Origin of the sequence: Terrimonas sp. (genome assembly GCF_003075435.1) — a bacterium.
GTDB lineage: Bacteria > Bacteroidota > Bacteroidia > Chitinophagales > Chitinophagaceae > Agriterribacter.
On sequence record NZ_QCZJ01000002.1, the window covers coordinates 57,672 to 115,342 of the forward strand.

Annotated in this window: 46 protein-coding genes and 1 tRNA gene (1 of these 47 only partly in view); 24 read left to right on the forward strand and 23 right to left on the reverse strand. The window is 38.9% G+C overall.

Annotated features, from left to right (window positions below; all coding sequences use genetic code 11):
• The 10 genes from DC498_RS02915 to DC498_RS02955 form a co-directional block, all read left to right on the forward strand.
• Nucleotides 1-40 (forward strand) — tRNA-Cys (locus tag DC498_RS02915); it begins 31 nt to the left of the window's first position.
• Nucleotides 41-412: 372 nt separating this feature from the next.
• Complete coding sequence (locus DC498_RS02920) at nucleotides 413-3,391, forward strand: zinc-dependent metalloprotease (protein WP_165813731.1); 2,979 nt, start codon at nucleotides 413-415, stop codon at nucleotides 3,389-3,391.
• A 110-nt stretch (nucleotides 3,392-3,501) separates the two neighbouring features.
• Entirely contained in the window at nucleotides 3,502-5,988 is a 2,487-nt protein-coding gene (locus DC498_RS02925; RefSeq protein WP_206197514.1) for a DUF1549 domain-containing protein, read from the forward strand.
• A 115-nt stretch (nucleotides 5,989-6,103) separates the two neighbouring features.
• Nucleotides 6,104-7,543 (forward strand): DUF1501 domain-containing protein, encoded by a 1,440-nt coding sequence (locus tag DC498_RS02930; protein WP_116872639.1) that lies wholly within the window; start codon nucleotides 6,104-6,106, stop codon nucleotides 7,541-7,543.
• Between the two features lie 380 nt (nucleotides 7,544-7,923).
• The gene (locus tag DC498_RS26070) at nucleotides 7,924-8,085 is read left to right on the forward strand and encodes a hypothetical protein (protein ID WP_165813732.1); all 162 of its coding nucleotides are present in this window, start codon (nucleotides 7,924-7,926) and stop codon (nucleotides 8,083-8,085) included.
• A 202-nt stretch (nucleotides 8,086-8,287) separates the two neighbouring features.
• Nucleotides 8,288-9,583 carry an MFS transporter gene (locus DC498_RS02935; RefSeq protein ID WP_116872640.1) on the forward strand — a complete coding sequence of 432 codons (1,296 nt, stop codon included), beginning with the start codon at nucleotides 8,288-8,290 and terminating at the stop codon, nucleotides 9,581-9,583.
• A 26-nt stretch (nucleotides 9,584-9,609) separates the two neighbouring features.
• Nucleotides 9,610-10,740: a WG repeat-containing protein gene (locus DC498_RS02940; protein ID WP_116872641.1), complete on the forward strand. Its 1,131-nt coding sequence runs from the start codon at nucleotides 9,610-9,612 to the stop codon at nucleotides 10,738-10,740.
• Nucleotides 10,741-10,857: 117 nt separating this feature from the next.
• Nucleotides 10,858-14,337, forward strand: coding sequence for a hypothetical protein (locus DC498_RS02945; protein ID WP_240627834.1), 3,480 nt, complete (start codon nucleotides 10,858-10,860; stop codon nucleotides 14,335-14,337).
• Between the two features lie 106 nt (nucleotides 14,338-14,443).
• Entirely contained in the window at nucleotides 14,444-15,403 is a 960-nt protein-coding gene (locus DC498_RS02950; protein WP_240627836.1) for a class I SAM-dependent methyltransferase, read from the forward strand.
• 12 nt (nucleotides 15,404-15,415) lie between these two features.
• Complete coding sequence (locus DC498_RS02955; protein WP_116872643.1) at nucleotides 15,416-17,368, forward strand: acetoacetate--CoA ligase; 1,953 nt, start codon at nucleotides 15,416-15,418, stop codon at nucleotides 17,366-17,368.
• A 4-nt stretch (nucleotides 17,369-17,372) separates the two neighbouring features.
• Here DC498_RS02955 and DC498_RS02960 read toward each other — a convergent pair whose 3' ends face one another.
• Together DC498_RS02960 and DC498_RS02965 are read right to left on the reverse strand one after the other, a co-directional pair.
• Nucleotides 17,373-18,512: an AI-2E family transporter gene (locus DC498_RS02960; RefSeq protein ID WP_116872644.1), complete on the reverse strand. Its 1,140-nt coding sequence runs from the start codon at nucleotides 18,510-18,512 to the stop codon at nucleotides 17,373-17,375.
• A gap of 86 nt (nucleotides 18,513-18,598) precedes the next feature.
• Nucleotides 18,599-19,081 carry a GAF domain-containing protein gene (locus DC498_RS02965; RefSeq protein ID WP_116872645.1) on the reverse strand — a complete coding sequence of 161 codons (483 nt, stop codon included), beginning with the start codon at nucleotides 19,079-19,081 and terminating at the stop codon, nucleotides 18,599-18,601.
• Between the two features lie 215 nt (nucleotides 19,082-19,296).
• Between DC498_RS02965 and DC498_RS02970 the strand changes: the two genes are divergently transcribed.
• Entirely contained in the window at nucleotides 19,297-20,370 is a 1,074-nt protein-coding gene (locus DC498_RS02970) for a ferredoxin--NADP reductase (protein WP_116872646.1), read from the forward strand.
• Here the strand turns inward: DC498_RS02970 and DC498_RS02975 are convergent.
• The 4 genes from DC498_RS02975 to DC498_RS02990 form a co-directional block, all read right to left on the reverse strand.
• Nucleotides 20,356-20,850: a cytidine deaminase gene (locus DC498_RS02975; RefSeq protein WP_116872647.1), complete on the reverse strand. Its 495-nt coding sequence runs from the start codon at nucleotides 20,848-20,850 to the stop codon at nucleotides 20,356-20,358. The genes DC498_RS02970 and DC498_RS02975 overlap by 15 nt on opposite strands.
• Nucleotides 20,851-20,871: 21 nt before the next feature.
• Entirely contained in the window at nucleotides 20,872-22,389 is a 1,518-nt protein-coding gene (locus DC498_RS02980) for a S26 family signal peptidase (RefSeq protein WP_116872648.1), read from the reverse strand.
• A 144-nt stretch (nucleotides 22,390-22,533) separates the two neighbouring features.
• Nucleotides 22,534-23,196, reverse strand: a complete 663-nt coding sequence (locus tag DC498_RS02985) for an alpha/beta fold hydrolase (protein ID WP_116872649.1) — start codon at nucleotides 23,194-23,196, stop codon at nucleotides 22,534-22,536.
• Nucleotides 23,197-23,202: 6 nt separating this feature from the next.
• Entirely contained in the window at nucleotides 23,203-24,366 is a 1,164-nt protein-coding gene (locus DC498_RS02990) for a sigma-54-dependent transcriptional regulator (RefSeq protein ID WP_116872650.1), read from the reverse strand.
• A gap of 107 nt (nucleotides 24,367-24,473) precedes the next feature.
• On the opposite strand from DC498_RS02990, the gene DC498_RS02995 reads away from it, so the two are divergent.
• The 5 genes from DC498_RS02995 to DC498_RS03015 all read left to right on the forward strand — a co-directional run bounded on the left by DC498_RS02995 (nucleotide 24,474) and on the right by DC498_RS03015 (nucleotide 31,110).
• A complete protein-coding gene (locus DC498_RS02995; protein WP_116872651.1) occupies nucleotides 24,474-25,205 on the forward strand; it encodes a DUF4846 domain-containing protein in 732 nt (243 codons plus the stop codon).
• A gap of 59 nt (nucleotides 25,206-25,264) precedes the next feature.
• Nucleotides 25,265-26,020, forward strand: a complete 756-nt coding sequence (locus DC498_RS03000; protein WP_116872652.1) for an SDR family NAD(P)-dependent oxidoreductase — start codon at nucleotides 25,265-25,267, stop codon at nucleotides 26,018-26,020.
• A gap of 112 nt (nucleotides 26,021-26,132) precedes the next feature.
• A complete protein-coding gene (locus DC498_RS03005; RefSeq protein WP_116872653.1) occupies nucleotides 26,133-26,639 on the forward strand; it encodes a hypothetical protein in 507 nt (168 codons plus the stop codon).
• Between the two features lie 304 nt (nucleotides 26,640-26,943).
• A complete protein-coding gene (locus DC498_RS03010) occupies nucleotides 26,944-28,845 on the forward strand; it encodes a transglutaminase-like domain-containing protein (RefSeq protein ID WP_116872654.1) in 1,902 nt (633 codons plus the stop codon).
• 27 nt (nucleotides 28,846-28,872) lie between these two features.
• Nucleotides 28,873-31,110, forward strand: coding sequence for a DUF3857 domain-containing protein (locus DC498_RS03015; protein ID WP_116872655.1), 2,238 nt, complete (start codon nucleotides 28,873-28,875; stop codon nucleotides 31,108-31,110).
• Nucleotides 31,111-31,255: 145 nt separating this feature from the next.
• Here DC498_RS03015 and DC498_RS03020 read toward each other — a convergent pair whose 3' ends face one another.
• The 6 genes from DC498_RS03020 to amaB all read right to left on the reverse strand — a co-directional run bounded on the left by DC498_RS03020 (nucleotide 31,256) and on the right by amaB (nucleotide 39,292).
• The gene (locus DC498_RS03020; RefSeq protein ID WP_116872656.1) at nucleotides 31,256-31,633 is read right to left on the reverse strand and encodes a hypothetical protein; all 378 of its coding nucleotides are present in this window, start codon (nucleotides 31,631-31,633) and stop codon (nucleotides 31,256-31,258) included.
• Between the two features lie 302 nt (nucleotides 31,634-31,935).
• On the reverse strand, nucleotides 31,936-33,630 hold the full coding sequence (locus DC498_RS03025) for a S8 family peptidase (protein ID WP_116872953.1): 1,695 nt from the start codon (nucleotides 33,628-33,630) through the stop codon (nucleotides 31,936-31,938).
• Between the two features lie 140 nt (nucleotides 33,631-33,770).
• A complete protein-coding gene (locus tag DC498_RS03030) occupies nucleotides 33,771-34,799 on the reverse strand; it encodes a hypothetical protein (protein WP_116872657.1) in 1,029 nt (342 codons plus the stop codon).
• 460 nt (nucleotides 34,800-35,259) lie between these two features.
• On the reverse strand, nucleotides 35,260-36,777 hold the full coding sequence (locus DC498_RS03035; protein WP_116872658.1) for an OmpA family protein: 1,518 nt from the start codon (nucleotides 36,775-36,777) through the stop codon (nucleotides 35,260-35,262).
• Nucleotides 36,778-37,114: 337 nt separating this feature from the next.
• Entirely contained in the window at nucleotides 37,115-37,627 is a 513-nt protein-coding gene (locus tag DC498_RS03040) for a hypothetical protein (RefSeq protein ID WP_133176747.1), read from the reverse strand.
• 138 nt (nucleotides 37,628-37,765) lie between these two features.
• A complete protein-coding gene (gene amaB, locus DC498_RS03045) occupies nucleotides 37,766-39,292 on the reverse strand; it encodes an L-piperidine-6-carboxylate dehydrogenase (RefSeq protein ID WP_116872660.1) in 1,527 nt (508 codons plus the stop codon).
• 454 nt (nucleotides 39,293-39,746) lie between these two features.
• Here amaB and DC498_RS03050 point away from each other — a divergent pair, with 454 nt between their 5' ends.
• The gene (locus DC498_RS03050) at nucleotides 39,747-40,253 is read left to right on the forward strand and encodes a hypothetical protein (protein WP_133176748.1); all 507 of its coding nucleotides are present in this window, start codon (nucleotides 39,747-39,749) and stop codon (nucleotides 40,251-40,253) included.
• Between the two features lie 3 nt (nucleotides 40,254-40,256).
• Here DC498_RS03050 and panB read toward each other — a convergent pair whose 3' ends face one another.
• The 6 genes from panB to panC all read right to left on the reverse strand — a co-directional run bounded on the left by panB (nucleotide 40,257) and on the right by panC (nucleotide 46,100).
• Nucleotides 40,257-41,072: a 3-methyl-2-oxobutanoate hydroxymethyltransferase gene (gene panB, locus DC498_RS03055; protein WP_116872662.1), complete on the reverse strand. Its 816-nt coding sequence runs from the start codon at nucleotides 41,070-41,072 to the stop codon at nucleotides 40,257-40,259.
• Nucleotides 41,073-41,150: 78 nt separating this feature from the next.
• Nucleotides 41,151-43,220 carry a polyphosphate kinase 1 gene (gene ppk1 / locus DC498_RS03060; protein ID WP_116872663.1) on the reverse strand — a complete coding sequence of 690 codons (2,070 nt, stop codon included), beginning with the start codon at nucleotides 43,218-43,220 and terminating at the stop codon, nucleotides 41,151-41,153.
• Between the two features lie 166 nt (nucleotides 43,221-43,386).
• Nucleotides 43,387-43,878, reverse strand: a complete 492-nt coding sequence (rfaE2, locus tag DC498_RS03065) for a D-glycero-beta-D-manno-heptose 1-phosphate adenylyltransferase (RefSeq protein ID WP_116872664.1) — start codon at nucleotides 43,876-43,878, stop codon at nucleotides 43,387-43,389.
• The gene (locus tag DC498_RS03070; protein ID WP_116872665.1) at nucleotides 43,850-44,878 is read right to left on the reverse strand and encodes a lysylphosphatidylglycerol synthase transmembrane domain-containing protein; all 1,029 of its coding nucleotides are present in this window, start codon (nucleotides 44,876-44,878) and stop codon (nucleotides 43,850-43,852) included. Before DC498_RS03070 ends, rfaE2 begins: the two co-directional genes overlap by 29 nt.
• 18 nt (nucleotides 44,879-44,896) lie before the next feature.
• A complete protein-coding gene (panD, locus tag DC498_RS03075; RefSeq protein ID WP_116872666.1) occupies nucleotides 44,897-45,241 on the reverse strand; it encodes an aspartate 1-decarboxylase in 345 nt (114 codons plus the stop codon).
• Nucleotides 45,231-46,100, reverse strand: a complete 870-nt coding sequence (gene panC / locus DC498_RS03080; RefSeq protein ID WP_116872667.1) for a pantoate--beta-alanine ligase — start codon at nucleotides 46,098-46,100, stop codon at nucleotides 45,231-45,233. Before panC ends, panD begins: the two co-directional genes overlap by 11 nt.
• Before the next feature lie 111 nt (nucleotides 46,101-46,211).
• Here panC and DC498_RS03085 point away from each other — a divergent pair, with 111 nt between their 5' ends.
• From DC498_RS03085 to rlmB, 5 genes are all read left to right on the forward strand, one after another.
• Nucleotides 46,212-47,027, forward strand: a complete 816-nt coding sequence (locus tag DC498_RS03085) for a glycogen/starch synthase (RefSeq protein WP_116872668.1) — start codon at nucleotides 46,212-46,214, stop codon at nucleotides 47,025-47,027.
• A gap of 75 nt (nucleotides 47,028-47,102) precedes the next feature.
• Entirely contained in the window at nucleotides 47,103-48,560 is a 1,458-nt protein-coding gene (locus DC498_RS03090; protein WP_116872669.1) for a DUF4270 family protein, read from the forward strand.
• A gap of 83 nt (nucleotides 48,561-48,643) precedes the next feature.
• Nucleotides 48,644-49,897, forward strand: a complete 1,254-nt coding sequence (gene metK, locus DC498_RS03095; RefSeq protein WP_116872670.1) for a methionine adenosyltransferase — start codon at nucleotides 48,644-48,646, stop codon at nucleotides 49,895-49,897.
• 59 nt (nucleotides 49,898-49,956) lie between these two features.
• The gene (locus tag DC498_RS03100) at nucleotides 49,957-50,514 is read left to right on the forward strand and encodes an NUDIX domain-containing protein (RefSeq protein WP_116872671.1); all 558 of its coding nucleotides are present in this window, start codon (nucleotides 49,957-49,959) and stop codon (nucleotides 50,512-50,514) included.
• A gap of 3 nt (nucleotides 50,515-50,517) precedes the next feature.
• On the forward strand, nucleotides 50,518-51,258 hold the full coding sequence (rlmB, locus tag DC498_RS03105) for a 23S rRNA (guanosine(2251)-2'-O)-methyltransferase RlmB (protein WP_116872672.1): 741 nt from the start codon (nucleotides 50,518-50,520) through the stop codon (nucleotides 51,256-51,258).
• 17 nt (nucleotides 51,259-51,275) lie between these two features.
• On the opposite strand, the gene DC498_RS03110 is transcribed toward rlmB, so the two are convergent.
• The 4 genes from DC498_RS03110 to DC498_RS03125 form a co-directional block, all read right to left on the reverse strand.
• Nucleotides 51,276-52,634: a 3-keto-disaccharide hydrolase gene (locus DC498_RS03110; protein WP_116872673.1), complete on the reverse strand. Its 1,359-nt coding sequence runs from the start codon at nucleotides 52,632-52,634 to the stop codon at nucleotides 51,276-51,278.
• Between the two features lie 175 nt (nucleotides 52,635-52,809).
• Entirely contained in the window at nucleotides 52,810-54,489 is a 1,680-nt protein-coding gene (locus tag DC498_RS03115; RefSeq protein WP_116872674.1) for a hypothetical protein, read from the reverse strand.
• Between the two features lie 88 nt (nucleotides 54,490-54,577).
• Nucleotides 54,578-54,769, reverse strand: a complete 192-nt coding sequence (locus tag DC498_RS03120; RefSeq protein ID WP_116872675.1) for a CsbD family protein — start codon at nucleotides 54,767-54,769, stop codon at nucleotides 54,578-54,580.
• A 34-nt stretch (nucleotides 54,770-54,803) separates the two neighbouring features.
• Nucleotides 54,804-54,953 (reverse strand): lmo0937 family membrane protein, encoded by a 150-nt coding sequence (locus DC498_RS03125; protein ID WP_116872676.1) that lies wholly within the window; start codon nucleotides 54,951-54,953, stop codon nucleotides 54,804-54,806.
• A 475-nt stretch (nucleotides 54,954-55,428) separates the two neighbouring features.
• Here DC498_RS03125 and DC498_RS03130 point away from each other — a divergent pair, with 475 nt between their 5' ends.
• Both DC498_RS03130 and DC498_RS03135 read left to right on the forward strand, forming a co-directional pair.
• Nucleotides 55,429-56,856 carry a sigma-54-dependent transcriptional regulator gene (locus DC498_RS03130; RefSeq protein WP_116872677.1) on the forward strand — a complete coding sequence of 476 codons (1,428 nt, stop codon included), beginning with the start codon at nucleotides 55,429-55,431 and terminating at the stop codon, nucleotides 56,854-56,856.
• 33 nt (nucleotides 56,857-56,889) lie between these two features.
• The gene (locus DC498_RS03135) at nucleotides 56,890-57,234 is read left to right on the forward strand and encodes a hypothetical protein (RefSeq protein WP_116872678.1); all 345 of its coding nucleotides are present in this window, start codon (nucleotides 56,890-56,892) and stop codon (nucleotides 57,232-57,234) included.
• Here the strand turns inward: DC498_RS03135 and DC498_RS03140 are convergent.
• Complete coding sequence (locus DC498_RS03140) at nucleotides 57,231-57,671, reverse strand: type I restriction enzyme HsdR N-terminal domain-containing protein (protein WP_116872679.1); 441 nt, start codon at nucleotides 57,669-57,671, stop codon at nucleotides 57,231-57,233. The genes DC498_RS03135 and DC498_RS03140 overlap by 4 nt on opposite strands.

Consider the following 57,671-nt stretch of genomic DNA (forward strand, 5'->3'; position numbering starts at 1 on the left):
TGCAAAAGCTCCTACAGCGGTTCGAATCCGCTCGGGACCTCCCTTTTCTTTCTCAGTATTTATAGATTTGTGCAATTCCATCCCCATACCTCATATTTAAAAAAAATACAGATTTAAATCAAGAGATTATTCCTTAGCGTATCTTTGTAAAACTCAGGAAATGAAATCCTCTATCAGCTTCTAATCCACTTGTAATGTCCCAACGAAAGACTCTTGAAGTATTGATTTAAAGTTATTGGCGTATATATCAGTACGTCAATAAAAAAACGTCAGGTTTATTTCACTTTTTTGCAAGTTTATGCGAAGAATATTAATTCTGCATAGGTGGTGGGGACTATTTTTAGCCTGTTTTTTTACTTTTTCGCATGCTTATACTCAAACAACCTGTGGTTTTGACCACATAAATACTTCTTTGAAAAAGCATTTTCCCTCTGTTGCGAAATCAATTGCTGATAACGAGGCCGCGATTCAGCAAATCATCCTGCAAAAAAGAAAACAACCCGGTGCTGAAAAAAGGATTATGACAACCTATAGCATTCCTGTAGTGGTTCATATTTTGCATACCGGCGAAGATATCGGAACACAAAATAATCCCACCGATACTAAAATTATAGAAGCAATAGATTACCTGAACGAAGTTTATGGTGGTACTAACAGTATGCTTACTCCTGCGGGAGTTAACGCAGCCGGGGATATCGGAATCAGGTTTGTATTAGCTCAACGCGATCCTGATTGTAATCCAACCAATGGCATAAACAGGGTTAATATGTCAGCCAACCAGGACTATGTTGCAAATGGAGCTAATTACCAGGATGTGACTGCTGATGTTGCTATGAAAGCGTCGATCATCTGGGATAAATCAAGGTACTATAATATTTATGTGGTAAATAAAATTAATGGTCAGGATGGATTTGAAGCGCCATTTGTGGCCGGGTATGCTTATTTGCCCAACAGTAGTGCTATTGATGGAGCCGTTATGCTTGCTTCGCACATGAAAAGAGGGTCAACAACATTAGTACATGAAATAGGGCACGCATTTAATTTGTATCATCCTTTTGAAGGGTCAAATGGTAAGGGTGAATGCCCTGTTGGAGAAGGTGATATGGTTGATGACACAGAACCAATATCCCGCAATGCAGGCAGTGATGGAACGATTGATTTCACCTGCCGCACCGGTCCAAATCCCTGCAACAATAATCAACCGTATACTATAAGAACAGAAAATAATTTCATGAACTATACGGCTTGTAATACGCTCTTTACGCCGGGGCAAAAAGAGCGTATGCTGGCCAGTTTGCTGTTAGAAGACCGTAAAACGCTTATTACTTCAACTGCAATATTACCTACCCATCAAAGCCCTGTTTGTCAGCCGAAAATTAATTTTGAAAAGGAATATACTGAACTGGAAAGAACTTCATATCGTACCATTGAGTGCCGTAGTTATAAAGATTATACAATTAATCTTTCTATCAGTAACAAACCATTGAAACAGGTAACAGCACAATTATTTGTTGATACAGGTTCAACTGCCGTTGAAAATATTGATTTTAACTTCCCGGCAGGTAAGTCCATTGTTTTTCCGGCAGGACAATACAATGCACAACCTTTTAAAGTACGCGTATTCAGTGATGAGCATTATGCTCAACCACGCATATTAAAACTTGGGTTTTCAATTGATGATGGTACTGACGCATTAAAAGGTACAGCTATTACTACCATGCGTATTGTGCTGTTGCCTAAAGACGAAAAACCCTCGCCCCCAGGTGCTACAGTCAGCCGGCGGGTGGGTTTATACGACCCTGAAATTACAGGTACTAAAATTTTTAATGGAGAAGTCACATCACAAAAAAGCCAGATTTTATACCGCGCAAACGAACTACGCAGCGCAGGAATAGTAGCCGGGAATATTGCAGGCTTTAGTTTTTATCTTCAAAAACAAACTTTAAAACCATTTAAAAATATTACTGTAAAAATGGGGCACACTCAGTATAATGCCCTGGTAGACAATGGTACAATATATACTGTAAGTAATATTTCAACAGTATCCAGCCTTTCATCCTACACAACATTCCAGGGATGGAATTATTTTAAGTTCAACGTTCCGTTTGCATGGAACGGAGTGGATAATATTGTAATTGAAATCTGTATTGATAATGATAAGGATGCTGGTTTTGGATTGGATGATATGTATGCGTTTGCAGATACCGGATATGTTGATCGTGGTAATACAATATTCTCAACCAATGAAGGCTGCCAGGCAAATTTTACATCTGTATCTTATTATTCAAATGGTATACGACCAGTTATACAATTCGAGTGTATTAAACCTGCAAATGCCGTTGCAGATACTATCTCGGTTTCTGCTTCAGGATATCTTGGGCCTTATGCTGAAATTTATTTTTACGACAACTCTTCTCCACGAAAAATTCTCGGTAAAATTAAAAACCTGAGTTACTGGAACTACGGCTGTACAAATATCAGTATTGACAGGTGTGGTAATACAGTAGCGGCCTTCTTAAATAATGTAAAATCGCAATTTCTTGCACAAAAAACTTTTTTAATTACTCCTCAGCGAAATAATCCTGATGGTAAATATGAACTGACGCTTTACTATACTTCAACAGAAAAAGATGGATATGAGCAGGGAACCGGAGTACAATGGAACGATATAAAAATGATTAAAGCGCATGCTCCTGTAAGTTCAGTGTCTCCTGAAAATCCGCCGCCAGGTAATATAGAAGTGGTTCAATTATATGAGGTTAACCGTTATGGTGATGCATATGCGTTAACTGCCCGTTTCAACACCGGGTTTTCTGCATATGGCATAGGTGTGATAAGCAATGCCGCGTTACCGGTTGAGTGGCTTACATTGCAAGCCCTTGCTGTTAATGAAAATGATGTTTTGCTGCAATGGCAAACAGCTTCAGAAATTAATAACAGCTATTTTGAGGTAGAAAAAAGTGATGACGCTGTAAACTTTACAGTTGCAGGCAGGATATACAGTAAAGGGAACAGCAATACAATATCCTCCTATGAGTTTCTGCACCGTAACCCGGTTGCTTCAGGAAAAATATATTACCGGTTAAAGCAGGTGGATAATGACGGCAGATTTAATTACAGCAGCACGGTAAATGTAAATTTTGATAACAGTACAACTCCTTCCATATACCCTGTTCCGGCAGTTGGATACATCCACATTAATTTTGGCAAAACTGTATTAAATCCGGTAATTGAAATATTCAGCAACGATATGAAATTATTAGGTATATCCAGAAAAACGACCAGGACCGCTTCTGAAAAGATCAATATACAGCACCTTATTCCCGGAAATTATATTGTTCGCCTGAGCTTTGAAGGAAAAACATATGCATTGAAGTTTATTAAGCTTTAACGCATAAGCTTATTTATATATACTTGTAATAAGACTTATAGTACAGGATGGTTGTTTTCATTTATCTTTTTAAATTGTGTTCTTTGTAAATCAAGCTTGCTTTTCCACAAATGAAATCCTTGAAAGTTTTATTTACCGGTCAAATTATTTCAACCAGTTCTGCGAAGTTTTTCGTAAAAAGTTTTGCAGTGCTATTTGCAGTGTCTGTGCTTTTTGCTGTGCCGGGTATGGCAGAGCCAACTGAAGAAGTTGCTAAAGAGCCCGTTTTTTGGCTTTGGGCTTTTTTAGGACGGCTGCACCCCATGATTGTTCACTTCCCTATCAGTTTATTGTTTATTGCATTGTTCATGGAATTGTTGGGCAGAAAATCCGGCAAGTACAATGTTGCAATAAAAATGCTGGTTTACACAGGCGCAGCCTCTGCTGTTCTGTCTGTAATACTTGGATTACTATTAGCAGGCACCGAAGAATATGGAAGTGATGTATTCTCTATTCATAAATGGACAGGAATTGCTACAATGGTTCTTGGATTGCTTAGTGCGGCTGCTTATGCATTTTCGAACAGAACTGTACAACGGACACTGCTTACTTTTACAGTACTTGGAGTAACCATAGCAGGACATTATGGAGCATCGCTTACGCATGGTGAAGACTACCTGACAAGCGTTTTGCCTGGTAAAGATGCTCCGGGAGAAGGACAAACCACCGCGGCTAATTTTGTGCTAACCGCACAAGCCGGCCCATTAAATGAAACACAGATACAGGAACTGAACCTGCAGGTGAGAACAATTCTTGCACATAATTGTTACAATTGTCATGGCTCTGCAAAAGTAAAGGGTGAGTTAAGGCTGGATTCAAAAGAAGCGATTTTTAAAGGCGGTGAGCATGGCAAAGTAATTGTTCCGGGCGATGTACATACAAGCGAGTTATTGCGCCGTATCAAACTTCCGCGAAGCGATAAGGAAGCAATGCCTACCAAAGGCAAAGCCCTGAGCAAAGAAGAAATTGCTGTTATTGAATATTGGATCAAACAGGGTGCTCCCTGGCCAAGCGGTGAGCTAAAGAGTTTATACAGGGTGGCTGAGTTAGCCCCGCGCCTTCCAAAAATTCCGGTAGTAACAGGTGATCTTAGCAATCCGGTAGATCTTTTTGTAAATGATTACTTTAAAAAAAATAAAATAAAATGGGTAGCGCCTGTTGATGACCGAACATATATCAGGCGTGTGTACATTGACGTTACAGGGCTTTTGCCACCCCCTGATTCAATAGATGCTTTTCTTAAAGATGCAGACCCGGGCAAACGTTCAGCATTGGTTAGCCGGTTGCTTACCCGCGATGATGATTATGCCCAACACTGGCTCACATTCTGGAATGATGCGTTGCGTAATGATTATACCGGCACAGGTTATATTACAGGAGGCAGATGGGATATCACCAAATGGTTGTATGCTTCTTTAAAAGAAAATAAACCATATAATGAATTTGTAAGGCAATTGGTTAGCCCAGATAAAGAATCGCAGGGTTTTGTAAAAGGTATTAAATGGAGAGGAACGATTAACTCAAGTCAGCGTACAGAAATGCAGGCTGCGCAAAATGTTGCCCAGGTATTTTTAGGGTTAAACCTGAAGTGTGCGTCATGCCACGATAGCTTTATCAGCGATTGGAAACTGGAAGACTCATACGCTTTTGCTAATTTGTTCAGCGATAGCATACTCGAAATTAACCGTTGCGACAAACCAACCGGCATTATGGCGCCACGGCGTATGCTGTATAAAGAATTAGGTGAAATTGATACCAATGCTGTTACGCAGGAGCGCCTTAAACAGCTTGCAGATCTGCTGGTGCAACCTAAAGACGGGCGACTGTATCGTACATTGATAAACAGGATATGGGCACAGTTAATGGGGCGCGGAATAGTGGAGCCGGTTGATGTAATGGATAATGCTCCCTGGAGCCAGGATCTGCTGGATTGGCTTGCATATGATTTTGTTGAAAACGGATATGATATCAAAAAACTCATTTATAAGATACTTACTTCGAAAACATATCAGCTTCCTTCAGTTGGTGTTAAAGAACCAGAGGAGATAATGTCGCCTAATTATGTATTTAACGGAATGCTGCGCAGAAGACTGACCGCAGAAGAATTTTCAGATGCGGTAAGTGTTGCCATACAACCAGTTTATGCTGATAGCATGGCTGTATTTAAATTGTTGCCGGAAGATTTTAACAGGAATATCCCTTTTGCAAGGGCATCTCTTGTAAAGAATGATCCTTTCTTAACTGCACTTGGCAGACCGAACCGGGAAACGGTTTCTACCAGTCGTACCTCGCAGGCAAGTTTATTGCAGGCATTAGAATTAACCAATGGTTCAAAATTTAATGATGCCATGAAGCATGGCGCAGCTAAATGGAAAAACAAATATCCTGATACTAAAACATTGGTGAAGGAAGTTTACCGGAGTGCCATAGGCAGATTGCCTGGTAAAGCTGAAGAAGAAGTGGCAGAAAAAGCATTAGGCAATAATCCGGCAGAAGCGGCAATACAGGATTTTATGTGGGCAATGGCCCTGCATCCGGAGTTTCAGCTGATATACTGAATAGTGAATAGTCAATGGTGAATGGACGATTCTTGATTGACTATTCACTATTGACTATTCACTTTTGTAACTTTGATTAAACATCACGGGTCTTTCAATTCAAAATAATAATGACATGAAGCGCAATTGGAACAGAAGAGACTTTATAAGGCAAACCGGCGCGGCAACTTTAGCCGCCATGGCGGCGGCGGCTCCTGTGCCTGCTATATTAAGCGGCTGCAATAGCAAAAATAAAATTGCAGGCAATACTTCTGCTGATACCGTTATATTATTATGGATGGCCGGCGGTATGGCACATACTGAAACATTTGATCCTAAAAGATACACACCATTTGAAACAGGCATGGAAGGTAACCGTGTATTGAGCACTTTCAAACCAGTGCCTACGGTGCTGGATGGTATTAATTTTTCGGAAGGCTTACAGTCTATTGGCAATGTAATGGATAAAGGCACATTGATCCGTTCTTATGTTGCTGCAGATATGGGACATATCCTTCACTCACGCCATCAATACCATTGGCATACCTGTTATGAGCCACCGCAAACTGTGGCGGCCCCGCATATAGGAGCATGGATTGCAAAAGAATTAGGTCCTAAAAATCCAGTTATACCTGCATTCGTAGATATAGGGCAACGGTTTACCGTAGGCGAAGCGGAAGAATTAAAGGCATTTCATACTGCCGGGTTTTTGGGCAGTGAATATGCACCGTTTATGATTCCGGATCCCAGCCAGGGACTGGAAAGTGTACGACCGCCTGTTGGCATGGATGCAAAACGTTTTGAGAAACGTAATCAGCTCTATACTGATCTCATTAATAAAAGCCCTTTGAGTGAATTTGGAAGCGATTATCAAAAGGAATCTTTGAAACGTTCTATGGAACAGGCTTATATGCTTTTAAATTCTCCTGAGGCAAAAGCATTTGATCTTAGTCTTGAGCCCAAGGCTTCTTATGACATATATAATACCGGAAGATTCGGGTTAGGCTGTTTATTAGCCAGGCGCCTTACACAACAGGGCGCAAGATTTATAAGTGTTACTACAGAGTATGAGCCATTCATGGGTTTTGATACACATGAAAACGGGCATACAAGAATGGCCGGAATGAAAAAAATGATTGATGCCCCGGTTGCACAATTGATCAAAGATCTTGATCAGAGCGGCCATCTCGACAGAACAATGATCATCCTGGCAAGTGAATTCAGCCGCGATATGATGGTTGAAGGCCGCCCGGATGCGAAAGTTCAGGAGCAGGTAAATCAACCGGATATTTTAAATGATTTGAAGTTTTACGGTATGCACAGGCATTTTACAGATGGTTGTTCCATACTGATGTTTGGCGGAGGCATTAAAAAGGGTTTTGTATACGGCAAAACTGCCGATGAACGTCCATGCAAGTCAATAGAAAACCCTGTTAAAATTGACCAGATACATCAAACAATATATCATGCGCTTGGTATACCGGAAGATAAACAATATGAAATAGAGAAACGCCCATTCTATACAACCCCGGATGGAAAAGGTAAGCCTGTGTTGGAATTGTTGAGTAAAGCATAACATGTTTTTACCCGTCTTTGTTTGGTAGTCGTTTTGCAATAACCCTTTGCCGGTTGGTCTGTAATTCAGCATTTCCTCCCCGGCACGGTCTATGCTTTTATCAACACTATTTTCAATATAAAAGCTTAAAATTTTGACTCCTAATTCTGTTTGATCCAGGTATAAATAATTTTTATTATCTTTGCATTTTAATAGCGCAATATGTCTTACAGCGCATCGTTTTTATGGGGTAATTTATCCGCTTAGCCTGGTGTCAGTTATACCTCCTCTTTTGCTTCAGCCATAATTTTTGATTGCTTCACATTAGCGTTCACGTTTGCTTTACATATGTACAAGAGTTTGATTGCGATATCCGCAATTGTGATGTTAAATTTTATAATATGGAAACAATTATTAAAGAGCTGAGTTTTGACGAAGAAATGGTGAATAAACTGGAAAGCAAAAAGGTAGACCTTGATGTATTATATGTTTACCTGATGGAGGGTAAAATAACCATGAAGGAATATCTGCACCTCTGCGGGGTTGATAAAACAGCCGCATAATATTTACTTGTATAAAGTATCAATAAAACAATATTTCAGTGCACAGGTATTACCGCAGCACTGAAGCTAATAGAGATCCATCTGCTGCAATTATTTCGCCAGCCTGGTAATTAACTGCCAGGCTTTTTTATTTATTATCTGCTGAATCTTATTTGCAACATATATTTGAGCACAAATCAAACCGGCATTTTTATTTCCTTATATGTTTAACTCGCCTGCATCCCATCATGCGGATATTAAAAAAAGAATAAAAGCCATTACCGGCGGCTCAATCGGCAACCTTGTTGAGTGGTACGACTGGTATGCGTATTCTGCATTTGCATTGTATTTCTCCCCGGCTTTTTTTCCACAGGCAGATCGTACGGCACAACTACTCAATGCTGCGGGCATTTTTGCGGTTGGGTTTTTAATGCGGCCTATTGGTGGATGGATATTCGGAAGAATTGCTGACAAAGCCGGAAGAAAAAAGGCAATGACATTATCCATTCTACTGATGTCTTTAGGCGCTTTGCTAATTGCCTGCACACCTTCGTACAATATCATTGGTGTAGCAGCTCCGGTAATTTTATTTATTGCCCGCATGTTGCAGGGATTAAGCGTAGGAGGGGAGTATGGTACTTCCGCCACTTACTTAAGCGAAATGGCAACCAGTAACCGGCGGGGATTCTATTCAAGTTTTCAGTACGTAACATTGATAGGTGGGCAACTGGTGGCGCTGGGTGTTCAGATCATACTGCAAAAGCTGTTGCTTACTGAAGAGCAGCTTCATGCCTGGGGTTGGCGCATTCCCTTTGTAATCGGGGCTTTGCTTGCCGTTGTGGCACTATATATAAGGAGCAATCTTGATGAAACATCTTCTTTTATTGAAAAGGCTGAGAAGCATGAAAGGAGAGGAAGTATTTCAGAACTTTTGAAACATCCCCATGCCATTGCATTGGTAATAGGTTTAACACTTGGAGGCACTATAGCATTTTATACTTATTCCATATACATGCAGAAATTCCTGGTAAATACGGTGCATCTTACCATTAATCAAAGCACGATCATATCTTTTTGCTCACTTTTTTTGTTCGCTTTGCTGCAGCCGGTTTTTGGATTATTGTCCGACAAAATTGGCAGAAGACCCCTGCTGATGGCTTTTGGTATTGCAGGCACAATATGTACTGTACCGCTGCTGACAGCAATAGGTAATACACAAACTGTGTTCCATGCATTTTTACTGATTATGGCAGGGCTTATTATTGTGAGCGGTTATACTTCTATTAACGCGGTTGTAAAAGCAGAATTATTCCCTGCGGAAGTGCGGGCACTCGGCGTAGGATTACCTTATGCGTTAACTACAGCTATTTTTGGCGGCACTGCTGAATTTATAGCGCTTTGGTTTAAAAAAAGCGGACATGAGTCTTATTTCTACTGGTATGTAACCCTTGCTATATTTATTTCCCTGATCGTATATGTTACGATGAAGGATACGAAGAAGCATTCGAAGATCAGGTGATTTATGGCAATCTATATTTAAAGCTTATGAACTATTGCAGATTAATAGGATTAGGTTTTGCTTTTCTATTTACTTCATGTGGAACTTACAGATTTAGCAAAACCAGGAAATTTTCAAAACTTAATAATGGTAAAGAAGTTCTGACAAACCAATATGCTGGTTATTCAGGAACAAACAAGAACACCTATTATGCTGTTAATATACTTAACCTGTTTAATCTAAAGGGGGAATGTAATTCTTTTAATCTCAGTTTTGAAGATGTTGATAAAGCGAAAATTTCTTATTGGCAATATAATGATACTTTAACCCAATGGAAAGAGCAAACTTTTAAGGGTAAATGGAAGAAAAAGTATTTTGAAATTTACTTTAATAAACATCAACTCTTCGTGCCTCTTTTTTTCAGCAATATTGATATAGATAGGATCAGAATTGGCGTGAATAAAGAACAGGAATTGATAATTACGCATTTTGAAGAAAGGGGTGGTAATATATTGTTTTTAGCAGGCGGATATGCTGAAGAAAATCCCTATATTTTTAAATCAACCGCACAACTTAATGCACCATTGCCAATGCAGGAGAATGGGAAATGGGGATTTCAGGATGCTAGGAATAGTATAGTAATTCCAGCGCAGTTTGATTATGTGTATCCATTTCAGAATGGTGCAGCAATTGTTTCGCATAATAAAAAATATGGGCTGATAAATAGAGAAGGAAAATTTCTTGCAGACCTGATATATGATAAGATGGAATATTTTGACCGGCATGGACTACAACCAGTGTATAATATCAAATCAGGAAGCAAATATGGAATGATGGATACGTTGGGTAATCTTAAAATTAAACCTGTTTATGATTCATTAGCGAACAGATGGAATGAAAAATTTTTGATAATAAATGAAGGTAAATATGGATATGCGTGCAGGGATGGTATTATCATCCCTGCCATCTATGATGCCCCGTTTTGGTTCAATTACAGCTCAGACCAGCTTATTTTTGGAAAAAAACTCATGATGGGTCAGGCAAAAAAGAACGGCATTACATATTTTGTTGATGAAGATGGATATGAATACGATGCAAAACCTTTGAAAGGTGTAGTATTCAGTACCACACAATATGTGCCGGTTAAAAATACTAAAAGGAAATTAGTGGCAGAATAGTTTTCCGATAAGTTAGAATAATACCAAATCCATTCGTGCATTCGTGGCATTTCCCCCTTTTTTCTCATTGATATACAATAAATTCTAACTTTAGGCATTCATACAAAAAAGGAAGGATTGAAAAACCGGCTGCTTTTGATATGGTTGTGTTTTATGGGTGTTCAATGGGGGGTGGCCCAGCAAAATCCTTCGCTGTCCAATCTCAGGAAAAAGGTCATTTCTCCTGTAACAGATACCATCAGGCTTGATACACTGAGCATAGTGCCCGGCACTTTTAAAATCACAGGAATTTCACACGAGGCATATATACTCGACTATTTTAATGCCCGGCTTACCTGGAAACAAAAACCTGCTACAGACAGTCTTCTTGTTTTTTACCGTGTATTTCCCGGCAGTTTTCATACTACTTACCAGCGCATGAGGTTTGATAGTATTAAAAACAATTTTTTTGCAGGCGCCGATCTTGGAGTCAATACTTCTCAAAACTCCATTTTTGATTTTGGTAATGTAAATTATAATGGAAGCTTCGGACGTGGGCTTTCTTTCGGCAACCAGCAGGATGTGGTGTTGAATTCAACGCTGAACCTACAGATGAGCGGATACCTTGCGGATAGTATACAGATAGCGGCGGCAATTACAGACAGTAATATTCCTGTTCAGCCGGATGGCAATACGCAAAACCTGAATGAGTTTGACAAGGTCTTTATTCAATTCAAAAAAAACGGCTGGCATTTTGATATTGGCGATATTGATATACGCCAGCAGCAAAACTATTTCCTGAATTATTATTCCCGCCTGCAGGGGGGGGCTTTTGAGCAGGAAACAAATGTAAGTCCATCCATTAAAAATCATTTTTTGGTAAGTGGCGCCATTGCAAAAGGCAAGTATACCCGAAATGTTTTCCAGGGAACAGAGGGTAACCAGGGCCCTTACCGTTTACAGGGACCCAACAACGAACTTTTTTTTATAGTACTGGCAGGAACGGAAAGAGTATATATTGATGGCGAACTATTGCAGCGCGGCGAAGACCAGGATTATGTGATTAATTATAATACAGCCGAAGTAACGTTCACACCTAAGCGAATGATCACCAAAGACAGTCGTATACAGGTAGAGTTTGGATATGCAGACAGGAATTATCTTAATGCACAATTATATTTTTTTGACGAAGCTGCTATAGGAAAGAAACTTAAAGTCCGTCTGGCTGCTTATTCTAATGCTGATGCAAGAAATTCTCCCATTAATCAAACGCTCGATATAAAACAGAAGCAATTTTTGGCAGATGTCGGTGATAGTGTGCAAAATGCATTATACCCTTCACAGTCACTCGATACATTTGCAACTAATAAAATATTATACAGGAAAATTGATACGGTATATAATAACACAGCGCATGATTCTGTATTTGTATATGCTGCCACAAAAGAAGACCAACTGTACAGCCTTGCTTTTACGGAAGTTGGCGCAGGAAGAGGTAATTATGTGCCTGATGAAACCAATGCGGCTAATGGAAAAGTTTTTAAATGGGTGTCGCCTGATGAAAACAATATACCCCGGGGAAATTATGAACCGGTAATTTTATTGATAGCTCCAAAGAAACAGCAACTGGTAACCATAGGTGCTGATTATGCTTTATCAGATAAAACCATTATCAGCACAGACCTTGCGCTGAGTAATTATAATATCAACAGTTTTTCTTCAAAAAACAAAGGCGATGATATTGGCTATGCTGCCAAATTTGCGTTGATGGATACAAGACCCGTTAAAAAATCAGCGAAGGATATAACCCTTACATCTCAGTTAAGCTACGAATGGGTGCAGGACAGGTTTAAGCCGATTGAACGTTTAAGAACCGTAGAATTTTACCGCGATTGGGGTTTGCCGATAACGGTAAATGCCGCAACAGAAAATCTTTTTAAAATCGGTGCACAGTTAAACGGCAAATCCGGCAATACCGTTCAGTATAAGTTTGAAAATTACCTGCGGGGTGATGGATATAGCGGCGTGAGAAATAGTATTTTGCAAAGATCGGATTATGGCAACTGGCATTTCAATAACCAGTTGAACATAACCAACTTTAATCTTTCAGATCAGAAAGGATATTACCTGAAACCTGTATTGGATATATCCAAAGATTTTCCTTCTTTAGGAAACCATAGAATTGGGGCAGGTTATACACTTGAAAGAAATTTTTCCAGGTATAAGCAATTGGATTCGCTGAATGCGGCCAACTTTGCTTTTGATATATGGCAGGTGTATGTAAAATCACCCGTTAGTAAACCTAATAAATGGGGCGTCACTTATTTTACAAGAAGCGATAGTTATCCTTACCTGGGGAAATTGCTGCGGTCAGACAGGAGCAATAACGTTAATGCATATACGGAATTGATGAAAAGTGAGAAGCACCAGTTACGTGTGAATATTACTTACAGGAAATTAGATATACTGGATGATAAAGTTAACCCAACCCGCAAGGCGGAGGAAACCATACTTGGTCGTACAGAGTATCTTATTAATGAATTTAAAGGATTAATTAACGGAAATGTATTGTATGAAGTAGGAACAGGGCAGGAGCAGAAAAGAAATTTTACTTATGTGGAAGTGCCTGCCGGCCAGGGAGAATTTACCTGGATTGATTATAACAATGATGGTATACAGCAATTGAACGAGTTTGAATTATCGCAGTTTAAAGACCAGGCAAAATATATACGCATCTTTACGCCAACCAATGAATATATAAAAGCAAACTACCTGCAGTTTAATTACAGTTTTATTATTAATCCACGTGCTGCTATTAATGCGGCAAAAGCCAATGGATTCCAAAAATTGCTCACCAGGTTATATTTTCAAAGCTCCCTGCAGGTATACAAAAAAGAAATGTCAGGCAGCTTAAGCTTTAATCCATTCTCAACAGCGTTATCAGATACTTCACTTATCATTTTGAATAATGTTTTCAGTAATTCATTTTCGTTTAACCGTTCCAGTAGTGTATGGGGTTTAGATTTGAACAATATCAGGAATGATAATAAGGCTTTTCTGACTTATGGCTACGAGAGCCGGAAAGTAAATGAGTGGAATGTAAAGAGCAGGTGGAACATGACCCGTAGCCTTTTGCTGGAACTTATCGGAAAGAAAGGGTTGACCCGTTTGATAACACCCAACTTTGACAACAGGAATTACAATATCGAAGGTATAGGGCTGGAGCCAAGGCTTTCCTTTACCCGTAATACCAATTTCAGGATACTGCTGGGGTATAAGTTTGATGATAAAACCAATACCGATTCTACACAAAAAGCAACCATACATTCTTTGATAAGCGAAGCTAAATATAATGTGGTATCAAGTACTTCCGTTACTGCAAAATTTACTTACAGCCAGATTAAATATTCAGATCCGGCCAATGCAAACAGTGCTAATACTTCGGTTTCCTATATCATGCTTGATGCGCTGCTGCCCGGAAAGAATTTTTTGTGGACGGTAGACCTTACCAAACGGCTCACTTCTTATCTTGAGTTAAATTTTCAGTATGAGGGGAGAAAATCCGCTGCATCAAATACCGTACATGTAGGCAGGGCATCGTTGCGGGCGATATTTTGATTTTAATGTATACATGATTTTACAATCTTCCTATTGAACATTTATGAAGTTTTGCATCCATCTTTTGTGTATTTTATGAATGAAAAATTTCATGTACGTTTGAACCATGCAACCGGTGATTTCTACAGATAAATTACAGATGTTTGAGAACAGGCTGGCCAAAGTATTCAAACATATTCATAAGCAGGCAAAGCGCCAGGATATTACCTGTTACCGGGTATATGATCATGACCTGCCGGAATTTCCGATGAGTATTGATTTTTATGAAGACAAACTATATATAGCGGAATACCGCCGCAGGCATGGTATGAGCGATGAGGAACATGAACAATGGCTTGATGCCGCGTTAGCTGTGGTTGAAAAGGTATTGTGTGTGGCGCAGGATAAGATTTATGTAAAACAAAGACAGCGTAAGCAGGGCCGGTTGGGACAATACCAGAAAGTAAGCGAAGAAAAAGAGTATTTTGTTGTAGAAGAAGCCGGGTTAAAGTTTAAGGTAAACTTATCTGATTACTTAGATACCGGTTTGTTTTTAGATCATCGTATAACAAGAGCAATGGTAAAGCAGGAAGCAGCCGGAAAAAGAGTATTGAATCTTTTTGCCTATACCGGCTCCTTCAGCGTGTATGCGGCAGCGGGAGGTGCTTCTTCGGTCACCACGGTTGATCTCTCCAAAACATATCTTACCTGGGCTGAAGAAAACATGGTATTGAATGGCTTTAATGATACCTCCTTTCGTTTTGATAATGCTGATGTAAAGCAATACCTGCAGGAGTTGAAACCGAATATGTTCGACCTCGTAATAATGGATCCGCCCACATTCAGCAACAGTAAAAAAATGAAGGACGATTTTCTGGATATACAGAGAGATCATGTGGAGCTGATCAGCAATGTACTATATGCCATGTCGCCAGGAGCCATTTTATATTTCAGCACTAATTTTACAAAGTTTATACTGGATAAAGAAAATATACATTGTTCCACAATAAAAGATATTACCGGCGCAACAACGCCTTTTGATTTTTCGGGTAAGCTTAAACGTTATTGCTGGAAAATAGTAAAATAAAATTGAAGTAGTATGGAGCCTGCTGTTTTATGGACACCGTCTGCAGAATGGAAAGAACATTCAAATTTGAGCTATTACGCCAAATGGCTTGGTATTCATTACGACGTATCAGTCCATAATTACAAAGCTTTATGGGAGTGGTCTGTGCAGCATGTTGATCTGTTCTGGAAGAGCATAACTGAGCATTTTGATATTATCTGGCACAACCCATATAGCATAGTGATTAGCGATGATGCCATGCCACATACAAAGTGGTTTGAGGGTGGCACACTAAATTATGCGGAACATGTTTTCAGAAATGCAAATAGCGAATACCCGGCAATAATATTTCAATCAGAGCAACAGGCCTTAACTTCTGTTAGCTGGGAAATGTTGAAGAATGATACAGCTGCACTGCAAACTTATCTTATTGCACAAGGTATTAAACCTGGAGACAGAATAGCGGGTTATCTTCCTAATATTCCGGAAGCGTCTGTAGCACTGCTGGCTTCAATGGCCATCGGGGCCGTTTGGAGTAGTTGCTCTCCTGATTTTGGTGTGGAAAGCGTGATTGAACGTTTTAAACAAATAGAACCCAGAATTTTAATTGCCGCAGATGGATATTCATATAATGGTAAAACCTTCAGCCGCCTGGATGCGGTAAAACAAATAAAAACAGCATTACCCAGTGTTGAAAAGGTGATTATTATTCCATACCTGGATAAAGTAAGTATAGAAGAAAATGTTGAAGCCGAAAAATGGAACGATATAATGCAAACAGCTTTTAATGAGCTGACTTTTATGCCTCTACCATTTGAGCATCCCGTCTGGATCTTATATTCTTCAGGCACTACAGGTGTACCAAAGGCTATTACGCACAGTCATGGCGGTGTTTTGCTTGAACATTATAAATATTTATGGTTTCACAATGACATTAAGCCCTGTGAAATTTTTTTTTGGTTCACCACTACCGGCTGGATGATGTGGAACTACCTGCACGGCGCATTGCTTGCAGGCGCTACTATTGTGTTGTATGATGGAAGTCCGGGTTATCCGGACTTAAATGTGTTATGGAAACTGGCAGAACAGACCGGGCTTCATCATTTTGGTACAAGTGCGCCATATATTATGGCCTGCAAAAAAGCAGGTATACGTCCCCGTGAGTCTTATGATTTATCAGCTCTACGTTCTATAAGTTCTACAGGTTCTCCATTGCCGCCTGAAGGGTTTGATTATGTATATGAGAACATAAAAAAAGATGTTTGGTTATGCAGCATGAGCGGCGGAACAGATGTGTGCACCGCGTTTGTAGGCGGCGTGCCCTGGCGTAACGTATATGAAGGTGAAATACAGGGCAGGGCTTTAGGATGCAGTATGTATGCTTTTGATGAGGAGGGTAATGCGGTATCAGATGAGGTAGGAGAGATGGTAATAACAAAGCCGATGCCCTCCATGCCGGTATACTTTTGGAATGATCCGGATTTTGAAAAATATACTGCCAGTTATTTTGAAACATATCCCGGTATATGGAGGCACGGCGATTGGTTAAAGATAACGCCCCGGGATGGTGTAGTGATTTTAGGAAGATCGGATGCTACACTCAACCGGCAGGGAGTACGTATAGGAACTGCTGAAATTTATCGTGCAGTTGATAAAATAGATAAAGTAAAAGACAGCCTGATAGTGAATATTGAATTGACCGGAGGTGGCGATTACATGCCTTTGTTTGTGGTAATGAAAGATGGGATTTTACTGGATGAAGAAATAAAGCTGTTAATAAAAGCTACATTACGTACAACCTATTCTCCCCGGCATGTACCCGACGAAATTATAGAAGTAAAAGATTTGCCCTATACCATCAGCGGAAAAAAAATGGAAATGCCGGTAAAGAAAATATTGATGGGAAAACCGGTGAATGAAGGAGCTGTAAAGAACCCTGAATCGCTTGAGTTTTTTAAGCGTTTTGCAGAAGTAAAAAAAATCTAGCTCTTTATTCCTTCTCATCATTATCCTCGTTTGTTTCTTCTGCCTTCCTTACATGTTTATTTCTCAGTCGTACAACCGGGTTAGTCATAGGGCTTAATCCAGGTCTTTCATCCCCGAGCAAGAATCCCCAATGCTTAAAGCCTGTAGAATGATCAAACATGATCTTGAAAATAGCTACAAGCGGCAGGGAAAGAAACATTCCCGATATACCGGCTATTGTGCCACCTACAATAACTGCTATGATACTTACCAATGCATTTATTTTAACTTTAGATCCAACAATGCGGGGCATTAAAATATTGTTGTCGAGAAATTGCACCGCTGCAATAACGCCTAATACAAGTAATACCTGCGAAAGTTGATTGGACGAAGAAAGCGTTAACAAAACGCCGATTATATTACCAATCAAAGCCCCCACATAGGGAATAAGATTGAGCACCGCAAAGATAATCGCGATCAACCATGCATGTTTTATTCCAAACAACATCAAAATAGTACCTAATAATATGGTCATGTAAGTAATCTGTATCAACAAACCAAAGAGATAGCTTTTAATGATTACTTCTGTGCCGCGTAATGCTGATTCTACCTGCGGGTGATCCTCCTGCTTGAACCACAGAAACACAAAACGCAGTAAAAGGTTTTTATAAAACAATAAAAGAAAAACATAAATAGGAACAAGTCCAACAAAAACAAAAACGCCTGTTAGTGTTACTGCTGCTCCACTAAGATAAGAGCCTGCATTATTCAGTAGTTTTGAACTTTGTTCGTTCAGAACAGATAATTGTTTGGAGGCACTTACCTCAAATTCCTGTTCAATCCATGAACTGAGTGTTGCCCAGTGCTGATTAATATTTTTCTCTATTTGAGGAAATTCACGAACCAGGCTTGCAATCTGAAAGGAAAGCAGCGTTCCTATACCTATTATGACAAGCGAAGCGGTAAGTATACTTAAAACAATGGCTATGACTTCAGGTATCTTTATTTTAACTAAAAACCGGTATACAGGCAATAATACAAGGCTTACGAAAAATGCCATCAGCAATGGCATTATAATATCGCTGGCTACAGAAAATAAGGCTAATAACAGGCATATACCCAGTAGCTCGATTGACCGTTTTACGGTAAGTGGCAAATTGTTCATATAATGCTTTCAATTGTATATAAAAATATGCCAGTAATTTAATATTATCATAAAAATAGGAGGCACCCGGGTATTTGCATAAGCCGTCAGCGGCATAACCATTCAATCATATCAACTATGCGTTCTAAGTAAAATTGATCTGTACTGTCAAATGTATTTAATGTTGCGCTGTCAACGTCCAGTATGGCTACAACCGTATTGTTTCTTATAACAGGTATCACAATTTCTGATTTTGATAGACTGCTGCAGGCTATATGCCCGGGAAATTTTTCAACGTCAGGTACAATGATTGCTATCGCGCTTTCCCAACTGCTCCCGCAAACACCTTTGCCCTTACGGATACGGGTACAGGCTACCGGTCCCTGGAATGGACCCAGGACCAATTCTTCCTGCCTTACAATATAAAATCCCACCCAAAACCAGCCGAATTGTTCTTTTAATGCCCCCGTAATATTCGCGAGATTCGCTATAAGGTCTGGTTCTCCTTCAATTAATGCTTTTATTTGCGGCAGTAGCGTTTCATACTGTTCTGCTTTTGTACCGGATGATATTATTAAGTCTTCTGCCATGAATCAAAGATAATTTAAACTTGCTTAAATGGCAGAGGCGGGCTGACATCAAATCCTGGCAATAATATCTGTAGCAGGATTTTAACACAAAGCGGCACAAAGATTTACACAAAGAACCACAAAGCAATGATCCATTCCGCTGTGACGGGGTATGCTGCGCAATGATAATCGGGTTTTATAAATTTGATGCTGTTAATTTGTAATCAGTTTAAAAAATGGAAAAGATTTTACAATTACGTATTATTGATATTATTCCTGAAACAACAGAGGCTTATAGTTTTGTGCTGGAAGATATTGAAGGCAATGATATTCATTACAAGGCCGGGCAATTTCTAACCCTGATTTTTATAATAAACAACCGTGAGGTAAGGCGTTCGTATTCCATATCATCAACATCCGGAGTGAATGAAAAGCTGCAGATCAGCGTAAAGCGTGTGCATAACGGGGAAATTTCAAGGCATTTAATTGATCATTATTCTGTTGGTGATATAGTAGAAGCGATTGCACCTTCAGGTATGTTTGTATTGAATGAAGGAAGCTATGAAAATAAAGATGTGATACTACTTGCTGCAGGCAGTGGTATTACGCCCATGATATCTGTAATAAAAGAGCTGTTATATAAAAGAAGCGCCAATTCTGTTGTACTGATGTACCAGAACAGATCCGTGCAAACTACTATCTTCAGGAGCGAAATAGAAAAGATTGCCACTGATTTTTCAACAAAATTCCATTGGCTTGATTTCAGGAGCTCAGACCAGGAAGATGCTTTCTACCGGAGATTAAATAATGAAAAATTAGAAATGTTGATCCCGGGTTATATAAAATATGATCCTGCGAAAACTTCTTTTTTTATCTGCGGGCCGGAATCGTTTATGCGTATGTGCCAGTTCACTGTTACGCTGATGGGATTTGACAGTAAGCAAATAAGGAAAGAACATTTTGTTATTGATAAACCGCCGGCTCCGCCACTGATTATAAATCCTCAGCCGGCTAAGGTTACTATTTTGCAGCAGCATATTTCGTTTGAAACAATGTATCCCAAAACCATTCTTCAGTCGGCGCTTGATCAGCATATTGCTTTGCCGTATAGTTGCAAAGGCGGAAGATGTTCTACCTGCGTAGCAACATGTGTAAGCGGCGAGGTTATTATGAGTATGAATGACGTGCTGACCGAAAAAGATATGAAAGCAGGCCTGATCCTGACCTGTGTTGGCTATGCCGTTACAGATATTGCATTGGAATATAGTACTGATGCGGCAGGCAAAGACAATCGATTACAACATGTCTGATCCGGAAAAAGAAAAGGGGAGGAGGTCAGCGATATTTTCAATAATATATATAGCCCCTTCCATTCCGGCAAGTATCAGCCTGATTGGTTTTTGCTGTTGCAGTTGATATTCTAAAATACTTTGCCTGCAGATGCCACATGGCGCTACAGGTTTGCCGCTTTTATTATTCTTTTTATTAAAATAGCTGATGGCAATGGTATCAATACCAATTTTGGGATAGAATGATGAAATCGCGGACAGCAATACCCGCTCTGCACATAACCCTGCCGGTGAAGAAGCATTTTCCTGGTTGGAGCCTTTTACTATTTCTCCGTTATACAGTAATGCAGCCGCTCCAACGGTAAACATTGAATACGGCGCATAGGCATCACCGGTAGCATTGCGGGCTTCAAGCAGTAATGCTTTGTCGTTTTCCATCAATGCCTCAACCGACTCAAATACCGAATAGCTCAACGTGATATGCTTCTTTTCCGCAGGCATTACAATGCTGTTAATGAATGATTATTTGATTGATCTGAATAGCCTGTTCCATCTGGGGGCCTTATCCCAGCTAAACCATATTAAGGAAGCACGTCCTACAACATGATCTTCCGGCACAAAACCCCAGAATCTTGAATCCTGTGAGTTATGGCGGTTGTCACCCATCAGCCAGAAATAATCCATCTTAAAAGTATATTGATTGGTTTCCTGCCCGTTAATGATAAACTTACCATCTTTTTCTTCGAGTTTATTGCCTTCATATACATTTATCACTCTCCTGTAAATAGAAACATTTTCCGGAGTTAATGTTATAGAGGAGCCTTTTTTAGGAATCCAGACAGGCCCATAAAAATCCTCACTCCACTTGTAATGCGCGGTATCCTGCGGAAACATTTTAGTATATCTTGGTTCATCTTCAGCATACTCTTTAGCATCCGGATAATTTAGCTTTTTTGATACACTTTCTATATAGGGTTGCTGCTTCATTTTTTCTGCTTCAGCTTCTGTAAGTGTAATTAAATATTCACTATTTCCTGAAATGGAAATTTGTCCATATTTTCCTTCTACATTGAATTCTTCCTTGAGAACTTCTTCATCAAGGGCAACCCCTTTTGTTTTTACTATATAATTAGTTGCCGAATTTGGTGGTACATAAGCAGTTGAGCCATTTACGTACAAAATTGCTTCTTTCAATTGTATTGTGTCACCGGGAATACCCACACACCGTTTAATAAAGTTCTCCCGTTTATCCACTGGTCTCACAATAATATCATCTCTATCTAAAATGGCTTGTCTATCTCCTTTATATCTTTCTCTTAAGGCATCATAGTAGTTTATATTGGATTCATATTCACCAACAACCGTATCTCCTACGGGATAATTAAATACTACCACATCATTGCGTTCTATCGGGCTTGACCATAATCTTTTGTACGGCAGTTTTATCCATTCCAGGTAAGATTTTGTGTTGATGACAGGTGCAGTATGATGCACAAAGGGAATAGCAAGTGGTGTATTGGGGAGCCTTGGTCCATAGCTTAGTTTACTTACAAACAGGAAATCATTTACCATAAGCGTTTTTTCCATACTGCCTGTTGGTATCACATAAGCTTCAAAAATAAAAGTGCGGATAATAGTAGCTGCAACAACGGCGAACACACCTGCGTCTATCCATTCCCGTGCTGAGGATTTTTTATAATTCTTTACCACAGCATTACCTGCATATCTTTCATTTTTTGAAAATCCCAGGTAAGGAAAGTATATAAATGGAAGAAATACCGCCGCAGTATGATGTAAAACTGAAAAACGGCCGAAGTGCTCAACAAACTTTATATATATCCAGATAGAAATAAATTGTCCTACAATGGGGATAAACTGGAGAAAAAACCAATGTTTTTTTAATGGCATTTTCTGTACCATTTCCCAGGTGTTATAATATGGTACAAGTGCCTTCCAGGGGTCGATACCGGCTTTTTTAAACATGCCGTACAAGCCAATATGAAAACCGATAGTACATACAATAAAAATGATCAAGCCCATTGTTGAAACGTTAAATTAAAAAGTCGCCAAAAATAGTATAAATATTTATCATGGCTATAAGTAGGCAAATATGATGAAATGTTACAGGTTTGCTTTCTCTAAATTTGTTAAGGAAAACATATTGCCGTTAACCAGGTATTTACCTTAAATGATTTTCCGAAGCACTTCCGACACCTCCTCCGGCTTATGATATAACATAAAATGCCTTCCGGCTTCAATGCTATGGGTAGGTGTTATTTTTTTGATGGGGAATATTCTGTCTGCTGTGCCATGGATATGATAGAAATCCTTGAAAACACGTTCATTTTTCCAATGCAGTATCTGCCTGATTGACCATTTTAAATAATAAGGATTTACATTTTTCCTGTATTCACGGGCAAGCGCTTTTTGATCCTGTGTATATGAGCCGAGAAAATAATTTTCAATGGGCTCAAATAGTTTTAACGGGCGAATATCATGTAATACTCCTGTGGGTATCAACCGGTATAATCTCAGTTTACCACAAAGTTTCATCCAGGTGGGCAACTGATGATGTGTTTCTACACTGGAGATCAGGATCAGCTTTTTTACCGGCATAATGCGGGTAATTTCAATAGCCATGATGCCGCCAAAAGAAACACCGATCAGTGTGAAATCGTCCGTGGAGGTAATTTGCGCGGCCATTCTTTTGGCATACGCTTCAAGTGTTTCATCCTTTTCGGGCACAAGCCATTGTATATAATGCACATCTGTACCAGGCTGCCAGGTAAGCTTACTGAAAATCCTTTCATCTGCACCCAATCCACATATACAATACACTTTTTTCATTTCCCTTTATTTTCTTGGAATCACATAGCTGCTAACATCATCTTCCTTAATACTTTTTCCGGACAGAATAACAAGGCGTTCAACAACATTTCTCAGCTCCCTGATATTGCCCGTCCAGTTGTTATCCTGCAAAGCCTTCATGGCATCGCCATCAATTTCTTTTTTGGGAATACCATATTCTGTGCAGATATCAGCTAAAAATTTATCAACCAGCAGCGGGATATCATCCCTGCGGTCATTTAATGAAGGCACATGAATAATAATAACACTCAGGCGATGATATAAGTCGAGGCGGAATTGTTTTTCATCCACTTCCTGCAATAAGTCTTTATTGGTTGCAGCAATTACACGAACATCCACGCTGATATCTTTATCACCGCCAACCCTGGTTATTTTGCCTTCCTGCAGCGCCCTCAATACTTTTGCCTGTGCATTAAGGCTCATATCGCCAATTTCATCGAGGAAGAGCGTTCCGCCATGTGCCTGCTCAAATTTTCCTATGCGTTGTTTTACGGCTGATGTAAATGAGCCTTTTTCATGCCCGAATAATTCGCTTTCTATTAGCTCACTTGGAATAGCAGCACAATTCACTTCAATCAAAGCACCTTTGGAGCGATTGCTTTTTTCATGTATCCAGCGGGCAACTAATTCTTTTCCTACACCATTTTCGCCCATGATCATTACCCTGGCGTCTGTTGGTGCAACCTTGTCAATTGTTTCTTTTATTTTTATGATTGGTGCTGATTCGCCTATCATTTCATCAACCTTCGTTACCTTTCTCCTTAACACTTTTGTTTCGGTTACGAGGTTGGTTTTATCCATAGCATTGCGTATCGTTATCAGCAGGCGGTTCAGGTCAGGAGGTTTCGACACATAATCATAAGCTCCTTTTTTTACCGCTTCAACGGCTGTTTCAATAGTGCCGTGCCCTGAAATCATAATAACCGGAACATCAGGATTTATCTCGGCAACCTTATCTAAAAATTCAATGCCATCCAGCTTGGGCATTTTAATGTCGCACAATACAACATCATAATTTTTTTCTTTAAACTTTTTCAAGCCTTCTTCTCCGTCGCCTGCCTCGTCTATTTTATATCCTTCATAAGAAAGTATTTCACCTAAAGTTTTACGGATCGCTTTTTCATCATCAATGATCAGAATATTTGACATATACGTTATAGTTCTTTGTGTGTATAGGTTAATAAATTTTTAACAATCTTATTTTATGCAAACTGCTATTGGTGCGTCTCATAATAACTTTTCAAAAATAAGGAATTATGAATTGGTATTTTACCCTGCTCTTTTCAGCCTGTTTTTCCCCTTCCTTTATCGCAACCAATACAGGAAACAGTAAGGACCGTATTCGTAATATCCCATTACCTTATGGTTATAAACGAATAGAATTCCCGGAGCGCTCATTTGCCGAATGGTTAAGGAATATAAGGCTGAAGCCTGGCAAAACGGTTTACCTGTATAACGGGTTTCCCAAAAAAAATCAAACTGCACAATTTGCCGTGCTGGATATACCTGTAGGTAAAAAGGATTTACAACAATGTGCTGATGCGGTAATGAGGCTTCGCGCCAGCTACCTGTTTGACAATAAAAGAATGAATGAAATTGTTTTTTACGATAATAGCAACAAGGCGTATAGATATACCGGTGGTGAGAATATTCAGCACTTTGAAAATTATCTTGAAAAAGTTTTTGCCTTTTGCGGTACAGCTTCTTTAGAAAAACAGTTAAAAAAGAAGCCGGTTCAGGATATTGCACCCGGCGATGTACTGATCAAAGGAGGGTATCCGGGACATGCAGTAATAGTGATGGATATTGGAGTGAAGAGCAACGGTGAAAAAATTTACCTGTTAGCCCAAAGCTATATGCCTGCCCAGAATATTCATATTTTAAAGAATAACCAGGATGAGTTATTAAATCCCTGGTATGCTGTTACCAGCAGCCAGATTATTACGCCGGAATGGATATTTCAGTCAACGCAATTATACGGATGGTGATTGAAAGTAAGTATACCATTTTTGCATCCTGCTTATCTTTGCAGCAATAATTTAAAAAAATGAGCAAAATTGTTTTTATTACCGGCGCTACATCAGGTTTTGGAAAAGCATGTGCAGAAAAATTTGCAAAAGAAGGATACAATGTAATAATCAATGGAAGGAGAGAAGACAGGCTGCAATCTTTAAAAACAGCATTGGAGAAACAATACGGCGTTAATGTATTGACGCTTGCTTTTGATGTGCGCAACAGGAACGATGTTTTTGAAAAAATAAATGCAATTGACGAACCATGGAAAAAGATTAACATTTTAATAAATAACGCAGGGCTTGCCCTGGGCAGAGAGCATATTGATGAAGGGAATATTGATGAGTGGGATACAATGATGGATACCAATGTTAAAGGTTTGTTGTATGTTTCAAAAGCAGTGATACCATTTTTAATACCAACCAGGGGGCACATTATAAATCTTGGCTCTGTGGCAGGCAAAGAAGTGTATGATAAAGGAAATGTGTATTGTGCCAGCAAATTCGCGGTTGATGCCATATCTAAAGGCATGAGAATAGACCTGTTACGCCACGGTATTAAAGTAACTTCCATAAACCCCGGCGCTGCGGAAACGGAGTTTTCTCTTGTTCGTTTTAATGGAGATGAAGAAAAAGCAAAATCTGTTTATAATGGCTTGCAACCGCTTACAGGCCCTGATGTGGCAGACGTGATATATTATTGTACAACATTGCCTGCACATGTTTGTATTAACGACCTGGTTCTATGTCCTACCCAGCAGGCAGACGCTATTTATTTTAACCGAAAATAATTTAGGCAGCAAATTTGCGTTGATAAAAGGCAGAAGCTAATGCACTTAAACACCAGTTAACACTGTTGATATAAGTCAAAGCGATTCACCCAACCCTATAAAACTGTTTTAAATGAAAAAAGTAGTTTTTTGTATAACCGCTTTGGTTTTTCTTGTCTCACTCAGTATTCCTGTCCTTGCCCAGGATGATAATGTAATAAGGATCAGCCCCTGCGATAATGCTTCTATTCAGAAGCAGGCGGATAGTGTTAAGCACTTGTTGGCCGGCGGTGGATTTACAGTGCTGCGTGAAGCTTCCATAACCATGGAAAGTGAATATGAAATTCCTATCATTGTTCCCATGAGTGAAGGTACCTGGTACCAGTTTGTTTTTATTGGTGATGTAAAATCTAATACATATGAAGTGCGTATGTACGACTATAGTGAAAAGCAGGTGGTATACCAGAAAAAGAGATGGGGAGATGTAGATGGTAATGTTATCAGCTATTCATATATACCTAAAGTTTCAGAATATCACATGATTAAACCGCTGCAGGTAAACAGTATGCAGAAAAAGAATTTATGCGGTTATGTAATGTTGTTTAAAAAGACTGTGGGCGAAGCTAAGGCAGCTAAATAATCATTCAGAAAAATAGTTGAAAGGCGATAAGAGATTTTTCTTATCGCTTTTTTGTTTTGGATAAATTGCCGCTTATACTCATAATCCGGTTAAATATTTTGCCTTTATGCTTACCCGCGCCAGCACAGATCTTGTTATATTAAGAGTACCATAACGCAGCTTGTTCTGCAGCGCTTCAATTAAGTTAGTAAATACTATTTAATGTGTATGTTCGTTCATTTTGTAACTAATATTTATTAGTTTTTATTCGTATTGTTTTTTCAGATTATATTGAGTCAGAATTGATTATCACAACCCTTTACGCATGAACAAAATTACAGGGAAACTCTTAGTGCTGGCGCTGTTGTTGAATTTCTTGCACAGCGTAGCTTATAGTGTGCCCGGCAAATTGCATACTGCAGATGCAGACGATAATAATGTTGTTATTAAAAGCAAAACGGAGCGTTATGAATTTGTATATGGAAATGCCGATAATCCTGTAATCATAAATGAGCAGACAAATACAATTTTCAGGTGTGAGGGCTATCGTACAGACCTGCCTTATGTTGAGTTTTATGATGATCAGTCAACTATTAATGAAGTGAACATCTTCATCGATGGTAAAAAAAACCGGCTTATCAAGCCTGTATATGAGTATTATTCTATCGAAAATATTTTTTATTCGGATGCAAGGATCTGCTATTTTCAACTGCCCCTGGAAAAAAAGGGTTCACAAAGTGAAGTACAGATAAGTAAAACCATCAATGATCCCCGCTATTTCAGCACTATTTATTTCTCTGAGCCTTTCAGGATAGAAAATAAGCAGGTAATAGTTACTGTTCCACAATGGATGAGCATAGATATAAAGGAAATGAATTTTGATGGATATAAGATTAAAAAGCAAACTGAAAAGAAGGATAATGCTGTTATATACACTTATACTATTGAGCAGCTAGAAGCCAGGAAAAATGAGCCCCGCAGCCCTGGGCCTTCTTATATATACCCACACCTGCTGGTTTTAACCCGCTCTGCTGATGTAAAAGGAAAGAAGATAACATATTTCAATGCGCTTGCTGATCAATATGCATGGTATCGCCACCTGGTATTACAGATTGGTAATGATGCCGCCGTCATTAAAGAAAAAGCAAAGGAGATTACAAAGGCAATTACCAACGATACGGCAAAAATAAAAGCGATATTTCATTATGTACAGGATAATATAAGATATATAGCTTTTGAAGATGGCATTGCAGGCTTTAAACCTGAAAAAGCACAGGAGGTATTAAAAAAGAAATATGGCGATTGTAAAGGTATGGCTAATCTTACCAAAGAACTTTTACAGGCTGCAGGTTTTGACGCGAGGTTATGCTGGATAGGTACCAACCATATTGCATACGATTATTCCACGCCTTCTCTTTCTGTAGATAATCATATGATCTGTGCACTGCGCTATAAAGGCAAACTTTATTTTCTGGATGCAACAGAAACATATATCGGTTTTGATCAGTATGCGGAACGCATACAGGGCAGGCAGGTAATGATTGAAGACGGAGAGAAATACATGCTTGAAAAAGTACCGTTGCGTTCTACCGAACAAAATATAGATCTTGAAAAAAGAACTGTTCATATAGATGGTAATAATTTAAAAGGAAATGTATTGCATAAAATGGGCGGAGAAAGCAAAGAGTGGTTGCTTACGCGCATACATAGTTTGAAAAAAGATAAACTGGCAACAGCATTACAGCATTACCTGGCAGAAGGTAACCAGAAATATGCGATCACGCAATTGCAAACTTCTGATCTTAACGAAAGAGACAATGCGCTCGATATCAATTATCAGCTTGATCATGAAGATGCAGTTTCGGGTTTTGGCGATGAGCTGTATATAGACCTTGACTTCAGAAAAGATATGGATAATGCTGATATTGATATAAACAAAAGAACTACTGACCTGGTTTTTTCTTATAAAAAATATCTTATTTATGAAACTGAATTAACCATTCCTTCCGGGTATAAAATCAATCAGCTTCCCGAAGGATTAAATATTGATGAGCCTGCATACAGTTTTAAAATAAATTATAAAACCATTGGCGAAAAGCTGGTATACCGTAAAGAAATAACTATAAAAGATACCCGCTTACGTAAGGCAGCTTTTGCAAAATGGAACGCAAGTATTTCGCAGTTAAAGAAAAGCTATAACGAACAGATAATTCTTACAAAAAAATAAAACTTTCATATCATAAACATTCTATTCATGCAAAACAGATATATCCTGAGCCTGCTTGTCTTTTTGTTTATAATATTTCAGCACAGTGTTGCGCAAACAGATGCAGAATATAAGAAAAGAGTGGAGGAAGTAAGAAAAGAGGTATGGGGATGGAATATTCCGGCATTTAACAACAGAACAATTCCTGCTGCATTAGCTAATGAGTCAGGAGTAGTGATTGCCCGTCACCAGGAAATAAAAGCCATCAGTAAAACCAAGTTCAAATTTCTTGTTATTACGGCTGCCAAGTATAAAGAGATATACTTTACCAACACTTACCGGGAAATGGTAAAGATTAATGACAAGGCGACCCTTGAAGAGTTTTCTGAGTTCAGTTACCAGAAATCCAAACGCCTTGCAAAATTCTTTTCAAGAAATCTTAAAGGGCGTGTTACCATATTAGGCATTCGAATTATAAAGCCTGATGGAACCATAAAAGAAATAGACGTGAATGAGGAAGTGATGATAAAAAATGATAATGATGAGAAGCAGAGTAAGGTAGCTGTATCGGGATTGGAAGTGGGGGATATTATAGATTATTTTGTAAGCCGGCAGGAAGAAGAAGCAGTGGGATACAGAACAGAGCCCTATCTTTTCATATTTGGCGATGATAAGCCTATTATGCATTATTCCGTGCATTGCGAAGTGGGAGCTACCTGCGCGGTAGAATACAGGGCAATGAATGGCGCGCCTGAATTTAAGGTAAAAAAAGATGCAGATGGTGATAATATCCTTGATGCAGAATATCAGAATATACCCAAATCACCGGTTGATCTTTGGATGTCTTCGGCAAGACAACTACCCATACTTCGTTTAAACATACGTGTTGGCGGACCTAGAAAAATAAAAAGAAAGGAGGGAGAAGTATACCGTAATCAACCCTACCAGCAAATTATTGAAGACGTAAAAGTTGATATGAAAGAAGATTTTTACGGAAGCCAGCTTGGCCTGGTAGCAGAAGGGCTGTCAGGTGAAATAAAGTCTATGATCAAGCGTATGCGCAGGCAGGATGATCTGCCTAAAGACAGCTTACCGTATTATATTTACTATGCATTCCGGTATATAGCTTTTTATAAGGTAGATGCAAACGATAAAATAAATGTTGGTTTAGAACGGAATTACCAGGCTCCTAATAAAAAGAAATTTTTGTTATTGCTAAGTCTTATTCTTGATAAGCTTGGTATTAATAATGAAATTATACTGGCAACATCTGTTTATGGTCCTGATACAAAGCAGGTAATGCTGGCAGATGATTTTGAGTATATCATTAAAACAACAAAAAATACCCCGGTATATATGAGCGCCGAGGGCGTATTTACAAATTGTAACTATATCCCTGCGGAGTATGAAGGTCAGCAAAATCCTACAGTTGTGGTAAAAGGGTTTACCAAATCTTCAATAAGGCTTGATGATGAGGCAATGCAAAACATCGGTAAATCATCAGCAAAACAAAATGTACAAACAGAAAACCTTAAGGTATCGGTTTCAGACAATATGGAAGAACTTAAAATAGCAAGAAAAACTGTTTTAAAAGGCCAGATGCGGCAGGGTGCGCAGCGGCATCTGTTGTTGTTTGAAGATTATTATGAAGAAGAAAGAAAAGCGCTGGGCGTTAAAGAATCATTCATGGAGGAATTTGCTGACAGCAGAAAAAACAGATCGCTTGCAGATGAATATACTGCGGCTTTTGCAAAGGCGCGCAGTGAATGGAAAGACAGGTTTATCAGTGAAATTTCCGGGGAGTTTGATACCAAACCCAAAGACGTTACATCTTACAAAATAGATAATATGGGCTTGCGCCATACCAAACCTGATTTTATATACTCCACTCAATTTACTATTGAAGGATGGATAAAACGCGGGGGTAATAATTACATTGTTGATATGGGCAAGCTTATAGGAGGACAGTTGCAACTAAAGCCGGAGCAACTGGAAAGAAGCGTGGATATATATATGGCTTGCGCCCGTACATTTGAATATATTATCAGTTTTGAAATTCCGCAGGGTTATAAGGCCGAAGGGCTGGATAAATTGGCTGTAAATACGACTAATCAAGCCGGTAGTTTTATTGCTGATGCTAAACAGGAAGGAAATACGATAAAACTTAAAATAACCAAGATTTATAATAGTGCATTTGAACGCGCTGATAAGTGGCCGAAGCTTATAGAAATATTAAATGCCGCCAACGATTTTCAAAGTAAAAAAATATTATTGCGCAAAGGCTGATGTAAAATATTGGCTTGTTTGCCGGTAATGTTTAAATGTAAAAGCTGTACAAAAAGAGGAGCTTTTAAAAAAAGCTCCTCTTTTTATTTTATTGCATCAGGTATGCTTCATTACTTTTAAAATACCTGATAAATACAAATAAATATTAGCGGGTACAATTGGCAGTCCAGACAGCGCCGTCTTTAGTATAAGCCATAAGAAGTGTGCTTGCAGTGAGGCGGATTATCTGCGCTGAATTATCATCAACAGAAACAACAGCATTATCGCCATCCGCTTTAAATTGTACACCTGTTAAATCAGGAATAGCATCGGAGAATACAAAGTTGTAGTTGCTGCCTACTTTCACAACGGTAACTTTTCCATCATCTGTGGATTTATTTTCTCCTTCTTTTACATAACTGATCTTTCCTTTATATGTACCTACAAACAAGTCATTATTTGTTGGATTGTCTTTTTTACTGCAGGAGGCTAATATAAAAGCCGCGGCAAATAGCAAACTCATAGATTTCAAATGCTTACTCATAACTTTTCTAATTTATAGTATGAGTAATTTCAAACCCTGTTCCAAAGTCTGCAGTTAACAAAATTTTATTTGATAAGCTATTTTAACTCTTAATACTTCTGAAGCTCACTTCATTGCCATGATCCTGCAAGAGAGAAAATGTCAGTTTACAGGTAATATGTAAAAAAGAGAATGTATCAAAAATAAATAAAGGCTCTGAGAATCGTTTAAACGACTACTTGTCTATAATGAGGTTACCCGAATAAAAAGAGGCTGTCTTCTTATTTTTGACAGCCTCTTTTTACTACCAGGTATTTTTACTTTTATCCCTTTTTGGTACTCTTCATTTTTGCTTTAGGCAATACTGTTTCCGGTTGTTTCTTTTGTGGAGAGGACAGTGTTTCAGCTAATTTTACCGCGGCATAAGCATTAATAATACCTCCGGTTGTACTCAGCTCAGACATATTCACATCCTCATCTGTACCAGGCTTTTTAACCTTTAAGTCGGCTGTTTTAGTTGTTGACTGTTCAATAACAGTTTTAACCTGCTCGGCTGTAAGATCAGGAAAATACGACATTAATAAGGCTGCCATGCCTGCTACTACCGGGCTTGCCATGCTGGTGCCCTGCAAATTGCCATAATCATTACCACCAGGCAAAGTAGAATAAATTTTTACACCCGGTGCAAAAACATCAACAGACCTTTTTCCATAATTAGAAAAGGAGGCCGTTAAACCACCTGCTGCCGGGTCGCCGCTGGCGCCAACTGTTATCCAGTTTGTTGCCTTGGTTGTAGTATCGTTGTTATAATAATTATTGGGAAAGTTATCATTTACATCCACATCTTTGGCGTCATTTCCTGCTGCATGTACCAATAATACACCTTTTGATTCTGCATATTTTACGGCATCGTCCACCCAGTTTTTCTGGGGAGAGATACTTTTACCAAAGCTCATATTCACTACCCTTGCCCCGTTATCAACAGCATATCTTATTGCATTGGCAATATCCTTATCATGCTCATCTCCATCCGGCACAGCCCTTATCATCATTATGCGCACATTATCTGCAACTCCATTCATCCCAATTCCGTTGTTGCGAACTGCCCCAATAATGCCTGCCACATGTGTTCCATGCATGGGCGTACCTGCCATAACATCATTATTGCCATAAAACCTGTCATTAATATCGTCATAATTATCTTTTACTATTTCTCCACGGTAATCTTCAGGTTCTTTTAAAGCCGCATCAGCTTTTGCTTTTTCGCCACCATAAAAGTCATTTGTAATTTCAATTAATTTTTTATTGGTCATTTCATTAACCTGAAAACCAAGGAATAATGCCGACAGAGTGCTTTTGGCCTTACTTTCATCAGTAGACATAGGTTTGAATTGTGCCAGGTCATCGCCGGTATATTCCTGCTTTTTCATTGCCCCCTGCAAAATACTATCCGCCCAGGGCATTTTCTCTACAATATTTTTCAGGAACATAACATTCAGGGAAGCTTCCTTGGCATCGCCTTCTATCCTGGATTTTACCATTTTATATAAGGCTATTTCATTCTTTTGTTCAGGTGTTAAAGTAGAGTCAGCCGGTATTTTATCACCATATTTTTTCTTTAACTTATAGTAAACCCTGGCAGCCTCATATGAGTCCTTGTTTACATTCCTTCCATCTTTGCCACCTAAAAAATTCCATCCATAAATGTCATCCACATATCCATTATTATCATCATCTATTCCATTTCCCGGAATTTCTTTTGGGTTATGCCATAAAACTTTCTTAAGATCCTCATGTGTAGTATCCACACCGGAATCTATAACGGCCACAATAACCGGCGTGCTTTTCTTCCCTTTTAATAGTTCCGTATAAGCTCTTTCCACGTCTATACCATAGTATCCATCTTTTTGTTTGCTCATTAAATGCCATCCGTAGGGCACATCTTTTACTGCGGTTTGCGAAGAAGCAACGTTAAAAAACAACATACCACCAACAACTATCAGGCTTGTTTTCTTCATGTATTGATTTTTTTGAATAACAAAATTGAATAAAAAAAGTTTTCTAAAACTACCAGTTAACACAATTTGCAAAAATATGTAGATGCAAAAAAAAATGCCAGGGTTTCTTTCCCTGACATTTTAAAATATCATTAACTAAATTAGAGCTTTATTCTCATTTCTACTTTACTGATTCCTTCATTAGCCTGCTTAACCTCCCTGGTCTGTTTCTTAACAATGATCTGGTTTTCAGAAACGCCCAAATCCTTAAAGTAGTTGCCTAACAATTCAACCGGTGTTTGTGGCAAAGTTGTATTGGCATTTATAACACCTTCAATTTCAACCTTTGCATCCGGAGTGCGTACCAGGATGTCTGTAAGCCTGAGCACTATATTAAAATCCTCACTGGATAAAATTTTGTTCTCTTTATTAAATCCTACGGTAAAAATGAACTGGTTATTTTTTATAGCCGTAACTTCTGTTTCTGCAGCTATTTCAGTTTGCGCGGCAGGTTCAGTTATTACGGTTTCAGAAACAGCCACAGGACATCCATAATTCCCGTCAGTTCCTTTTTCAAGCGGGCATCTGTCTTCTTCATCATTAATGCCATCTGCATCGCTGTCAGGCACCGGGCAACCTTCAAATCTTGCTACACCTGCTACGCCCGGGCATTTATCTTCTACATCATATGTACCATCATTATCAGCATCAAAGGTCGACAAATCAGCTTCTGTTGCTACCTGCACGTTTATTTTTTCTGTGCTTGACACTGCCGCAGCGTAATCTGTTACACTTGTATTAACTGATGCTTCCTCTACGCTAAATGTTTCAGGAGCGTCTATCTCTGCATCAGCAGGCATCACAATATTTATAGCTACATCCGCATCTTCAACATTAATATTATTCAACGCTACGGAAGCAGTAACCGGATTAACCTTTGCTAATTCATGAAAACTAATGTCCTTTTCATTAATATCTTCCGGGCTGATTTTCCTGGCACCTCTGACCATAGCACTTGAATTTGTAAAGTCGGGGGTAAAAGAGAAATCGGTATTTGCTAACCTGTCCTCCGTAAGCGCACTACTCACAAAAGAGTGGCCCAGGCTTATGGTATCACTGTTTACCAGTGATTGAGCACTGTAATCATAGATAATTAGCGCGGAAAGAAGTACGGCATCTATCTTTCTCATAAAATGAACTTTTTTAGTTTACAAAGGGGCGGATAACCCAGTTATCCTATTAACGTAAAAATACTTAGTAATATTGCGGTAAACACTTAATCTTTGCTTTGCCTTCCAAATTTCTGTAGTGCTCATCACGATATAAAAACGGAAAAACACTTATTGTTATTATTACAAACACTTAACCAGGCATCGCATTTCGACAAAGAGCTCAAAATATTGGATGGTCTGTTGTAGTTGTTAGGTAGAAGGTTTAAAATTTCTATCCTGTGGAAAAACCTGAAAGTAAAAATGCTATTTATTCTGTAAAACCGGAAGATCAGAGGAGTGATTGGTGAAGCAAAAATAGAAAGCAGGTTTGTAAAATGCAAGAGTGCTATTATGATATTACCAGATGATAAACTACTGTTTTAATAAAATATCCCTGCATTTGCAGGGATATTTTATATACTTCGGTTATACGTTTCAGTTAGTAAGTAACTTTAAAGGCAACACGCCTGTTCTTAGCTCTTCCTGCTTCGGTATTATTATCAGCAATCGGATGCTCCGATCCAAAACCTGACGCTGTCATTCGCTCGTGGGATACACCTTTTTTAACAAGGTACATCTTGATGGCTAATGCACGCTTACCTGATAATACCTGGTTGTGACGTATAGACCCTGTATTATCTGTGTGACCTTCGATGTCTAATTTTAATGCTGTATTATTAAGCATGATGTCAGCAATTCTGTCAAGCGCCGGATATGAAGTTGCTTTAATATTATCGCTGTTTACATCAAATAATATATTCTTAGCTGCTTTATTTATCTCATCAACCATGTTCTTTTCAATTACCGGGCATCCTTTATTGTCTTTAGTTCCGGGTTTTGAAGGACATTTATCTTCATCATCATTTATTCCATCTTTATCTGTATCTGGTGCAGGGCATCCATTATATTTAGGAAGACCAACTATACCCGGGCAACTATCTTCCTCATCATTCACGCCATCCTTATCAGTATCAGGTATTTCGCATCCGGCATACTTAGCTGAACCTGCAATGTCCGGGCATTTATCTTCGTCATCAGGCACGCCATCTTTATCCTTATCCGGCGCAGGGCATCCGCCATATTTGTTTAAGCCTGCAACATCAGGACATTTATCTTCCTTGTCAGGTATACCGTCGCTGTCTTTATCAGGACAACCATTGCTGGCAACTGTTCCGCTTTCGCCTGAGCATTGATCAATTTTGTCAGGTACTCCGTCGCCATCACTATCCTGCGCCGCGGCTTTTGTTTTTGCAGTTTTTGATTTTGTCAGCCAAACTACTGCTGTTGCTCCTATTGTTTGATGCTTAAATGAAGCATCATAATCTGCTTTATAAAAATCAGCAAGTCCTTTGCTGTAATTAATAGTAAATAAAATACGGTCATTAAAATCTAAACCTGCCACAGCATTAATACCGTAGTCTATTTTATTGTATGTTTTTACCTGGTCGCCGTAAGCAAGCTTGTCATTATAAGATTGATGTTCACCAGAGGCATTATATATGTCGTATGATGTTTTACCATTTAATAAATACGAAACATACCCACCGGCGCCAATAATGAAATTTACTTTTTGAGTAATCGGAAGCTTATAGATAAGGTTAACCGGTAATTCTACATAGCTTGTTTTCCAGCTTGAAAGAATAGAAGAAGTATCACTGTTAAATGACTTTGTGGAATCATATGAGCGGGCAAATTTTCTTCCCTTATTGGTGTATTGTAAAGAAGGCAGAACAGCAAAGTTGCCTTTTTTGTCAATAGGAATTTCGGCAAAAACACCCGCATGAAACCCGGTTGATGGAGAAAAGTAATTTTTATAATTGAGATCCCAGCCCTGGAGATTGTTCTTTTCTGCTATGGAAGCCTGGTGTATACCACCTCCTGCACCAATTTTAATTTGGGCTTGTAATAAATTGAATATCAGTATATTAGCACAGATAAAAAAGTATATCTTTTTCATACTACGGGTTAGTTTCAAAGGATAAATGATACTATTCAGGCAGATATAACGCTTAAAATATGGTAATATTATTGTGACTCAGCCAGTTCTATTAAATGCAGGGAATTAAAAAAGGAGATAAATGTGTAGCTGTTTTTAATGTGTGCATAACTATTTTCCAAAAAAAGATATTCACGTTTCACGGGAAACATGTTAATAACTTGCTCATTTATAGCTTTCTTAACAAAATGTAGTGAAAATGGATTATAGAAATCAGCTATCAGGTATCAGCTTGTTGAGGTGCCTGCTGTTCTCAACTTGTTTCTTTTAAGATATGTATAGCATTTGTATAAATGCACTATCTTAATCTGTTCGTTGTTTTTAATGCGTTTATAATTCGGCTATCATTCCGGTTGTCAAGTTGTTGAAGAAAGCTGTTACCTTCTATTGTTGGGAAGTCAATTCGCAACTCATTGTTATTAAGAAGCAGGGGCGAAATTGTAGCCAGGCCAAAGGTTATGGAACTTAGATACAAGGGATGAAATACTCCGTAATATACTGGTTGATTATCAACAGTTATAGCAAAGGCTTTGTCAGAGCTGTAATGTTGAATGACTGTCTGGATATCTTTACTTAAAACAAATGTGGTGGTTGCCTTTACGTAAACTTTAATGTCCTGGTCGGAAACCAGGGGTGTATCATCCAGTACCGCATTCGTGATAGAAATTGTAGCCGGCATTGTTGATTTATCAACCATGGTAGTGAATGACTTTAACAGGTAAATGTCAATTCTGGGGCCGGAGCCCTGTTCCTCTTTTTTACAGCCTGTAAACATTGTTAGTGTCAGGAAATATAGAAATATATGTCTCATAAGAATGTATTAACCTCTGACAACTGAAATTTTAGGAGCGTTGCGTTGGAGTGGTAAGCTATCAGTAGTTCAGCTATAAGGTGTCAGCTAAGTTTCCTGTATTAATCGCTCTCACCTGAAAAGCTGATATCTGATATCTCAGATATTAAACACAATTCCCTGTGCTAAAGGAAGGCTGGCAGACCAGTTAATGGTATTGGTTTGCCGCCTCATATAATTTTTCCAGGCATCACTTCCGCTTTCTCTTCCACCACCAGTTTCTTTTTCACCGCCAAATGCACCGCCAATCTCTGCGCCGCTGGTTCCTATATTGATATTGGCTATTCCGCAATCGCTTCCTGCAGCAGAAAGAAACAGCTCAGCCTCTCTTAAATTTAATGTCATCATTGCCGACGAAAGTCCCTGAGGTACATTATTCTGAATGCCAATGGCTTCTTCCAGGCTGGTATATTTAAGAATATAGAGAATGGGAGCAAAGGTTTCATGACTTACGATGGGGAGATCAGGCGTAACTTCAGCTATACATGGAACAACATAACAACCACCTTGATAATCATTTCCTTCTAAAACGCCGCCTTCTATTAAAAACTTACCACCCTGCTGCTTACATTGCTCAATAGCATTGAGGTAGGCGGTAACCGCATCTTTATCTATCAACGGACCCACATGGTTTTCAGGTGATAAGGGATTGCCAATCTTCAATTGACCGTACGCCTTAACGAGCTTTTCTTTAAACTTATCATATATTTTTTCATGGATGATGAGCCTGCGCGTAGTTGTGCATCTTTGCCCTGCAGTGCCTGCTGCGCCAAAAACGCTGGCTATAATGGCGATGTCCATATCCGCCTCAGAAGAAACTATGATGGCATTATTCCCTCCAAGCTCCAGCAGGCTTTTCCCCAGCCTGGAAGCCACAGCCACACCAACCGCTTTTCCCATTTTTGTTGAGCCGGTTGCAGATATTAAGGGTATGCGGGTATCATAAGCCATTTTTTCGCCAATCAACCTATCGCCAATGATCAGGCAGCTAACTCCTTCAGGTACATTGTTTTTTTTAAATACTTCAGCCACAATATGCTGACAGGCAACAGCGCATAAGGGCGTTTTTTCAGATGGCTTCCATATACAGGCGTTACCACAAACCCAGGCTAACATAGCATTCCAGCTCCATACCGCTACCGGAAAATTAAAAGCGGAAATGATACCTGCAACACCAAGCGGATGCCATTGTTCATACATCCTGTGGCCGGGTCGTTCGCTATGCATTGATAATCCATATAATTGCCTTGATAAACCAACTGCGAAATCGCATATATCAATCATTTCCTGCACTTCGCCCATGCCCTCCTGCAGGCTTTTGCCCATTTCATATGAAACAAGATAACCCAATGCTTCTTTGTGTTCACGCAGCTTCTCACCAATCTGTCTCACCATTTCTCCACGTTTGGGTGCAGGCCAGGTTCTCCATTCAGCAAAAGCTTCATTTGCCTTTTTCACCACTGTTTCATAACCAGCATCATCTGCCAGGTATACATTAGCTATTAATGCTCCGTCAACCGGTGAGTAGGAGGGGATGATCTGCCCCGAAGAACCTATCCAATATTGCCCGGTAGAAACGCCCTGGTTTACAGAACTGATTTTAAGATTACTTATAAAATCCAGCATTGTGCTATATTTTATTGCAATATACGTAAAGCTGTGGGCAGTCGGCTATGAGTTATCAGCAATCGGTCATCAGCTATCAGCTGTTGACAGCTGGCATAATACTATCGATCTGATAAGACCGCCAGCTGCAATCCCTATGGGTTGGCACTGATAGCTCATAGCCCAAAGCCCAACGCTCATAGCTGATAGCTGATCGCTCTTCGCCAATTAACCTATGTTATTAAACGTTGAATACACCGGAATTTCCGTTGAATAATTATGTGGTTACATAATTTTTTTCAATTTTTGTCTTGTCAAAGATTCCAACCCTAAAAATGATGAACCTGTACTACAGGTTTTTTCTTTTTATAGCTCTTTGTTTCCCTCCAAATCACTCTGAACAACCCCATAGATTTTAATCAGGTTCCAACCTTCTATGAAACCGCGTATTGTTAACTTGATTAAATCAACTAAAATGAAAAGTTTTTTACGTACCCGGTTTTGTTCTTTGAGTGTTATCTTTTTCTTGTTATGCACATTGTCTGTTAAAGCAGGTGATGATGTTGTTCGTCCGCATCAATTTGATCTTGCCAAACTGGTTAGAGCATCTGTGAATTTCCTGGGTGGAAATGCAGGTAAAGCTGAAGTATTACTTGAAAAATTGAAGAACAGGCAAACAGACAGGATTTGTGTTTGTGAAATAATGGAATTGCAAAACGCTAATGCACAGTTTTCTAATGTAGCCGTTCTGGCCGAAAAAACAAACAATGGTGATATGGGCAAGGGATATAAGGTGGCAGAAAGACAAATTACCCAGGAAAAAAAGCAAATGAAAGCTCAGTTTTTTGATGACATAAAAGTGAATGCAAGAATAGCGGTAGCTACTGATTGTCTAAGCTTATATATTAAGTTAAGACAGGAGACCACAGGTCTTAAATTATATGACATACTTGATGCAGATACAAGGTCTGAAGTAAAATAAGCATCAGTACTGTTCGCTGTCGTTCGGAAAATCACTATTCTTTACATCTGTAACATATTGCTGAACAGCTCCGTTTATGGACTCATGCAGGTTAAGATACTGACGCAAAAAACGGGGTTTGAATTCAGTTGTAATACCCAACATATCATGCATTACCAATACTTGCCCGTCGCAGCCGTTGCCTGCGCCAATACCAATAGTAGGAATGTGCAGGCTTTCAGTAACTCTTTTTGCCAAAGCAGCAGGAATTTTTTCGAGCACTATAGCAAAGCACCCGGCTTCTTCAAGCAGCCGGGCATCTCTTTCGAGCTTTTCGGCTTCCGCTTCTTCTTTAGCCCTTACGGTATAAGTGCCAAATTTATAAATAGATTGTGGCGTTAAGCCAAGATGCCCCATAACCGGAACACCGGCGGATAAGATTCTTTTAATGGATTCAATCACTTCTTCTCCACCTTCCAGTTTAATGGCATGAGCGCCTGTTTCTTTCATGATCCTGATAGTGGAGCTTAGCGCTTCTTTTGAATTGCCCTGGTAAGTGCCAAATGGTAAATCAACTACAACAAGAGACCTGCTAACGCCTCTAACCACCGAAGAAGCATGATAGATCATTTGATCTAAGGTAATCGGCAGGGTAGTTTCATGCCCTGCCATTACATTGCTTGCAGAATCACCCACCAGTAAAACATCCACACCGGCACTATCAAAAAGTTTCGCGAAAGAATAATCATAAGCGGTAAGCATGGCAATCTTCTCGCCATTTGCTTTCATTTTATGCAGGGTATTGGTGGTAATCCGTTTAACCTCTTTGTTAACACTCATTTATATAATATGTTTTGAATTTGAATGATAAATAATGAGTGTCAATATTATAAAATATATGCGGAAATAATATAAAAGCTATACAATGGTTTTTCGCATCAGGTAGTTATATGTTTCAATTTGTGAGCGTAATTTCTTTCCTTTGGTTCTCACATAACTGTTGGTAAGCTTATTATCAAGCATACGAGCCTTCACATTATCATTCAGCTGTATATTTAAAATATCCTTCAGCTCGGCAATTATTTTGGGGTCTTTTATCTGTACCGCGGCTTCCACCCTGTGATCAAGATTTCTTACCATCCAGTCGGCAGAAGATATATATACTTTTTCTTTTCCTTCATTATGAAAAATCATCACCCTGGCATGTTCAAGATATTCGTCTATTATACTTACAGCGCTTACTTCTTTTTTAAATTTTTTGTTTTCAGTTAACATACAGCAAATGCCGCGTATTATCATTTTTATTTCCACACCTGCCGTAGCGGCTTCATACAATTTGAAAATGAGCTGTTCATCAGATAAAGAATTCATTTTAATAGTGATAGCGGCAGCCTTTTTATGTTTGGCATTTTTTATTTCATTATTGATAAGAGCAATAATTTGCCTGCGCATTGATTCGGGACTAACGAGCAGGGTTTTACATTCTTTCAGATAATGATAACCCATTCTTGGCTGCTGCAGGTAATTAAATATACGGTTGATGTCGGCCATTATATCTTTATCTGCCGTCAGCAGGCAATGATCGCCATAAAGTCTTGCCGTTTTTCCATTAAAATTACCGGTGCTTACAAAGCCGTATTGAATGATCTTGCTTCCCTGCTTTCTTTTTATTATGCAAACCTTGGCATGCACTTTCATGTCCGGAACTCCTAACAATACTTTTACACCTTCTTCTTCCAGTCTTTCTTTCCATTCAAGGTTGGCTTCTTCATCAAAGCGGGCGCGCAGCTCAAGCATTACGGTTACTTTTTTGCCATTTCGTTTAGCATTTATCAACGCGTTAATAATTTTTGAAGCCGGCGCAAGCCTGTATGCGGTGATCTTTATTTCAAATACATGAGGATCCATTGCCGCCTCACGCAATAAATTAATGAGTGAACTGAAAGACTGATAGGGAAAATGAAGCATGATATCTTTCTTAAGCACAATATCCGTTACCCGTTGCACATTTCTCAACACAGCATGCGGTATAGGTTTTCTCCGTTGGCTTTTTTCAGAAAATACAGATGAGGGAAAATCCATAAAATGCCGGAAATTATGAATACGCCCTCCCGGTATAATAGCATCTTTTTGTGTAAGATGAAAACGATGAATAAGATATTTAAGCAACCCGGCGTCTATCTCCCTGTCGTATAAAAACCGCACCGGCTTACCCTTTTTCCTGCTTTTTAATCCTTTTTCAATTTTCTGGGTATATGTCACATCCAGATCTGTATCAATATCAAACTCCGCATCCCGGGTTACCTTAATCACATATCCTTCATATTTATCATAACCCAAAAATGAAAATATCTGGGGCAGAGAAAACCTTATTACATCTTCCAGTAACATAATATAATTTTCACCCGGTTTGGAAGGCAATAAAACAAATCGCGACATAAGCCGCGTTGGTACTTCTATAATGGCATATTTCTTTTTTAAAGATGCGCTTTTGCTGCTCATAGCCACTGCCAGAAAGATGGCTTTTTCTCGCATGTAAGGAAGGTCGTGAATATCCTCAATCATCAGCGGAATAGTTGCAGGCGAAACTTCTTCTTCAAAAAAATCGCGAACATATTTTTTTTGTTCGTTATTTAATTGTTTTTCTGTAACAAGAAATATGTTTTGCTTTTTCAGTTCATTAAATATGTTTTTCCAGATGCGGTCAAATTCGTTTTGCTGTTCAAGCACAATATCCTGGATATCATCAAGAATCTTTTGCGGTTGCTGTTCCAGGTGCATGCGTAATTTTTTTCCGGCGCCAAGCATACGCTTTAATGCGGCTACACGCACCCTGAAAAATTCATCGAGGTTATTAGAAAATATTCCGAGAAATTTAATACGCTCTTTTAATGGTACGGTGGGGTCTGCTGCTTCCTGCAGTACTCTTCCGTTAAATGCTAACCAGCTTATATCACGAACTATTGTTTTTCTCTTAGCTACCGGCATATACTACTGTAAAATCAATCAAACGATGTAATGTTGGTAAAAAAGAGAGAAGTGATACAGGAGATGTGAATGATCTTTACCTTACAGCTTCCACCATTTACCCTTTACCTTTCATAAGTAAATATAGCCACGAAAGAGATAGCTCAATGTTAAGTTTTCTATAGTATTATAATTGCTGTATTTTTTTTATAAGAGCAGTAGTAGAATAGCCGTTTACAAAAGGAACAATTTTTACTTCGCCACCGTTTTTAATGACTTCTTCCGCACCAACAATCTGGTCTATGGTATAGTCTCCTCCTTTCAGCAGCACATCGGGCTCCAAAAGGTTGATGAGGTTAAGCGGTGTATCTTCTTCAAATAAAACTACTGCGTCTACAATAACAAGTGACGCGAGCATCAATGCCCGGAAGGACTCATCATTAACCGGGCGATCTTCACCTTTTAATCTTTTTACAGAAGCATCCGAGTTTACTCCCACTACCAAAACATCTCCTGATTCTGCAGCCTGTGAGAGTATGGCGATATGCCCCTGGTGAAGTATATCAAAGCAACCGTTGGTGAAAACGATTTTTTTATTGAGCAGATTCCATCGCTTTGCCTGGTGCTTTGCTGCGTCCGGCGTTAATATTTTATTTTTTATCAGCTCGGGATATTTCATGTTTATTCCGGTTTACTAATGGCAGCAAAATTAAGCATATTAATCCTCCGAATATAGCGATGCCGGTTTGCGCCAGCCATAATATCCAGCCAAAACCTAAGGCAGGTCCTTTTGCTATTCCATATAATGGTAAAAGTTCCTGGACAAAATACTGGTAAGCGCCTATTCCGCCGGGTGTTGCTATCATGGCCACACTTCCTAAACTTATAATAGAAAAGCATGCGCCGATATCAAGATGCTTAACCTCCTGCATAGTGTAAAACCCGGCTTTTACACTTAATATATATAGTACCCATATCAAAACAGACTGGGCAATGAAAAGCCATTTGTTTTTAAGATGCGCTATGCTTATTATGCCGGCCCAAATGCCTTTGAGAACAGATGATATTTTTTTTACAGCCGGAGATGAAGCATTTCTTTTTAATATCCAGGCAAACAGTAAAACCAGCGTGCCTGAAACCAGGAGGATCAATGCAATTTTGAACAGCTTTAAATTGCCTTCGGCATCATATAATATTACAGAGAGTTTTGCGGAAGCATAACCACTTATAATATCAAATTGGGTAATGATCGTTATTGCAAATACAACCAAAAGACACAAGGCATCCACTATCCGTTCTGTTACCATTGTGCCTATCAGTTTGTCTGCCGGAATTTTTTCATACCTGGCCAGCATAGTGCATTTCATTACCTCCCCGAGCCTGGGTACCATCATATTAAAAAAATACCCAAGCATTGTTGCAAAAAAAGTGTTTATTGAAGAGGGAGAATAGCCAAGCGGCTGGATAAGTATCTTCCACCTTAATGCCCGTGTATAGTGTGCCAGCAGCAATATCAACATAGGCAGTATTACAAGCAGGTAACTGGCGCCTTTCAGAGAACTGACCAGTTGTTGCTTGTTTTCAGCTGAGAGGTTGCGTGCACTTAACCACAATAAAAATACCCCAAGCCCCAAAAAGAAAATATACTGGAGTACATTGAGCAGCTTTTTTCTTGTCATATTTGCGCGCCGGGCATTTTATATCCGGTTATTATCCTTAGGGAATATAATGCGTGGTTTGAAACTTTTGGCTTCTTCAAAATCCATTGTGGCATAAGAAATAATAATAACCGTATCGCCAACAGCTCCCTGCCGTGCGGCAGGTCCGTTAAGGCAACAAACGCCTGATCCTCTTCTTCCTTTTATCAGGTATGTTTCAATACGTGAACCATTATTTACATTTACGATCTGAATTTTTTCATTCTCTATAAGATTAGCAGCATCCATCAGGTCTTCATCTAAGGTAAGGCTGCCTACATAATTCAGGTTTGCTTCAGTTATAACTGCTCTGTGAATCTTTGACTTAAGTATTTCAATTTCCATAAGGCACAAAATTAAGTGGTATAATCATATTATCAATCAACCTTACTTCACCCATATAGGCAGCTATTAACGCTACTACCTGGTTTTCATTTTGTACAGTATTCAAAAGCTCAAGGGTGTCTGCATCGGCAATTTCAATATAATCGGGCACAAGGTTATGATCAGCCAGTATGTCGCCTGCATTTTTTTTCAGCACTGCCCCTGTATTATTTCTTATATTATTTTTTAAATATATCAGTGCTTTATATATACCTGTTGCATTTATCAGCTGTTCTTTTGTCAATCGCATATTCCTGCTGCTCATGGCCAGTCCATCCTGCTCTCTCAATGTCGGGCAAATAACAATCTCCGCTTTTGAACCGGTTATTGACAACAGCTTTTTAATAACCATGCACTGCTGGTAATCTTTTTGTCCCAGGTAAAGTTTACCGGGTTTTACAGCGTTCATCAGCCTGTTTACTACCTGGCATACACCCTGGAAATGACCGGGGCGATATTTTCCGTCTAAAACCGTTTCAAGGTAACCGAGGTCGTATTGTTCATTGGCAGGTAAGCCATCCGGGTACAGGTCTTTCACATCGGGCAGGTAGAGCACATCGCAACCAGCTTTCTCCAGCATATAGATATCTTTTTCTATTGTTCTGGGGTAAAGCTTAAAATCGTCAGGATCATTGAACTGCGTTGGGTTAACAAATATGCTGGCTACAGTAATACCTCCATCCCTTTTTGCCGCTTTAATTAAAGATATATGGCCTTCGTGCAAGGCGCCCATTGTAGGTACAAACCCTATAGAAAAGCCTTGTTTCGCCTGTGTTTTTAAGTATTTCTGGAGATCGCAGGATTCTTTAAAAATAAACATAATGGTTATCAAAAGAGTGTAATAAGTATGGTAGAGCAGAGGTTAGCTAAAAAATCGTACCTTTGCGCACCTTATACATTTCCTTAATATTAACTTAACAAAAAACGGAAAATGTCTACAAAGAAACGAATTCTATTTATTGCTAACGAAATGTCTCCCTACCTTGAACTTACAGAGTTCTGCGAAATAGTAAATAAGCTGGCGATAAAATCAAATGATAGTGGATTTGAAGTTCGTTGCATCATGCCCCGCTTTGGTATAATTAATGAAAGAAGACATAGATTGCATGAAGTGGTTCGGCTTTCCGGCATAAATGTAACTGTAGACAATGAAGATTTTCCCCTGCAAATTAAGGTAGCATCTTTACCCAATGCCAGGTTACAGATTTATTTTCTCGAAAACGAAGATCTTTTTAAAAGAAAATTTGTTTTTACAGATGAGAATGACAAATGGTTTTCTGATAACTGGTTACGCACTATATTTTACTGCAAAGGTGCTTTGGAAACTGTAAAGAAATTTGGCTGGCCTCCTGATATTATTCATTGCAGCGGCTGGATGACAGGTTTAATCCCTATGTATTTGAAAACCGCTTATAAGAAAGAACCGGTTTTCAGTAACAGCAAAGTGATTTTCACTATAGGACAAAACACTTTTAAGGAAAAAATAGGTACTGATTTTGTGAAGAAGGCTGCTATACATGCATCCATCAAAGAAAAGGAGCTTGAACCTTTTAAAGAAAATAACAATACTGCCATGTTCAGGGGCGGAGCGACATTTGCTGATGCCATAACTTTTGGCGCAGCAAAAATTGAAAAGAAATTGCTGGAAGAATTTGGGAAAGTAAAAGGTAAGAAAGTACTGCCTTTTAAAGAAGATTCAGATTTAACAGACTATTTACAATTGTATAACGACCTTGCACAGAAGTAATTAATTATGTGAACGGATTGCCGTTATCGTAATTAATGCTATAGATACATTATAACGCTCTATTAAACTACATACGTGAAGTCGAAATTTCTGCTGTTAGCGACAGGAGTTCTTCTGTCTGGATTTATTTATACAGGTTGCACTAAAATTAACCCTACCGATATCGGCACTGATCTTTTACCACTTGTTGATAACGTTAATACTTTTGATACCACCCTGCGGGTATATACGGATAATTATTTGTTCAATGATTCATCGAGGCTAAACCCTTTTAGTAATCATGTTTTGGGAATTATTGAAAATGATCCGGAGTTTGGGAAGACAGAAGCACAGATTTATTTATCAGTTGTGCCAGCTTCGGCGGCAGCCAATCCATTTACGTCCATTGATAGTATAGTTGGAATGGATTCTGTTGTGCTTGGTTTAGCTTATGCAGGTTTGTATGCGGATAGTAATGCCGTCCAGAGAATAAACGTGTATGAAATAGCAGATACCTCATTTAAAGATACCCTTGGATATTTGATACAGCACCCTGAGTTTAATACAACAGGAACTGAATTAGGGAATAGTATCGTTAATTTTCTCACGCTCGATGATCCTAAAACCATTGTTGTAAAGGGTGATACTACGGTTATTGAAAACCAGATGCGTATTAAACTTGATCCGGCTTTGGGTTTACGTTTTGCCGCATATGATACTACAGTTTATCCTACAGCTTCTAACAGAGATTCAGCGTTCCAGGAGGTTTTCAACGGGCTTGCTTTAAAAGTGGATGCATCATCTCCGGCAAAAACCGCGCTGGCCTATTTTGATCTGGGAAGTGAAAATACAAAGCTTACTTTTTATTACAGGAGATACAAAAACGGCGTTGTTGATACCGTTTCAACAGATTTTATTTTATATGCATCAAGCACTATAAGAGCCCGTGCTGCTAATCTGGTAAAGAGAACACCTTCAGGCGATTACGCAAACCTTTCTACAACCACAGGTGTAACAGATGCAGAAAAAGTGTATATTCAATCCACCCCGGGTTCATATGCCATATTACGTATACCCGGCCTCACAGGTATGTCTAACCGCATTGTTCACCGGGCAGAACTATCATTTGAGCCTGCAGATTCACCTCCGGATAATCTTATTTATTCAAGTCCTGATTATCTTTTTTTAGATATGATTGACAGTGCTAATAACAGGTTTCTCACCGTTGGCAGCGATTTTATTTATTCGTCAACATCAGGATATGATTATCAAACCTTTGGCGGTTATTTAAAAGATAACCGTTACTTTTTCAATATAACCAGGCATGTACAGGAAATAGCTACGAAGCAAACAACAAATTATCCGTTTCGCTTATATGCACCAAGAACTGCCGTAGCGTATTATGTTTATCCAAGGGAGGCGGGAGGTATTATTGATGATGTTCAAACCGGCTTTCTCATCAATTCAAAGATCGCGAAAGGCAGGGCTGTTGTTGGCGGTGGTTCCAACGCTACCCACAAAATGGTGCTGCGGATAATTTATTCCAAAATTTAAGAAGTCTACCATTATCTTTGCGCAATTTTAAGGCAGCTGATACATAAGCTGTTTAACATTAACCTTTTAAATTTATTTTCAATATGCCTTATTTGTTTACTTCCGAAAGTGTATCTGAAGGGCATCCGGATAAAGTGGCCGACCAGATATCTGATGCTATTATCGATAACTTTCTTGCTTTTGATCCTAACAGTAAAGTTGCCTGTGAAACACTGGTAACCACCGGACAGGTTGTATTAGCAGGCGAAGTAAAATCCAGGGCATATCTCGATGTTCAGGAAATTGCCCGTGGAGTGATCAGGAAAATAGGGTATACTAAAAGTGAGTATATGTTTGAAGCACATTCCTGTGGTGTGCTGTCTGCCATTCACGAGCAATCTGCTGATATTAACCAGGGTGTTGACAGAAAGAATAAAGAAGAACAGGGTGCAGGCGACCAGGGAATGATGTTTGGTTATGCCACTGATGAAACCAATGACTATATGCCATTGGCTTTGGACCTGGCGCATAAAATATTGATTGAATTATCAGCACTGAGAAGAGAGAACAAACAAATAAAATATTTAAGGCCTGATGCTAAAAGCCAGGTAACACTTGAATACGACGATAATAATAAACCGGTAAGAATAGATGCGATAGTTGTATCTACGCAGCATGATGATTTTGATACCGAGGCTAAAATGCTGGAGAAAATAAAAAAGGATATCATCAATATTCTTATTCCCCGCGTAAAAGAAAAGTATAAGAAATACGCGAAACTGTTTAACAAGGATATTAAATATCACATTAACCCTACCGGAAAGTTTGTGATTGGTGGTCCGCATGGCGATACCGGCTTAACAGGAAGAAAAATTATTGTTGATACATATGGTGGTAAAGGTGCCCATGGCGGCGGCGCTTTCAGTGGTAAAGATCCTTCAAAAGTTGATCGATCCGCAGCTTATGCAACAAGGCATATTGCTAAAAACCTTGTAGCTGCAGGTGTTGCTAAAGAAGTATTGGTACAGGTGTCTTATGCTATTGGTGTTGCAAAACCAACAAGTATTAATGTAAAAACTTTCGGCACATCAAATGTTGCTTTAACAGATGGAGAAATAGGGAAGATTGTGGAAGAAATATTTGATATGCGCCCTTACTTTATTGAAAAGCGTTTGAAGCTCCGCAATCCTATTTATAGCGAAACAGCCGCTTACGGGCATATGGGTCGTAAGCCTGAAACAGTAACAAAAACATTCATTTCGCCAGACGGCAAAACAAAAAAGGTAAAAGTTGAATTATTTACCTGGGAGAAGCTTGACAAAGTGAAAGAAGTGAAGAAAGCATTTGGTTTAAAGTAATTTTGAAAAATTTATTTTAATAATCCCGCAGCTAAAGCCTGCGGGATTATTTTTGCAATATGGAAGAACAAAACAATCCCTGGAAGGTTCTGGATGAACATAATATCTATGATAATCCATGGATTGGTTTGAAAGAATATACTGTAATTAATCCATCAGGAGGAAAAGGTATATACGGTAAGGTGTTTTTTAAAAACGGGGCTATCGGTATTATACCATTAGACGAAGCCTGTAATACATGGCTTGTAGGACAATACCGTTTTCCCATAAATAAGTACAGTTGGGAAATTCCTGAAGGTGGTGGTGAACTGCATGTAGATCCTTTATCATCAGCCCGGCGGGAATTGCTGGAAGAAACCGGTTTGAAAGCGGAACGATGGGATAAAATATTAGAGATGCATCTGTCAAATTCTGTTACTGATGAAAAGGCGATAGTATATGTGGCAAGAACATTATCTCAGCATGCGCCGCAGCCGGAAGAAACAGAGCAGCTTATCATAAAAAAAATACCTTTTGCACATGCTTTTGAAATGGTCATTAATGGTGAAATAACCGATGCGATTTCTGTGGCTGCAATTTTAAAATTGAATTATCTTCTCGACAAAAAACTGATATAGCATTTGAAAAAATCTTCACTAATAATAGGGCGGCAACCATTGATAGAAGCGCTGCAGAGCGGGCGTGCTATCGACAAGATTTTTATGTTCAAGCATATTACCGGTGAGAATGTGCAGGAGATAAAGCAATTGGCAAGGACAAATAATGTTCCCATTCAGATGGTGCCGGTTGAAAAGCTTAACGGTTTTACCAAAGCCAACCACCAGGGTATTGTTGCCATTGCAGCACTTATTTCGTATACAGACCTGCAACAGGTTATTGATTTTGCTGTGGGCAAAGGAGAAGCGCCTTTGTTTATTATGTTAGATGGCGTAACCGATGTGAGGAATATTGGCGCTATAGCCAGAACGGCGGTGTGCTGCGGCGCTCACGGGATAATTATTCCTGATAAAGGAGTTGGCGCATTGAATGAAGAAACCATGAAATCTTCTGCCGGCGCCCTGGAGCATATCTATATATCAAGAGTCAATAGTCTTGCACATGCAGTTGATACACTTCATTTAAATGGCATAAGCGTATTTACCGCTGAGATGAACTCAGTTCAAAAAGTATTTGACACTGATTTTACGCAACCTTGCTGCGTTATTATGGGTAATGAAGAAAAAGGGGTGCAGCACTTTTTAAGTAAATCTGCTGATCAGAAATTTACTATTCCCATTGCCGGTAATTTTGACTCCTTTAATGTTTCTGTAGCCGCAGGTATAATTATGTACGAGGCGATGAAACAAAGGATATCTTCCTGATATGTACCATCATCCAATTATTTCAACTCTTTTATCTTAATACTTCTGAAGCTCACTTCATCACCGTGATCCTGCAATAATAAATGTCCCTGTTCAGCCTCGCCAAAGTTGGGCCATTTCTGGTATTTGCTTGCCGCTACCAAAGTCCGGTAAGCTTCCGATCCTCTTACATATTCCAATACTTTTTGCCCGTTGAGATAGTGCTCAACACGATTATCAGGGTATACTATAATTCTTCCTTTGTTCCATTCGCCAATAGCATGTAATGCATTGCCGGGCTTTTTCGCAGTTATAAGATCATATAACGAAGCAAGCGTGCGATTACCATCCACTCCTTTTTTAGCATCGGGATGAACCTTATCATCCAGCACCTGGTACTCCAAGCCAATGGCTGAGCCGGTATTATTTTCAGAAAGCGTTACAAAATATTTTACACCGCTGTTAGCGCCGGTTGTAAGTTTAAAATCAAAGGAAAGATCAAAAGCGCTGAATTGATCAACCGTAACAATATCCCCACCGTTGGTTGATTCCTGTCCCTGTGAAGACAGCACTGTAATGATGCCATTCTCAATCTTCCAGCCTTTCTCCGGGAAGCCGGGTTTATACGCTCCTTTCCATCCCTCGGCATTAACTCCGTTAAATAAAAGTTTCCAACCGTTTTGCTTTTCTGATTCCGTTAATACATTGGGTGAATAATTCAATACATATACACCAGCAGGAAAAGGGCTATCCTTAAAATTCTCTGTAATACGGATGTTTTTCCAGTAAATTTTCTTTCCTGCTTTTTTCTCATCATTGCCAATAGAATGAACCTGCAGGGCGATAAATCCTTTTGTGTCAGCAGTATCAACAAGGTAAGATGCAGGAATGCCATTTACCCATGTTTTAATAGTATTACCCCTGCATTCAATTTTAACATGATTGAATACACCACGTCTGTACGCTTTTTTTGCAGCAGGATTAAGATCCAAAGGATACAGCCATCCTCTTCTCCCTTCATCATAAATGCCGCCTGTCCATGCTCTTGACGAACCATCAAGCTCGTATTGGAAACCATATACCCGTCCCTGTCCGTTATTGGCTTCAGGGTTAAAATGACTTCTGAATTGTATACCAGAGTTAGTAGTTGTGTCAGGTATCAACACATCCAATTCCAAAATAAAATCTTCATATTCTTTTTCGGTTACCAAAAAACTATTAGGGGTTGATGGCACGGTTATGCCCGCAATTGCTCCTTTTTCAATTTCATACTTAGCCTTACCACCCATCTGTTTCCAGCCGTTAAGGGTTTTACCATCAAATAAGTTGTTCCACGATTTTTTTTGCGCTTTGGCATGAAAGGATAAAAGAAACAGAAAACCAAGGGCAAAGCTCATTGATCGCATTATATATGTATTTTAAGAAGAAAAATAATTTTAAGCATTGAAGATATAAAATTAACGGCGTTGCTGATAAATTTTCAATATAACTCCGGGGAGAAAATTTTAAACAGTTAAGGGTAGTTAAGTTTTATACTCTTAATTTTCTTAATGCCTTAATGTTTCAAGCCTATTAATTCTTTACTGCAGAAGATTTGACACCATCCATCAGGGTTTTCCAGCACATATGAAACATTGATCTTGTAGTATCTCTTTCAAAATCAGCTTCGCCTATACGTAAGGGTTTGTTTTTCGGGGGATTATCATCATATATCAGCATATTGGCGCCCATACTTACCAGCTTGTTTTTTTTCAGCTCTTTTGTCTCTTCATCTTTCTTTAGGACAGACACTTTTAAATCATTATACAAGAACTTTACAGGTCCTTTCATACTATAGTTATCGGCTTTAAGATCAAAGGAAAGCTGGTTGATCCTGCCCTTGTTTATTTTAACGCCGCCCAGCGGCTCCAGCAGTTGGTTAAGCCCGGTTGCGTCAAGTGAACCCAATTTACCGGACACATCGAATCTACCTTTTTTATTATTCAGGTAAAAGCTCCAGGTAGTTTTTACCGGGTACCGGTGCAGGAAATTTGCATTGATATGCGCGGTTAATGTCTTTTGTTTATTTGCTTTTTCATTGGTGATATTAAAAAAAGCCCCATTCAGATCTGCAAAAATTACTTTTCCAATTTTTTGCATTATTCTGCCTTTCTCTTTGTATTCCACATAGCTGTTCTTCAAAGCCAGCTTTTCAATAGAAACCGGGATAGGAATTTGCGCAATTCTTTGCTGCGGGTAAGTGCCTAACCTGCTTTTGCCATCCGGTTTACGCGTCATATCCCGGTATATTTTTATGCTTGAGCGATGTATACTGATGCTTTCCGCATAAATCTTTTCTTTGAACAAAGAGAGGAAATCAAGGTTTTCAACAGTAATATCGTTTAAGGTAATATCGTACCTGTCTGCCTGGAATACTTTCCGTTGTGCGAATTTGATTTCATCAAGCCGGGGAATGATTTTAAAGCTTCGGGCAGATGCCTGGTTTTTACCGGAGTTTAATGTTATACTATCAAGAGAGTAACGATAGAGTTTGTCTTTTGATGTCCATGATAATTTAGCGCAACCAAGCAACAGTTGTTTTGAAAAGAGCATGCGTGATGTATCCCTGTTGGAGATGCTGTCAATGGCTACATTGCGCAGCTCAAGATATGTATCCATCAGCAGCAGTTGTTGCTCACCGGTTTTCATATCCCTTGTTATTATTGTAGCGCCGGTAACCAAAAAGGTATCTATCTTAATTAAATTAAGGTTGCCGAGTATCTGGCGATATACTTCTTCGGTTGGCATTGCTTTGGCAGCATCGTTCCCGCGACGCGTATATATAATGTCAATTACGGGTTCTTTTATCTCAACCTTACGCCCGATAATTTCTTTTCTTATCAGCGCCTGCGGTGTTTGCACTCCCGCCACTTCAATTGATGGAATGTTGAATCGTAAAAGTGTACCCGGAACATCTTTGTTTTGAAGTGCTTTGTATTTTACGGTATCGTAATCAAGCGATAGATTTTTAATAAAAAGAAATCCGGCTACTTCATCCAATTCCATATCATCATAATGAATGCTGTACAGCCTGTCACTTTTATCCTGAACCGCAGAACTCACTTTATTCCGTATAAAAGTTTTTTTTATGGCATTCCAGTATATAATGGCAAGCGTAATTGCACCGCCTGTTAAAAGAATAACAATGCTGAAAATAATTTTTCCCCGGGGCGTTGAGGTAGCTTTTTTAATTTTATTTCGAATTGGCAGCATACAGGGATTGTATTTAAATATAGCATTAAAAAAGGTTATCGCTCATGTATATCGATAACCTTTTTAATTTTCAGTTTGCGCTCAGGATCTATAAACTTTCGATCCAGCTTTTTACTTCTTCCTTGGTTTTACCAATCTTCTTTTGTATCCTGCCCAGCAGTTCATCGTCTTTTCCTTCTTCATACAAAAGATCATCTTCCGTAAGATCTGCATAGGCTTTTTTAACCTTGCCTTTTACCTCGTTCCAGTTTCCTTTGAGCTTTAACTTCCAGCTTTCCATAATAATAATTTTTAGTTGGTTACAAAAGTGCTTATTAAGCGGCGCCTCTTATTACACGCAGCAGAATAGCAATTACAGCTATTACAAGAAGAATATGAATAATACCGCCGGCATGATATCCCAGAAATCCTATAGCCCATGCAATTACTAATATCACGGCTATAACGTATAACAAATTACCCATAAGTAAAAATTTTAAAAGGATGATTGATGAGTTTAGCGTTATAGGTTAAAATACTCTGCCAATAATTATTAGAAAGTGCAAATGCTGTGCAGATAAGGCTTTAACATTCAAAATGCCAATATTTGCGAAACGGGTACATGATAATATTGAGCAATATGTTCCACAAGTTGAGCAATGAGGCTTGATATGCCGGTGTAAAAAATATGGGTAAATAATTCCTCATTATGTTTACTTGTGTCTACAGTATTATTGAATAAAAGCATATCCGGAGGAGAAAATTTAATGGCAGGATTTTATATATGTATTGATTATTAATGAATAAAATCAACATCTGCTTATTTCAACTTATTATACATGGACGGTCTGTTAATAAAGAGCCACCTTTTTCAGGTGGCTCTTTAAATAGTGCTGATGTATTAAATTGAATTTTACTTTTGTTTAAAATAATTATTGCTTAATACCTAAATATACTCCAATGGCTGAAAGAATATTAATTATAGACGATGATATGGATATGTGCACTTTGCTGAGCCGGTTTCTGCAGAGAAAGGGGTTTGAAACAGATACTGCGTATAATGGAAATTCAGGCATAGCAAAGTTTAAAGAAAATCTTCATGATATCGTATTGTGTGATTTTCGTTTGGGTGATAAGGAAGGATATGATGTGCTTCGTGAAATAAAATCTGTAAAACCTGCCGCCACAGTAATTATCATTACCGGTTATTCTGATATTAAAACAGCGGTGGATATTATTAAACAGGGTGCTTTTGATTATATAACGAAGCCTCTGATCCCTGATGAGGTTTTAAATGTGATAAAAAGATCCCAGGAACAGGCAAGTGAACGCAATGCCGCTGCTGCTGCGGGGAGTAATTCTTTTGCAAGAGTAAAAACAGGCATTACAAAACCTGATGATGAATACCTTGTAGGCAAAGATCCCTCAACAAAAGAACTTTATAAGCAAATAAAACTGGTAGCGCCTACACCCTACAGTGTTATTTTGTATGGAGAAAGTGGTACAGGTAAAGAGGTAATTGGTAAAACAATACACCAGTACAGCAACAGGAATGGTAAACCATTTATAGCACTGGATTGCGGAACATTGTCTAAAGAGCTGGCAGGCAGTGAGCTCTTCGGGCATATGAAAGGATCTTTTACCGGTGCCATTAGTGATAAGGAGGGGCATTTTGAAATGGCCAATGGCGGAACGCTTTTTCTTGATGAAGTAGCCAATCTTCCTGTAGATGTGCAGGCCGCACTGCTGCGGGTTATACAGGAGCGTAAATTTAAAAGGGTAGGAGGCACAAAAGAAATGAGCCTCGATATAAGGATCATTGTGGCTTCTAATGAAAACCTGCAGGAAGCTTACCGTAAAGGAAGGTTCAGAGAAGACCTGTTTCATCGCTTTAATGAATTTTCCATACATATTCCGGCGTTGAGAGACAGGAGAGATGATGTGCTCCCGTTTGCAGATTTCTTTCTTAAAAAAGCATGCGCTGAATTAGGAAAAGAAATAGAAGGATTTGAACCGGAAGTATTGGAACTGTTTGAAAAATACCCATGGCCCGGTAATTTAAGAGAGTTCAGGAATGTGATCAGGAGAGCCGCCTTGCTTACCAGCACACCCCTGATTAACGCTTCTGTTCTTCCGCAGGAAATTATTCAGCCTTCTGATATTTACGAAAGACAGGCTGGGCCGCAACATACAGTGCTTTCCAATACACCGCTGAAAGCGCCGGATTTAAAAGAAGCAGCTTCGCAGGCAGAGTATGAAACAATACTGCGCGTACTAAAGCAGGTTAATTATAATAAGACAAAAGCCGCCGAAATACTTAAAATAGACAGGAAAACGCTTTATAATAAGATTAAGGATTACGAAACACAGAAACAAGTTGAAAATTAATGTAGATTTATATTCAACTATAAATGCTTAATTATGGCGGCTGAAAAAAGACAGATGACAACCTTAAGCGAGGTGATCAATACACTGGAGGAAAGAGGGCACGGAGATGAATTTAGAATGACAGACAAAGGGCTTACCATCAACGAACAGGTATTTTTTCAACCCTCTGATCTTACGATCATAAAAACATATCGTTTTGAAGGCGATTCAAATCCTGATGACGAATCCATACTTTTTCTTATAGAAACTTCTGACAAAACAATCGGGTACCTGATAGATGCCTATGGTGTGTATAGTACTGTTGAACCTGAAAGATACATCCAGTTTATACGCGAAATACGGGTAGAGGACAGGGATGAACAATTGATATTCGGTTAATCTTTCCAGGAGGGGATATTACCTAATGCGGAAAATTTTTCACTGGACCGCTCAAAGGCAAAACAATACAAACCATTGGTTATAATAAGATGATTAACCGGTATTGACAGGTTGTATCTCAATATCTGGTCAATGGTTTTGGTGCTCAGTTCCACATCCATTGCTTTGCATTCAACCATAATATATGGTGCCCCGTTCCTGTTATAAATAACTATATCACATCTTTTTTTTAATTCGCCCAGGTAAATTTCTTTTTCAACACTGATCAGCGAAGGAGGGTATTGTTTTACCTGTATAAGATACTGCAAAAAATTTTGTCTTACCCATTCTTCAGGCGTCAGATTAACCCAAAGTTTGCGCACAATATCAAATATCATTTCCCTGTTATCCCTTAGTTCAATCTTGTACCTGTACTCAGGATATTCAATTTTTATCAT

Excerpts from the sequence above, each read along its gene's own strand:
- DC498_RS02925 (WP_206197514.1), top strand. The coding sequence starts at position 3,502 with ATGAAATCCTTGAAAGTTTTATTTACCGGTCAAATTATTTCAACCAGT.
- DC498_RS02930 (WP_116872639.1), top strand. The coding sequence starts at position 6,104 with ATGAAGCGCAATTGGAACAGAAGAGACTTTATAAGGCAAACCGGCGCG.
- DC498_RS26070 (WP_165813732.1), top strand. The coding sequence starts at position 7,924 with ATGGAAACAATTATTAAAGAGCTGAGTTTTGACGAAGAAATGGTGAAT.
- DC498_RS02935 (WP_116872640.1), top strand. The coding sequence starts at position 8,288 with ATGTTTAACTCGCCTGCATCCCATCATGCGGATATTAAAAAAAGAATA.
- DC498_RS02940 (WP_116872641.1), top strand. The coding sequence starts at position 9,610 with ATGAACTATTGCAGATTAATAGGATTAGGTTTTGCTTTTCTATTTACT.
- DC498_RS02950 (WP_240627836.1), top strand. The coding sequence starts at position 14,444 with ATGCAACCGGTGATTTCTACAGATAAATTACAGATGTTTGAGAACAGG.
- DC498_RS02955 (WP_116872643.1), top strand. The coding sequence starts at position 15,416 with ATGGAGCCTGCTGTTTTATGGACACCGTCTGCAGAATGGAAAGAACAT.
- DC498_RS02960 (WP_116872644.1), bottom strand. The coding sequence starts at position 18,512 with ATGAACAATTTGCCACTTACCGTAAAACGGTCAATCGAGCTACTGGGT.
- DC498_RS02965 (WP_116872645.1), bottom strand. The coding sequence starts at position 19,081 with ATGGCAGAAGACTTAATAATATCATCCGGTACAAAAGCAGAACAGTAT.
- DC498_RS02970 (WP_116872646.1), top strand. The coding sequence starts at position 19,297 with ATGGAAAAGATTTTACAATTACGTATTATTGATATTATTCCTGAAACA.
- DC498_RS02975 (WP_116872647.1), bottom strand. The coding sequence starts at position 20,850 with ATGCCTGCGGAAAAGAAGCATATCACGTTGAGCTATTCGGTATTTGAG.
- DC498_RS02980 (WP_116872648.1), bottom strand. The coding sequence starts at position 22,389 with ATGGGCTTGATCATTTTTATTGTATGTACTATCGGTTTTCATATTGGC.
- DC498_RS02985 (WP_116872649.1), bottom strand. The coding sequence starts at position 23,196 with ATGAAAAAAGTGTATTGTATATGTGGATTGGGTGCAGATGAAAGGATT.
- DC498_RS02990 (WP_116872650.1), bottom strand. The coding sequence starts at position 24,366 with ATGTCAAATATTCTGATCATTGATGATGAAAAAGCGATCCGTAAAACT.
- DC498_RS02995 (WP_116872651.1), top strand. The coding sequence starts at position 24,474 with ATGAATTGGTATTTTACCCTGCTCTTTTCAGCCTGTTTTTCCCCTTCC.
- DC498_RS03000 (WP_116872652.1), top strand. The coding sequence starts at position 25,265 with ATGAGCAAAATTGTTTTTATTACCGGCGCTACATCAGGTTTTGGAAAA.
- DC498_RS03005 (WP_116872653.1), top strand. The coding sequence starts at position 26,133 with ATGAAAAAAGTAGTTTTTTGTATAACCGCTTTGGTTTTTCTTGTCTCA.
- DC498_RS03010 (WP_116872654.1), top strand. The coding sequence starts at position 26,944 with ATGAACAAAATTACAGGGAAACTCTTAGTGCTGGCGCTGTTGTTGAAT.
- DC498_RS03015 (WP_116872655.1), top strand. The coding sequence starts at position 28,873 with ATGCAAAACAGATATATCCTGAGCCTGCTTGTCTTTTTGTTTATAATA.
- DC498_RS03020 (WP_116872656.1), bottom strand. The coding sequence starts at position 31,633 with ATGAGTAAGCATTTGAAATCTATGAGTTTGCTATTTGCCGCGGCTTTT.
- DC498_RS03025 (WP_116872953.1), bottom strand. The coding sequence starts at position 33,630 with ATGAAGAAAACAAGCCTGATAGTTGTTGGTGGTATGTTGTTTTTTAAC.
- DC498_RS03030 (WP_116872657.1), bottom strand. The coding sequence starts at position 34,799 with ATGAGAAAGATAGATGCCGTACTTCTTTCCGCGCTAATTATCTATGAT.
- DC498_RS03035 (WP_116872658.1), bottom strand. The coding sequence starts at position 36,777 with ATGAAAAAGATATACTTTTTTATCTGTGCTAATATACTGATATTCAAT.
- DC498_RS03040 (WP_133176747.1), bottom strand. The coding sequence starts at position 37,627 with ATGAGACATATATTTCTATATTTCCTGACACTAACAATGTTTACAGGC.
- amaB (WP_116872660.1), bottom strand. The coding sequence starts at position 39,292 with ATGCTGGATTTTATAAGTAATCTTAAAATCAGTTCTGTAAACCAGGGC.
- DC498_RS03050 (WP_133176748.1), top strand. The coding sequence starts at position 39,747 with ATGAAAAGTTTTTTACGTACCCGGTTTTGTTCTTTGAGTGTTATCTTT.
- panB (WP_116872662.1), bottom strand. The coding sequence starts at position 41,072 with ATGAGTGTTAACAAAGAGGTTAAACGGATTACCACCAATACCCTGCAT.
- ppk1 (WP_116872663.1), bottom strand. The coding sequence starts at position 43,220 with ATGCCGGTAGCTAAGAGAAAAACAATAGTTCGTGATATAAGCTGGTTA.
- rfaE2 (WP_116872664.1), bottom strand. The coding sequence starts at position 43,878 with ATGAAATATCCCGAGCTGATAAAAAATAAAATATTAACGCCGGACGCA.
- DC498_RS03070 (WP_116872665.1), bottom strand. The coding sequence starts at position 44,878 with ATGACAAGAAAAAAGCTGCTCAATGTACTCCAGTATATTTTCTTTTTG.
- panD (WP_116872666.1), bottom strand. The coding sequence starts at position 45,241 with ATGGAAATTGAAATACTTAAGTCAAAGATTCACAGAGCAGTTATAACT.
- panC (WP_116872667.1), bottom strand. The coding sequence starts at position 46,100 with ATGTTTATTTTTAAAGAATCCTGCGATCTCCAGAAATACTTAAAAACA.
- DC498_RS03085 (WP_116872668.1), top strand. The coding sequence starts at position 46,212 with ATGTCTACAAAGAAACGAATTCTATTTATTGCTAACGAAATGTCTCCC.
- metK (WP_116872670.1), top strand. The coding sequence starts at position 48,644 with ATGCCTTATTTGTTTACTTCCGAAAGTGTATCTGAAGGGCATCCGGAT.
- DC498_RS03100 (WP_116872671.1), top strand. The coding sequence starts at position 49,957 with ATGGAAGAACAAAACAATCCCTGGAAGGTTCTGGATGAACATAATATC.
- DC498_RS03110 (WP_116872673.1), bottom strand. The coding sequence starts at position 52,634 with ATGAGCTTTGCCCTTGGTTTTCTGTTTCTTTTATCCTTTCATGCCAAA.
- DC498_RS03115 (WP_116872674.1), bottom strand. The coding sequence starts at position 54,489 with ATGCTGCCAATTCGAAATAAAATTAAAAAAGCTACCTCAACGCCCCGG.
- DC498_RS03120 (WP_116872675.1), bottom strand. The coding sequence starts at position 54,769 with ATGGAAAGCTGGAAGTTAAAGCTCAAAGGAAACTGGAACGAGGTAAAA.
- DC498_RS03125 (WP_116872676.1), bottom strand. The coding sequence starts at position 54,953 with ATGGGTAATTTGTTATACGTTATAGCCGTGATATTAGTAATTGCATGG.
- DC498_RS03130 (WP_116872677.1), top strand. The coding sequence starts at position 55,429 with ATGGCTGAAAGAATATTAATTATAGACGATGATATGGATATGTGCACT.
- DC498_RS03135 (WP_116872678.1), top strand. The coding sequence starts at position 56,890 with ATGGCGGCTGAAAAAAGACAGATGACAACCTTAAGCGAGGTGATCAAT.
- DC498_RS03140 (WP_116872679.1), bottom strand. The coding sequence starts at position 57,671 with ATGATAAAAATTGAATATCCTGAGTACAGGTACAAGATTGAACTAAGG.